44 protein-coding genes and 3 pseudogenes (1 of these 47 cut by a window edge) are annotated in these 57,671 nt (G+C 62.9%); 23 read left to right on the top strand and 24 right to left on the bottom strand.

All coding sequences use genetic code 11. The features are described from left to right. The 4 genes from phaC (FW789_RS13155) to FW789_RS13140 all read left to right on the top strand — a co-directional run. Nucleotides 1–1,399, top strand: partial view of a class II poly(R)-hydroxyalkanoic acid synthase gene (phaC, locus tag FW789_RS13155; protein ID WP_101315706.1) — the 3' portion only. Its footprint begins 281 nt before the window's first position; 1,399 of the gene's 1,680 nt are visible here — the last part of the coding sequence; its start codon lies beyond the left edge, outside the window; its stop codon occupies nucleotides 1,397–1,399. 55 nt (nucleotides 1,400–1,454) lie between these two features. Beyond that, nucleotides 1,455–2,306, top strand: coding sequence for a poly(3-hydroxyalkanoate) depolymerase (phaZ, locus tag FW789_RS13150; RefSeq protein WP_186701205.1), 852 nt, complete (start codon nucleotides 1,455–1,457; stop codon nucleotides 2,304–2,306). A gap of 87 nt (nucleotides 2,307–2,393) precedes the next feature. Next, on the top strand, nucleotides 2,394–4,076 hold the full coding sequence (gene phaC, locus FW789_RS13145) for a class II poly(R)-hydroxyalkanoic acid synthase (protein WP_340613191.1): 1,683 nt from the start codon (nucleotides 2,394–2,396) through the stop codon (nucleotides 4,074–4,076). Between the two features lie 4 nt (nucleotides 4,077–4,080). Next, nucleotides 4,081–4,695, top strand: a complete 615-nt coding sequence (locus tag FW789_RS13140) for a TetR/AcrR family transcriptional regulator (RefSeq protein WP_186701207.1) — start codon at nucleotides 4,081–4,083, stop codon at nucleotides 4,693–4,695. Between the two features lie 70 nt (nucleotides 4,696–4,765). Here FW789_RS13140 and FW789_RS13135 read toward each other — a convergent pair whose 3' ends face one another. Together FW789_RS13135 and FW789_RS13130 are read right to left on the bottom strand one after the other, a co-directional pair. Then, nucleotides 4,766–5,518: a phasin family protein gene (locus FW789_RS13135; protein WP_446431543.1), complete on the bottom strand. Its 753-nt coding sequence runs from the start codon at nucleotides 5,516–5,518 to the stop codon at nucleotides 4,766–4,768. A gap of 10 nt (nucleotides 5,519–5,528) precedes the next feature. Then, nucleotides 5,529–5,948, bottom strand: a complete 420-nt coding sequence (locus tag FW789_RS13130) for a phasin family protein (protein WP_446431542.1) — start codon at nucleotides 5,946–5,948, stop codon at nucleotides 5,529–5,531. Between the two features lie 196 nt (nucleotides 5,949–6,144). Here FW789_RS13130 and FW789_RS13125 point away from each other — a divergent pair, with 196 nt between their 5' ends. Continuing rightward, a complete protein-coding gene (locus FW789_RS13125; protein WP_446431541.1) occupies nucleotides 6,145–10,872 on the top strand; it encodes a hypothetical protein in 4,728 nt (1,575 codons plus the stop codon). A gap of 135 nt (nucleotides 10,873–11,007) precedes the next feature. Here the strand turns inward: FW789_RS13125 and FW789_RS13120 are convergent, their stop codons facing one another. Then, nucleotides 11,008–11,283 carry a polyhydroxyalkanoic acid system family protein gene (locus tag FW789_RS13120; RefSeq protein WP_101315693.1) on the bottom strand — a complete coding sequence of 92 codons (276 nt, stop codon included), beginning with the start codon at nucleotides 11,281–11,283 and terminating at the stop codon, nucleotides 11,008–11,010. A 124-nt stretch (nucleotides 11,284–11,407) separates the two neighbouring features. On the opposite strand from FW789_RS13120, the gene ubiE reads away from it, so the two are divergent. From ubiE to FW789_RS13055, 13 genes and pseudogenes are all read left to right on the top strand, one after another. Beyond that, complete coding sequence (gene ubiE / locus FW789_RS13115) at nucleotides 11,408–12,178, top strand: bifunctional demethylmenaquinone methyltransferase/2-methoxy-6-polyprenyl-1,4-benzoquinol methylase UbiE (protein WP_101315691.1); 771 nt, start codon at nucleotides 11,408–11,410, stop codon at nucleotides 12,176–12,178. Further along, the gene (locus FW789_RS13110; protein ID WP_186701209.1) at nucleotides 12,178–12,801 is read left to right on the top strand and encodes a ubiquinone biosynthesis accessory factor UbiJ; all 624 of its coding nucleotides are present in this window, start codon (nucleotides 12,178–12,180) and stop codon (nucleotides 12,799–12,801) included. The genes ubiE and FW789_RS13110 overlap by 1 nt, the downstream gene beginning before the upstream one ends. After that, entirely contained in the window at nucleotides 12,798–14,408 is a 1,611-nt protein-coding gene (gene ubiB, locus FW789_RS13105; RefSeq protein ID WP_103435763.1) for a ubiquinone biosynthesis regulatory protein kinase UbiB, read from the top strand. Before FW789_RS13110 ends, ubiB begins: the two co-directional genes overlap by 4 nt. Nucleotides 14,409–14,481: 73 nt before the next feature. Further along, nucleotides 14,482–14,874 (top strand): phosphoribosyl-AMP cyclohydrolase, encoded by a 393-nt coding sequence (gene hisI, locus FW789_RS13100; RefSeq protein ID WP_101315685.1) that lies wholly within the window; start codon nucleotides 14,482–14,484, stop codon nucleotides 14,872–14,874. A 1-nt stretch (nucleotide 14,875) separates the two neighbouring features. Beyond that, nucleotides 14,876–15,211 (top strand): phosphoribosyl-ATP diphosphatase, encoded by a 336-nt coding sequence (locus FW789_RS13095; RefSeq protein ID WP_101315683.1) that lies wholly within the window; start codon nucleotides 14,876–14,878, stop codon nucleotides 15,209–15,211. 124 nt (nucleotides 15,212–15,335) lie between these two features. Then, nucleotides 15,336–15,620, top strand: a complete 285-nt coding sequence (locus tag FW789_RS13090) for a twin-arginine translocase TatA/TatE family subunit (protein WP_101315681.1) — start codon at nucleotides 15,336–15,338, stop codon at nucleotides 15,618–15,620. A gap of 3 nt (nucleotides 15,621–15,623) precedes the next feature. Then, nucleotides 15,624–16,040 (top strand): Sec-independent protein translocase protein TatB, encoded by a 417-nt coding sequence (tatB, locus tag FW789_RS13085; protein WP_411563935.1) that lies wholly within the window; start codon nucleotides 15,624–15,626, stop codon nucleotides 16,038–16,040. Then, nucleotides 16,037–16,828, top strand: a complete 792-nt coding sequence (gene tatC, locus FW789_RS13080; protein WP_103435761.1) for a twin-arginine translocase subunit TatC — start codon at nucleotides 16,037–16,039, stop codon at nucleotides 16,826–16,828. The genes tatB and tatC overlap by 4 nt, the downstream gene beginning before the upstream one ends. Next, nucleotides 16,825–17,532 (top strand): 16S rRNA (uracil(1498)-N(3))-methyltransferase, encoded by a 708-nt coding sequence (locus FW789_RS13075; protein WP_103435760.1) that lies wholly within the window; start codon nucleotides 16,825–16,827, stop codon nucleotides 17,530–17,532. The genes tatC and FW789_RS13075 overlap by 4 nt, the downstream gene beginning before the upstream one ends. Nucleotides 17,533–17,632: 100 nt before the next feature. Beyond that, nucleotides 17,633–18,694: pseudogene (locus FW789_RS13070) on the top strand (methyl-accepting chemotaxis protein); the annotation flags it as partial. Further along, nucleotides 18,677–19,549 (top strand): methyl-accepting chemotaxis protein, encoded by an 873-nt coding sequence (locus tag FW789_RS13065; RefSeq protein ID WP_371411598.1) that lies wholly within the window; start codon nucleotides 18,677–18,679, stop codon nucleotides 19,547–19,549. The pseudogene FW789_RS13070 and the gene FW789_RS13065, both read left to right, overlap by 18 nt. Before the next feature lie 151 nt (nucleotides 19,550–19,700). Further along, nucleotides 19,701–20,789 (top strand): annotated as a pseudogene (locus tag FW789_RS13060) (methyl-accepting chemotaxis protein); the annotation flags it as partial. Further along, the gene (locus FW789_RS13055) at nucleotides 20,772–21,644 is read left to right on the top strand and encodes a methyl-accepting chemotaxis protein (RefSeq protein WP_371411597.1); all 873 of its coding nucleotides are present in this window, start codon (nucleotides 20,772–20,774) and stop codon (nucleotides 21,642–21,644) included. The pseudogene FW789_RS13060 and the gene FW789_RS13055, both read left to right, overlap by 18 nt. A 41-nt stretch (nucleotides 21,645–21,685) precedes the next feature. Here FW789_RS13055 and FW789_RS13050 read toward each other — a convergent pair whose 3' ends face one another. From FW789_RS13050 to pip, 7 genes are all read right to left on the bottom strand, one after another. Next, the gene (locus FW789_RS13050; protein WP_181088425.1) at nucleotides 21,686–22,420 is read right to left on the bottom strand and encodes an amino acid ABC transporter ATP-binding protein; all 735 of its coding nucleotides are present in this window, start codon (nucleotides 22,418–22,420) and stop codon (nucleotides 21,686–21,688) included. Beyond that, nucleotides 22,413–23,375 carry an amino acid ABC transporter permease gene (locus tag FW789_RS13045; protein ID WP_186701212.1) on the bottom strand — a complete coding sequence of 321 codons (963 nt, stop codon included), beginning with the start codon at nucleotides 23,373–23,375 and terminating at the stop codon, nucleotides 22,413–22,415. Before FW789_RS13045 ends, FW789_RS13050 begins: the two co-directional genes overlap by 8 nt. A gap of 79 nt (nucleotides 23,376–23,454) precedes the next feature. Further along, nucleotides 23,455–24,252, bottom strand: a complete 798-nt coding sequence (locus FW789_RS13040; protein WP_101322924.1) for a transporter substrate-binding domain-containing protein — start codon at nucleotides 24,250–24,252, stop codon at nucleotides 23,455–23,457. Between the two features lie 281 nt (nucleotides 24,253–24,533). Continuing rightward, a complete protein-coding gene (gene mdoH, locus FW789_RS13035) occupies nucleotides 24,534–27,098 on the bottom strand; it encodes a glucans biosynthesis glucosyltransferase MdoH (protein ID WP_186701213.1) in 2,565 nt (854 codons plus the stop codon). Further along, complete coding sequence (locus tag FW789_RS13030) at nucleotides 27,091–28,806, bottom strand: glucan biosynthesis protein G (RefSeq protein ID WP_446431540.1); 1,716 nt, start codon at nucleotides 28,804–28,806, stop codon at nucleotides 27,091–27,093. Before FW789_RS13030 ends, mdoH begins: the two co-directional genes overlap by 8 nt. 263 nt (nucleotides 28,807–29,069) lie before the next feature. Further along, complete coding sequence (dtd, locus tag FW789_RS13025; protein WP_446431539.1) at nucleotides 29,070–29,507, bottom strand: D-aminoacyl-tRNA deacylase; 438 nt, start codon at nucleotides 29,505–29,507, stop codon at nucleotides 29,070–29,072. Continuing rightward, entirely contained in the window at nucleotides 29,504–30,475 is a 972-nt protein-coding gene (pip, locus tag FW789_RS13020) for a prolyl aminopeptidase (protein ID WP_446431538.1), read from the bottom strand. Before pip ends, dtd begins: the two co-directional genes overlap by 4 nt. A gap of 198 nt (nucleotides 30,476–30,673) precedes the next feature. Here pip and FW789_RS13015 point away from each other — a divergent pair, with 198 nt between their 5' ends. After that, entirely contained in the window at nucleotides 30,674–36,217 is a 5,544-nt protein-coding gene (locus FW789_RS13015; protein WP_446431537.1) for a dermonecrotic toxin domain-containing protein, read from the top strand. Nucleotides 36,218–36,249: 32 nt separating this feature from the next. Here the strand turns inward: FW789_RS13015 and hutG are convergent, their stop codons facing one another. From hutG to hutC, 7 genes are all read right to left on the bottom strand, one after another. Then, nucleotides 36,250–37,053 (bottom strand): N-formylglutamate deformylase, encoded by an 804-nt coding sequence (hutG, locus tag FW789_RS13010; protein WP_207072939.1) that lies wholly within the window; start codon nucleotides 37,051–37,053, stop codon nucleotides 36,250–36,252. Between the two features lie 10 nt (nucleotides 37,054–37,063). Beyond that, nucleotides 37,064–38,269 (bottom strand): imidazolonepropionase, encoded by a 1,206-nt coding sequence (hutI, locus tag FW789_RS13005; RefSeq protein ID WP_446431536.1) that lies wholly within the window; start codon nucleotides 38,267–38,269, stop codon nucleotides 37,064–37,066. Nucleotides 38,270–38,284: 15 nt separating this feature from the next. Further along, nucleotides 38,285–39,688 carry an amino acid permease gene (locus FW789_RS13000; protein ID WP_103435750.1) on the bottom strand — a complete coding sequence of 468 codons (1,404 nt, stop codon included), beginning with the start codon at nucleotides 39,686–39,688 and terminating at the stop codon, nucleotides 38,285–38,287. Nucleotides 39,689–39,755: 67 nt separating this feature from the next. Then, entirely contained in the window at nucleotides 39,756–41,288 is a 1,533-nt protein-coding gene (hutH, locus tag FW789_RS12995) for a histidine ammonia-lyase (RefSeq protein ID WP_207072936.1), read from the bottom strand. A gap of 72 nt (nucleotides 41,289–41,360) precedes the next feature. Beyond that, nucleotides 41,361–43,034: a urocanate hydratase gene (gene hutU, locus FW789_RS12990; protein WP_103435749.1), complete on the bottom strand. Its 1,674-nt coding sequence runs from the start codon at nucleotides 43,032–43,034 to the stop codon at nucleotides 41,361–41,363. 145 nt (nucleotides 43,035–43,179) lie between these two features. Beyond that, on the bottom strand, nucleotides 43,180–43,752 hold the full coding sequence (locus tag FW789_RS12985) for a HutD/Ves family protein (RefSeq protein ID WP_103435748.1): 573 nt from the start codon (nucleotides 43,750–43,752) through the stop codon (nucleotides 43,180–43,182). Next, nucleotides 43,749–44,459, bottom strand: a complete 711-nt coding sequence (hutC, locus tag FW789_RS12980) for a histidine utilization repressor (protein ID WP_178080811.1) — start codon at nucleotides 44,457–44,459, stop codon at nucleotides 43,749–43,751. The genes FW789_RS12985 and hutC overlap by 4 nt, the downstream gene beginning before the upstream one ends. Before the next feature lie 145 nt (nucleotides 44,460–44,604). Here hutC and FW789_RS12975 point away from each other — a divergent pair, with 145 nt between their 5' ends. Beyond that, complete coding sequence (locus FW789_RS12975) at nucleotides 44,605–45,969, top strand: formimidoylglutamate deiminase (RefSeq protein WP_411562302.1); 1,365 nt, start codon at nucleotides 44,605–44,607, stop codon at nucleotides 45,967–45,969. A 4-nt stretch (nucleotides 45,970–45,973) separates the two neighbouring features. Here FW789_RS12975 and FW789_RS12970 read toward each other — a convergent pair whose 3' ends face one another. Next, nucleotides 45,974–46,546 (bottom strand): lipocalin family protein, encoded by a 573-nt coding sequence (locus FW789_RS12970; protein ID WP_103435746.1) that lies wholly within the window; start codon nucleotides 46,544–46,546, stop codon nucleotides 45,974–45,976. Next, nucleotides 46,543–46,797 carry an outer membrane protein assembly factor BamE domain-containing protein gene (gene bamE / locus FW789_RS12965; protein WP_101315637.1) on the bottom strand — a complete coding sequence of 85 codons (255 nt, stop codon included), beginning with the start codon at nucleotides 46,795–46,797 and terminating at the stop codon, nucleotides 46,543–46,545. The genes FW789_RS12970 and bamE overlap by 4 nt, the downstream gene beginning before the upstream one ends. 222 nt (nucleotides 46,798–47,019) lie before the next feature. Between bamE and FW789_RS12960 the strand changes: the two are divergent. Together FW789_RS12960 and FW789_RS12955 are read left to right on the top strand one after the other, a co-directional pair. Further along, nucleotides 47,020–48,057 (top strand): annotated as a pseudogene (locus tag FW789_RS12960) (HAMP domain-containing protein); the annotation flags it as partial. Between the two features lie 24 nt (nucleotides 48,058–48,081). Beyond that, entirely contained in the window at nucleotides 48,082–48,912 is an 831-nt protein-coding gene (locus FW789_RS12955; protein WP_422778092.1) for a methyl-accepting chemotaxis protein, read from the top strand. 53 nt (nucleotides 48,913–48,965) lie between these two features. Here the strand turns inward: FW789_RS12955 and FW789_RS12950 are convergent, their stop codons facing one another. From FW789_RS12950 to FW789_RS12940, 3 genes are all read right to left on the bottom strand, one after another. Continuing rightward, nucleotides 48,966–49,562, bottom strand: a complete 597-nt coding sequence (locus FW789_RS12950) for a DUF924 family protein (protein ID WP_101315633.1) — start codon at nucleotides 49,560–49,562, stop codon at nucleotides 48,966–48,968. A 3-nt stretch (nucleotides 49,563–49,565) separates the two neighbouring features. After that, nucleotides 49,566–50,576 (bottom strand): class 1 fructose-bisphosphatase, encoded by a 1,011-nt coding sequence (locus tag FW789_RS12945; protein ID WP_103435744.1) that lies wholly within the window; start codon nucleotides 50,574–50,576, stop codon nucleotides 49,566–49,568. A 175-nt stretch (nucleotides 50,577–50,751) separates the two neighbouring features. Continuing rightward, nucleotides 50,752–53,202, bottom strand: coding sequence for a glycogen/starch/alpha-glucan phosphorylase (locus FW789_RS12940; RefSeq protein WP_103435743.1), 2,451 nt, complete (start codon nucleotides 53,200–53,202; stop codon nucleotides 50,752–50,754). A 183-nt stretch (nucleotides 53,203–53,385) separates the two neighbouring features. Here FW789_RS12940 and FW789_RS12935 point away from each other — a divergent pair, with 183 nt between their 5' ends. After that, the gene (locus FW789_RS12935; RefSeq protein ID WP_101315626.1) at nucleotides 53,386–53,790 is read left to right on the top strand and encodes a YkgJ family cysteine cluster protein; all 405 of its coding nucleotides are present in this window, start codon (nucleotides 53,386–53,388) and stop codon (nucleotides 53,788–53,790) included. A gap of 98 nt (nucleotides 53,791–53,888) precedes the next feature. Here FW789_RS12935 and typA read toward each other — a convergent pair whose 3' ends face one another. Next, nucleotides 53,889–55,709: a translational GTPase TypA gene (gene typA / locus FW789_RS12930; protein WP_103435742.1), complete on the bottom strand. Its 1,821-nt coding sequence runs from the start codon at nucleotides 55,707–55,709 to the stop codon at nucleotides 53,889–53,891. A 127-nt stretch (nucleotides 55,710–55,836) separates the two neighbouring features. After that, entirely contained in the window at nucleotides 55,837–57,291 is a 1,455-nt protein-coding gene (gene thiI / locus FW789_RS12925) for a tRNA uracil 4-sulfurtransferase ThiI (RefSeq protein WP_207072934.1), read from the bottom strand. Nucleotides 57,292–57,671: the final 380 nt, after the last annotated feature.

The raw sequence follows: 57,671 nt of genomic DNA, 5'->3' as shown, positions 1-57,671 counted from the left end.
GCAGACCTACCTGGCCTGGCGCCAGGAGCTCAACGACTGGATCAGCACCAGCGACCTGTCGCCACAGGACATCAGCCGCGGCCAGTTCGTCATCGGCCTGATGACCGAGGCCATGTCGCCGACCAATACCCTGTCCAACCCGCAAGCGGTCAAACGCTTCTTCGAAACCGGCGGCAAGAGCCTGCTCGATGGCATGTCCAACCTGGCCAAGGACATGGTCAGCAATGGCGGCATGCCCAGCCAGGTCAACAAGGACGCGTTCGAAGTGGGCAAGAACCTCGGCACCAGCGAAGGCGCAGTGGTGTTTCGCAACGACGTGCTCGAGCTGATCCAGTACCGGCCGATCACCGAACAAGTGCACGCCCGGCCGTTGCTGGTGGTGCCGCCGCAGATCAACAAGTTCTACGTCTTCGACCTGAGCCCGGACAAGAGCTTGGCGCGCTTTTGCCTGCGCTCGCACCAGCAGACCTTCATCATCAGCTGGCGCAACCCGACCAAGGCCCAGCGCGAATGGGGCCTGTCGACCTACATCGATGCGCTCAAGGAAGCGGTCGACGCGGTGCTGGCGATCACCGGCAGCAAGGACCTGAACATGCTCGGGGCCTGTTCCGGCGGCATCACCTGCACCGCGCTGGTCGGCCACTACGCCGCGCTCGGCGAGAACAAGGTCAACGCCCTGACCCTGCTGGTCAGCGTGCTCGACACCACCATGGACAACCAGGTCGCGCTGTTTGTCGATGAGCAGACCCTGGAGTCAGCCAAGCGCCACTCCTACCAGGCCGGCGTACTCGAAGGCAGCGACATGGCCAAGGTGTTTGCCTGGATGCGCCCCAATGACCTGATCTGGAACTACTGGGTCAACAACTACCTGCTTGGCAACGAGCCGCCAGTGTTCGACATCCTGTTCTGGAACAACGACACCACGCGCTTGCCGGCGGCCTTCCACGGCGACCTGATAGAGATGTTCAAGAACAACCCGCTGACCCGCCCGCAAGCGTTGGAAGTGTGCGGCACGGCCATCGACCTCAAGCAAGTCAAGTGCGATATCTACAGCCTGGCCGGCACCGCCGACCACATCACGCCGTGGCAGGCCTGCTACCGCTCGGCGCATCTGTTCGGTGGCAAGATCGAGTTCGTGTTGTCCAGCAGCGGCCACATCCAGAGCATCCTCAACCCGCCAGGCAACCCCAAGGCGCGCTTCATGACCGGTGAAGATCGCCCGGACAGCCCGCTGGCCTGGCAGGAAAACGCCATCAAGCACGCCGACTCCTGGTGGCTGCACTGGCAAGCCTGGCTCGGCGAGCGTGCGGGCGAGCTGAAAAAAGCACCAGCGCGGCTGGGCAATCGGGCCTATGTCGCCGGCGAAGCTGCACCGGGCACCTACGTTCACGAACGTTGAGCATGACCGCTACGGCCTAGCGCCGTGGCGCTTCGTTCCTCACAGAGTTTCGCGCATGCCGCAACCCTATGTTTTTCGCACCGTCGAGCTGGACGACCAGTCCATCCGCACGGCGGTTCGCCCAGGCAAGCCGCACCTGACGCCGTTGCTGATCTTCAACGGCATCGGCGCCAACCTTGAGCTGGTGTTTCCATTCATCGAGGCGCTTGACCCGGACCTCGAGGTAATTGCCTTCGACGTGCCCGGCGTGGGCGGCTCATCGACGCCGCGCCAGCCATATCGCTTTCCTGGCCTGGCCAAGCTGACCGCGCGCATGCTCGACTACCTCGACTACGGCCAGGTCAACGTCATCGGCGTGTCCTGGGGCGGCGCCCTCGCCCAGCAATTCGCCCATGATTACCCCGAGCGCTGCAAGAAGCTGGTGCTGGCGGCCACGGCGGCCGGCGCGGTGATGGTGCCGGGCAAGCCCAAGGTGCTGTGGATGATGGCCAGCCCGCGGCGTTATGTGCAGCCATCCCATGTGATGCGTATCGCCCCGCTGATCTACGGCGGCGCGTTTCGCCGCGACCCGCAACTGGCTGCCCGGCATGCCGCAAAAGTGCGCTCGGGCGGCAAGCTCGGTTATTACTGGCAACTGTTTGCCGGCCTTGGCTGGACCAGCATTCACTGGCTGCACAAGATCAGCCAGCCGACTCTGGTGCTAGCCGGTGACGATGACCCGTTGATTCCACTGATCAACATGCGCCTGCTGGCCTGGCGCATCCCCAACGCCCAGTTGCACATCATCGACGACGGCCACTTGTTCCTGATTACCCGAGCCGAAGCGGTGGCGCCGATCATAATGAAGTTTCTCGAGCAGGAACGGCAGCGCGCACGGATGCACCCGCGCCCCGCCAGCGGCACCTAGCAACGCCTGTGCATCTGGCGCTGGGCGGGCAGTGACGCCGCGACCGCGCTGGTGCAACCGACGCCATCACAACGAGGGAGTGTTGTCATGCAAGAAAAGCCGGCCAAAGGCAACTCACCCGCCCCGGTCACGGTGATGAATGTGCAGAACGCCATCACCGGCCTGCGCGGTCGCGACCTGATTTCGACACTGCGCCAGGTTGGCCGTCAGGGCCTGCGCGATCCGCTGCACACCACCCGCCACCTGCTCGCTCTGGGCAGCCAACTGGGCCGGGTGATGCTCGGCGATTCACCGCTACAGCCGCACCCGCGTGACACCCGCTTTGCTGACCCGACCTGGCAGGACAACCCGCTGTACCGACGCGGCCTGCAGGCGTATCTGGCCTGGCAGAAACAATCGCGGCTGTGGATCGAGCACAGTTCACTGTCGGCAGATGATCGCGCCCGCGCGCAGTTTCTGCTCAACCAGATCAACGACGCGCTGGCGCCGAGCAACTCGCTGCTCAACCCGCTGGCCGTCAAAGAGCTGCTCAACACCGGCGGGCAGAGCCTGCTGCGCGGCCTTGGCCACCTGCTTGACGACCTGCGCCACAACGACGGCATGCCGCGCCAGGTCGACCAGAGCGCCTTCGCCGTGGGTGGCAACGTGGCCAACACGCCCGGCGCGGTGGTGTTTCGCAACGAGCTGCTGGAGCTGATCCAGTACCAGCCGATGAGCGAGCAACAGCATGCGCGGCCGCTGCTGATCGTGCCGCCGCAGATCAACAAGTACTATATTTTCGACCTCAGCCCCGGCAACAGCTTCGTCCAGTACATGCTCAAGAACGGCCTGCAGGTGTTCATGGTCAGCTGGCGTAACCCGGAACCGCGTCATCGCGAATGGGGCCTGTCGAGCTACGTGCAGGCGCTGGAAGAAGCGCTCGATGCTTGCCGCAGCATTACCGGCAACCGCGACCCGAACCTGCTCGGCGCCTGCGCCGGCGGCCTGACCATGGCGGCCTTGCAAGGCCATCTGCAGGCCAGGAAGCAACTGCGCAAGGTGCGCAGTGCGACCTATCTGGTGAGCCTGCTGGACAGCCAGTTCGACAGCCCGGCCAGCCTGTTTGCCGACGAGCAGACAGTCGAAGCGGCCAAGCGCCGCTCGTACCAGCGCGGCGTGCTCGATGGCGCCGAAGTGGCGCGGGTCTTTGCCTGGATGCGGCCCAACGACCTGGTCTGGAATTACTGGGTCAACAACTACCTGCTCGGCAAGACCCCGCCGGCCTTCGACATTCTCTACTGGAACGCCGACAGCACGCGGCTGCCGGCAGCACTGCATGGCGACCTGCTGGACTTTTTCAAGCTCAACCCATTGGCCCACGCCGATGGCCTGGAGGTGTGCGGCACGCCGATCAATCTCAAGCAGGTCGAGCTGGACAGCTTTCATGTCGCCGGCAGCAACGATCACATCACACCCTGGGATGCGGTGTACCGCTCGGCGCTGCTGGTCGGCGGCAAGCAACGCTTCGTGCTGGCCAACAGCGGCCATATCCAGAGCATCATCAACCCGCCCGGCAACCCAAAGGCCTACTATCTCGACAACCCACGCCTGAGCAGCGACCCGCGCGCCTGGTTCCATGATGCCAAGCGCAGCGAAGGCAGTTGGTGGCCACTGTGGCTGGAGTGGATCGGCCAGCGCTCGGGGCCGCTGAAGGCTCCGCGCAGCAGCCTGGGCAACACCACCTATCCACCCCTGGCGCCGGCACCTGGCACTTACGTATTGGTGCGCTGACTCGATGAAGACCCGTGACCGTATCCTTGAATGTGCCCTGCAGTTGTTCAACCAGCAGGGCGAACCGAATGTGTCAACGCTGGAAATCGCCAACGAGCTAGGCATAAGCCCGGGCAACCTGTACTACCACTTCCACGGCAAGGAGCCGTTGGTCAACGGCCTGTTCGAGCGCTTCGAAGAGGCCCTGATGCCGCTGCTCGATCCGCCGCTGGACGTGCGCCTCGACGCCGAGGACTACTGGCTGTTCCTGCACCTGATCGTCGAGCGCATGGCCCAGTACCGTTTCCTGTTTCAGGACCTGTCGAACCTGACCGGGCGCCTGCCCAAGCTGGCCCGCGGCATGCGCAGCCTGATCAACGCGATCAAGCGCACCCTGGCGGCGCTGCTGGCCAGCCTCAAGGCGCACGGCCAAGTCACCAGTGAAACCCAGGCATTGGGGCAGTTGGTCGAGCAGATCACCATGACCTTGATGTTCTCGCTGGACTATCAGCGCGTGATCGGCCGCGCGGCCGACGTCGGGGTGGTGGTGTATCAGGTGATGATGCTGGTAGCACCGCACCTGCAAGTGCCCGCGCGGCGAGCGGCGGAGCAGTTGGCGATGAAGTATCTGGAGGGTTGAGCGCCAGTGTCCATGGCAAGCGCGGGGACAACAGCGGCGAGTGATCGCTGCGGTTGACCCCGCGCTGACATCAGCCTTGGCTAGCGGCGTTCAGCGGCGCCGACGGGGTATCGCCGGCGCTGGCCGAACCAGTCGCTGGCGTCGAGCTGGCGGCGGGTGCTGTAGCTGGCGTGGCCGCTGCCGGTTTGGCCGGCGCTTTCTTCACGGCGGGCTTTTTCGCCGCGGCAGGCTTGGCTGCAGCTTTTGCTGCCGGCTTGGCCACCGCTGCCTTGGCGGCTGCCTTGGCGGCGGCAGGTTTGGCTGCTGCAGGTTTCGCCGCAGGCTTGGCTGCTGCGGTTTTAGCGGCAGGCTTGGCCGGCGCCTTGGCCAGGGGTTTGGCGGCGGACTTGCCTGCGGCCGCCTTGGACACCGGCGTCACCGACGCGCCAGTCAGCTTCTCGATCTGCTTGGTCAGCGTGTCGACCTGCTGGTGCAGCGCCTTGATCTCGTTGCGGCTGGGTACACCGAGGCGCGAGATAGCACTGTTGAGGCGCTTGTCGAAGGCTTCTTCCAACTCGCCCCACTTGCCCAGCGCGCGCTCCTTGACGTCGGCAACGCGCGAAGAGGTTGCCGACTTGGCTTCATCAGCCGCCGAATCAACGGTCTTCTTCGCCTGCTTCTCGGCTTTTTCGCCGTCCTTGACCAACGAATCAAACAGCTTGGGGCCGTCCTGATCGACCTTGGAGTAGATACCCAGGCCAGCCAACCAGATCTTGCGGGAGTACTTCTCGATTCCGCCGATCCAGGAGCCGCCTTCTTTATCGATATTTTTCTTGCCAGCCATCCTGCTCTCCTTATGGTTTGCGCGCGACACGCTCGAGCAATTCGTGGAGTTGTTCCAACTTGATGGACAACGCCTCAACGTCATGTTTAGACGGAATGCCAAGGCGATTCAAGCCACGCGCGACACGCGCATCAAAAGCTTTTTCAATTTTGTCGAGTTGAACTTCAACCTTGCCACGTACGCGGCTGACTTCTTCACCGGCTTCATCGATCTGCTCGTTGGCGGCATCGAGCTTTTTGTCGATGACTTTCTTGCCACGCTTCTCGACGCCTTCGCCAGCCTTGAGCAGCTCCTTGAAGTAGTCGGTGCTCTCCTGGCCGACTCGGGCATAGGCGCCCAGGCCTGCCAGCCAGACTCTGCGCGCATAGTTACGCACTTCGTCCAGCGAGCCTTGGGCGTCGTCTTTTTTCTTCAGATTGATCTTGGCCATGCTCTGCCTCGCTCATAGGGGATGGAGGAACTGCCCACGGACTTCGGGCTTGAGCACAACGGTATGCAGAAAAATTAGAATTCTCACCCTAAGCGACGCAACCGCAACGGCCAGGCCCACGTTTGATGTATTTACCGCAGGCCACCACGGCCGCTGGCCTAGCGTACGAGCTCCTTTCGCACTGGAGACCCGCACCATGCCGCTTGCCGCCCCAACGCCCATCGCTTCGGTCAAACGCCTCGTCGCGGCGCGCTTCGCCAACCGCCCCACCCTGCGCCAGGTCATTGCCCACGAAGGTCTGGAGACGCTTGCCAGGCGCTATCCGTGGATTCGTACCAGCTACCCTCAGCTCGAATCGCTCGAAGGCTTCAGCATTATCCACGCCCAAGCCCCCGGCGCAGGGCCTGGGCAAAGCCCGCTGGTCGACACGCTGATCGCCCACCTGCTCAGCGGAAATCGCATGGCGTTGGCGCCGACCGATCAGCTCAGCCTGGCAACGGGACAGGTGTTTCACCCGCAGCAAGCCGGACCAGGCCAGCCAGAGATCGATCTGCGCATGGCCGACCTCAACCCGGATTTCGACGCCCTGCTGGCCTGCGTGATCGACAGCTTCCAGCAAGCCCAGATCGGCTTCTGGAACGCCCCCGACGATTCGGAAATCTCCGCTCTGCGCTGGATGCAACAGTTATTGAAAGCAAACCTGCTGGCCAACATCCAGCGCCAGGGCCTCGGCGACGCCGAGAAGAGCGTGCTGTACGGCTTGCTCGAGGGGCGCAGCGATGGCCTGGCGTGCCATGCCCTGCAGGTCAGGCTGAACAGCGCGGGGGTCGAGCACTGCCTCTCACTCAGCAGCACGTTGCTCTGCGCACGCCACGCCGATCGTGACTTGCTGCTCTGGTGCAAGCCCACCGGCACCGTGCACAGTTACCACGACCTGTCCGCCCTCGCCTGCGCCCTGCGCGACGAATTGGCACAGCGGTATCGCTTCGAATCGATGGTGTGGGCGAAGGCGCCGCTGGAGGAGGATGCGTTCGCACATCAGGCCCGCCAGCTGCTTAATGGCATCCTTGATGAGATTGGCCGCCTGCGACTGGCCGATATCGCTACCCCGCGTGAACTTGAAGCGGCGCTGAGCCTGCTCAGTGACCCTGCGGCCGGCTTTCTCGATCAGCCGTGGCAGCCAGCGGCCCACCCCACCATCGAAGTACCGGGCTGGCTGGCCCAGGCCAGCGCGGGCGATCGTTTCCAGTACCAGACAGCCATGCTCCAGCTAGCCGCCAGCCAAGCCTTGGCCAAAGGCGAGACCTCGTGGGGTGATATCGAAGACCTCAACCAGTACGCCTCACGCTGCCTGCGTGAACAGATGCACGCGGATCATCCCCAAGGGAGGCTGTTACAGCCAGACCAGGTGCTGGCGAGCATTGCCCAAAGGGTGCAGACCTCTTCGCTGACCTTCGAGCTTCAATACCTCAGAACCGAGTCGCTCACCGCGCTGGCCATTACCCGCCTGCAGGTCGGCGAGCATGAAGCGGTGACCGGCATTCTTCTGGCCGACGGCTCGCAACCGCCTCAATGGCTGACTCCTGAGTATGTCGACAGCTTAATACGGACAGTCGACATCGGCGGTCGCTACCCGGCGTACGTCAACGCCGCGCTGCAGGATGCCCGCAACACGGCCCACCGAGTGCGGCTGCACGCCCGCGAATGGCGCAGCCATCTGCTGCTCGGAGCCCTCCAGGCGAAGATCGCTGGCCAGTTGCGGGACCGCAGCTGGCAGGCGTTGGCCGATTTCTGTGACCGGCCCGAGGATCGCTCCAGCGTCCACGCCATCGCCCCGCTGGCGTTTCTCTGTGCGCCGCAAGCGGCTGCGGCCAATGAGGTCCAGGGCATGTTCCTGATCCGGCTCCAGGCGAACGGGCCCTGGGTGCTTTACCGGGCGCTTTGCAACGAGCAGGTCGTACGCGAATTCGACGACCTTGAGCAACTGATGGACAGCGTTCTCGCCGATCAGCCCCTGCAGCAAGACATGCTGGCCTGGATGGACGACGACGCTCGCGCGATCTACGAAGACGGTGGTTTCCAGCGACCGCACCTGCACCGTAATCTGTCGGAACTGGCGCACCTGCTGGCCCCTGCAGACATGCTGGATGCACTGCTGAGCCGATTGCGCCAGCCGGCAAGGGTGCGCTTCAGCGCCTGGCAGGGCGATCTTGACCAGCACATGTTCCAGGCCCGCGGCAAGGCCCTGCTGCTGCTGGCGTCCAGGCAAAGCGTCTCCAACGCTCAACAACGCTGGGCACTGATCAGCCAACTGGCCTGGCTGGCCTTCAACACGGTCGCATCGGTGCTACGCGGTCCAGCCGCGTCAGTGGCCTGGCTGATCATCAGCCTGGTGGCACTTAAGGATGACCTCGCCGCGCTGGAGCGGGGTACGCCTGAAGAGAAAGCCCTGGCTGTCACTGACGTACTGACCAACCTGGCCATGCTGCTGGTTCACGGTCATGCCAGCGGGGCGCAACCGGACACACTGTCCACACCGCTCAAGCCCCGTCTCGAAGGGCCCAGACCGCACGAACCCGGCGCCACGCTCAACCGTGAGGAGCCCTCTCCGGCGCCCTGGCAGGAACCCGTCGGCCAAGGCCGTCCGGCACCTTTGCGGGTGAGTGGTTGGCAGGGTGGGCAAGGCCTTGGCCATTTGACCGCGGGGCAACGTGAGACGCTGGCCGGCCTGCGCGCAAGGATCTCCCTCGCCGGGCACAGCGCCGAGCCGCACGGCCGCCTGCGCGGCCTGTTCAAGGTGAATGAGCGTCACTATGTGGCGCTGGAGCACGAGCCCTATGAAGTCCAGGAGACCTTTGCCGGTGTCCGTGTCATCGGTCCCGAGCAGAACCAGAGTGAATGGTCGGGGCAGTGGGGCGGCGCGCCGGATGGTTACTACCTGCCAGATCGAGAACGTGCCCAGGGCCCCTGGATAACTCGCTGGAACGGCGAGTGGCGGCTCGACCTGAGGCTGGCCGGCGGGATGCCGAAAAGCAGGCGCCAGGCGGTCGCAGAGAAAGTAGATCATTTCAACTCGCTGCAGGAGCGTCGCCGCAACAACGACAGCGAGCTGACCAAGCTGGTGCCGCTGGCAGAACGCAATGCGCAGTTGCTCAGCGCCTATGATCAAGAAGCCGCAGCTTTTCGAAGCGACATGGAAAAACTGCCGCCTGATGCGCGCGCAGCGCTCCCGGATGATCTGCGCATCCGTCTGGAAAACCTGCATGCACAGCGCAGGCAACACCGCCCCATCATCGGAATCCTGGCGTCCATTTTCGAGAAACAGGCGGCGATCATCGAGTCTAATATCGCCCTGTTCACTGAGCTCGGCGAGCCGCAGTACCAGCGTATGGATCCTCAAGGCCGCTCGAGCTATGCCGTCAGCCAGTGGTACGAGCAGCTCATCAACAACGATCAGTACCTTTATCAACGGTTACTGGAGCTGACCGATTATGACGTCCTCAACCAGCAATCCCGTGAACTCGCCCCCCTGCCTAGCGAGCCGGGGCAGATCGACTTCGTCGTCACGTTTCGCCGTAACGTTGCCACGGCCCTCACCACCCATCGGCGCCTGCTCACCGTGAGCGAGAGGCTAGACGCCAACATTCGCACGATCTTCGCCGACCACCGGATCCAGTTCGAGAACAAGCAGGTCAAGATGCGCAAGGCGGTTGCCTATCGCACCTATTCGACCCTCATCGTGCGTGCGCAGATCTTCAGCGATCTCGCCCAGTTGGTGGTGGACAGGACGCGTCTGGGACCGGAAAACTTCGAAGCATTGCTGCGCCTGCAGGTGGGCCTTCGCAACAAGGACTTCCAGCAGGCATTGCTCAGCCATGACGGCCTCGAAGGGAGCGCCCTGACGTCTGCCGAGCGCGTAGAGGTGCTGGACAACGCATTGCGCGAATACCGGGCCTCGCTAGGCAAGGCCCACGAACTGTTGTCGCTCGACGAGCCTGCGGTGGACAAGCCCAGGGTCGAACAATACATCCGCGAGCTTTCCCAACTGGAAGCGCTGACCGTGGAACAGTTAAGCGACAACCTGCGCGACAACGACAGTGGCGCCACGCCCCAGATTGCGCCGATGACCCACAGGGAAAGACCGGGCAACCGTCGCTTGATCCGCACCGCTCGCGGCAAGCCGCTGCTCGCCGAGCAGAACGATCAAGGCACGCAGGCTGTCCAGCATGACCCCGTCACCGACCAGGCGGTCAGCCACTACGAGCAGCGTGACGGCCAATGGGACGAGGCGCCAAAGACAGCGCCGACCCCGCCCGGTAACGCCTACCTGCGCCGCGTTGGCTCAAGCCTGCTGGCGCGCAAGGACGCCAGGCTCGCACTGGCCGCCCGCTACCTGAACGAGCCCAACAGCCTCGCCGACCTGCTGGACTGGCACATCCAGGACATGGACGGCATTGCCACGCAGCTTGAAGCCGGCCAAGAGCAAGCGCTTGCCATCCAACTGCGTGAGGCCATCGAGCAAATGCAAAGTGAAAAGCGCCGCCTGCTGACGCAGGCCTACCTTGATACCCGCCACCCTGACAGCCAGGCGTTGCACTTTCTGGTGGCGCAAGGCGAGGTACAGATCCAGCGCGTGCCGACCACGCTGCGTAAACGGCTCAAGGACAAGGATTACCTGGATGTCTATGCCATCAACCGCACGACGCCGCACCAGCAGCTATGGGAAGCGCACTTCCATTACTCCAGCGCACAAGCCGCGCCACGCGCGTTTGCCAAGGGCCACCTGAAGTTCTGGGAGCCACGCGCGATGAGCCGGGAAGAACAACTGCAGCGCACGGTAAACCCGGCTGAGCGGGTGCGCATCTACCGCGGGGATCTACGCCTGGAGCAGATCGAAGACCTGTTCCCGTTTTCCGCCCCATAGCACGCCTCACTGAGCGTGGCGGTACTGGGGCGGCTGCGCAGCCCATCGCGACGCAAGGTGAGCTGCGCCCCAAAAGTGGACGGGTGTCCAACATTTGGGGCGCAGCTCAGCGGCACATGCCTCAACACTGGAGGCTCAGGCCAGGGCCTTGTCCAATGCCCGTTCGATCTCGCCCTTGATGGTGCCGCTCATCATCGACATCATCATGCCCAGCTTCAGTTGCACGCGGATGAGGTCGTCGCCGATCTCGACGCTGCCCTTGGCGCCGCTGCGCGAAACTTCGACCCGATCACCCTGCCAGTTGGCTTCCAGGCCATATTCGCGGGTCAGCTTGTCGACCAGCGCCTCGGCCTTGGCGCGGGCGGCTTCGCGGCCGAGGGCGTGTTTGCGTTCAACGCTGATCTGGGTCATGCGGGCAATCCTGGATATAAAGACAATGGCGCCATTATGCCCGCCCCTGCCCGAGGGCACACCCCGCCAAGACAAATCCGCCCATTGCCCCTAGAATGGCGATACTTTTTTCCGGTGATGCGATATGAACGACCAGCGCAAAGGCGAACACGCCGAACCCACCACTCATTTCGGCTACAAAGATGTGCCAGAAAGCCAGAAAGCGAAGAAAGTCGCCGAGGTTTTCCACTCCGTAGCCGCCAAATACGACCTGATGAACGACGTGCTGTCGGGCGGCATGCACCGCCTGTGGAAGCGCTTCACCATCGAGCTGTCCGGTGTGCGCAGTGGCAACCGGGTGCTGGATATCGCCGGTGGCACCGGTGATCTGGCCGCCAAGTTCTCGCGCCTGGTCGGCCCTACTGGCCAGGTGGTGCTGGCCGACATCAACGAGTCGATGCTCAAGGTTGGCCGTGACCGCCTGCTCGACCGTGGCGTGGCCGGCAACATCGAATTCGTCCAGGCGGACGCGGAAAAGCTGCCGTTCCCGGACAACCACTTCGACTGCGTGACCATCGCCTTCGGCCTGCGCAACGTCACTCACAAGGACGATGCCATCCGCTCCATGCTGCGCGTACTCAAGCCCGGTGGTCGCCTGCTGGTGCTGGAGTTCTCCAAGCCGACCAGCAAGCTGATGTCCAAGGCCTACGACGCCTACTCGTTCGCCTTCATGCCGCTGGCCGGCAAGCTGATTACCAATGACTCGGAAAGCTACCGTTACCTGGCCGAGTCGATCCGCATGCACCCCGATCAGGAAACGTTGAAGGCGATGATGGTCGATGCCGGTTTCGACCGTGTCACCTATCACAACATGACCAGCGGTATCGTCGCCGTGCACCGGGGGATCAAACCCTGATGTTGCTGGCCGGGCTGCTCGCCAGCGTCGAGCATGGCCTCAACCGCGTCCTGCGTCTGGACAGCACGGCCTTGCCGCGGCTGGCCGCGTTGGAAGGCAAGGTGATCGCCATCGACTGCCTGCAGCCGGCCCTGCAGCTCTACATCCTGCCCGATGAAGACGGCCTGCTGCTGGCCGCGCATTGGGAAAGTGAAGCCGACTGCACCCTGCGCGCACCGGCCAGTAGCTTGATCCAGTTGGCCCTGGCCAAGGACAAGACCGCTGTACTGCACAGCCCGCAGGTGCAGCTGCACGGTGACAGCGCCGTGTTGCTCGACCTGATGGCCGTGCTGCAAGACCTCGAGCTGGACTGGGAGTACGAGCTGTCGCGCTGGCTGGGCCCGGTGCCCACCGCCCTGCTCGCCGGCCACCTGCGCCAGCGTGCACGCTGGACCCGGCAGGGCCTGGCGCGCTTCAGCCAGAACCTCTCCGAGTACCTTGCCGAAGAATCCCGTACCCTGGTCGGCCGCCGCGAAGCCGAGGCCGCATTCAGCGAGCTCGACCGCGTCAAGGTCGATGTCGAACGCCTCGAGGCGCGCATCCGCCGCCTTGCCCGATCCCTTGATACCAGCGATAACGCATGAAGTTGCTCGCCGTCCGCCGCCTGTTTCGTATCCAGCGTGTAGTGATTCGCTACCGCCTCGATGACATTCTGTTCGAGCAACCGCTGCCCTGGTGGCTGATGAGCCTGCGTCTGCTCATGCCCTGGCGCTGGCTGCCACGCAAGCCCTCGCCGCTCAGCCGAGGCGCACGGGTGCGCCTGGCGCTGCAGGACCTGGGGCCGATCTTCATCAAGTTCGGCCAGTTGCTGTCGACCCGCCGCGATCTGCTGCCAAGCGACGTCGCCGACGAGCTGATGTTGCTGCAAGACCGCGTACCGCCATTCGACCCGCAAAAAGCAGTGGCGCTGATCGAAGCGCAACTGGGCGCCAAGGTCAGCGAAGTGTTCAGCCGCTTCGATGTCGAGCCACTGGCCTCGGCCTCGGTCGCCCAGGTCCACAGCGCACGCCTGAAGACCGGCGAAGAGGTAGTGGTCAAGGTGGTGCGCCCTGGCCTCAAGCCGATCATCGCCCAGGACCTGGCCTGGCTGTTCCTGATCGCCAAGGGCGCCGAGCGGTTGTCCGCCGATGCCCGCCGCCTGCACCCGGTGGAAGTGGTCGGCGACTACGAAAAAACCATTTATGACGAGCTCGACCTGCTCCGCGAGGCGGCCAACTCGAGCCAGCTACGGCGCAACTTCGAAGGCTCCGATCTGATGTACGTGCCGCAAGTATATTGGGACCTGTGCCGGCCCAAGGTGCTGGTGATGGAGCGCATCTATGGCGTGCCGGTCACCGACATGGTGGCCCTGGCCGACCAGCGCACCGACATGAAGCTGCTGGCCGAGCGTGGCGTCGAGGTGTTCTTCACCCAGGTGTTCCGCGACAGTTTCTTCCATGCCGACATGCACCCAGGCAACATCTTCGTCAGCACGGTCAAGCCATGGAGCCCGCAGTACATCGCCATCGACTGCGGGATCGTCGGCAGCCTCACCGCCGAAGACCAGGACTACCTGGCGCGCAACCTGATCGCCTTCTTCCGCCGTGATTATCGCCGTGTAGCAGAGCTGCACATCGACTCCGGCTGGGTCCCGGCGCATACCAAGGTCAATGAATTCGAAGCCGCGATCCGCACCGTGTGCGAGCCGATCTTCGAAAAGCCGCTGAAGGACATCTCGTTTGGCCAGGTGCTGATGCGCCTGTTCCAGACCGCGCGGCGCTTCAACATGGAAGTCCAGCCGCAACTGGTCCTGCTGCAAAAGACTCTGCTCAACATCGAAGGCCTGGGCCGTCAGCTGTACCCGGATCTGGACTTGTGGAGCACGGCCAAACCGTTTCTGGAGCGCTGGATGCGCGAGCGCATGAGCCCCAAGGCGGTGCTGGGCAATATCTACAGTCAGGCCGAGCAACTGCCGCACCTGGCCGACATGACCCGCGACCTGCTCGAGCGCCTGTCGCAACCGCACCTGCACGACCCGCAGATGCCCGAGCGCCGTCGTAACGGTGATCAATGGGCGCTGCGCCTGCTCGGTGCCGGCCTGCTCGCTGGTGGCGCCATCCTTGCCACGGGCGCCGTCAACCTGGGTGCGCCAGCGGCGTGGCCGGCCTGGCTGATGCTCAGCGCCGGGCTGTACCTGGTGGTACGCCGATAGCCAGCCACGCTGCTGGCTGGCACACTAATGCAACAGGCCCGGTAGCGAAGCGGGCCCGGTTTTGGAGTCGACGATGAAAGACTGGCTGGACGAGATCAAGTGGGACAGCGATGGCCTGGTGCCGGCAATTGCCCAGGACCATAAAAGCGGTCGGGTGCTGATGATGGCCTGGATGAACCGCGAAGCGCTGGCCCTGACGGCCGCCGAAAACCGTGCTATCTACTGGTCGCGCTCGCGTGGCAAGCTGTGGCGCAAGGGTGAGGAGTCCGGCCATGTGCAGAAGCTGCACGAGATGCGCCTGGACTGCGACGCCGATGTGATCATCCTGATGGTCGAGCAACTGGGCCAGATCGCTTGCCACACCGGCCGCGAAAGCTGCTTCTACCGCGTCTTCGAAAATGGCCAATGGGTCAGCGTCGATCCGGTTTTGAAAGATCCCGATGCAATTTACCGCGCAGGCCACTGACATGAGCGATACCCTGACCCGTCTTGCCGAAGTACTGGAGGCCCGCAAAGGCGCGGCCCCGGATAGCTCTTACGTTGCCAGCCTCTATCACAAGGGTTTGAACAAGATCCTCGAGAAGGTCGGTGAAGAGTCGGTCGAGACCATTATTGCTGCCAAGGACGCTGCGCACAGCGGCGACTGCAGTGATGTCATCTACGAAACGGCTGACTTGTGGTTCCATAGCCTGGTGATGCTTTCGGCACTGGGGCAACATCCGCAGGCGGTGCTGGATGAGCTGGACCGCCGCTTTGGTTTGTCCGGGCATGATGAGAAGGCAGCGCGGCAGCCTTCGGCCTGATAGTGATGCACTGATTGATGGGGCTGCCTTGCAGCCTGTTCCGACCGATCCGGCGCCCCGGCAAGGCCGCTCCAATACAAGGAGCGTATTGGCGAAGCCGACACACCTTTTTCAGGAGTACAAAATGGGTATTTTTGACTGGAAACACTGGATCGTCCTGCTGGTCGTGGTGGTCCTGGTGTTCGGCACCAAGAAGCTGAAAAACTTCGGCGGTGACCTCGGTGAGTCGATCAAGGGCTTTCGCAAGGCCATGAGCGACGAAGAACACAAACCTGCCGAGCAGACCCCGCCGCCGGTGCAGCCAGTGCCACCAACCCAACAGCCGCATACCACAGCGCCGCTGACTCAACCGCACACCACCCTCGAGGGCCAGGCCCAGCCGGTCCAAGAGCAGCAGCGGAAAGACTGACCCATGTTCGGCATCAGCTTCAGCGAGTTGCTGCTCGTCGGCCTGGTCGCCCTGGTGGTGCTCGGCCCCGAGCGCCTGCCCGGCGCCGCGCGTACGGCGGGGCTGTGGATCGGCCGGCTCAAGCGCAGCTTCAACAGCATCAAGATGGAAGTCGAGCGCGAAATCGGCGCCGACGACATTCGCCGTCAGCTGCACAACGAGCACATCCTGTCGATGGAGCAGGAGGCCCGGCGCATTCTCAACCCACAGGCAGATCCACCCAAGCCAGCCCAACCGCCGGTAGACGCTGGCGCGCCGATCGTGCCGCTGGCAGAGCCAGCAGCCGCCGTGCAGGCCCCTACTGCAGTGCCCGCCGAGCCGAGCACGCCTGTTGCCCCGGCCGCCATCCCTGAGCCGCCCCAGACGCCACGAGCCCCATGAGCGATAGACCGGACCACGACCAGCCGATGCCGCTGGTCTCGCACCTGACCGAACTGCGGACACGCCTGCTGCGCTGTATCGCGGTGATCTTCCTGATCTTTGCCGGGCTGTTCTCGTTTGCCCAGCAGATCTACACCCTGGTCTCGGCGCCGCTGCGCGATCACCTGCCGGCCAACGCGACGATGATTGCCACTGACGTGGCCTCGCCGTTCCTGACGCCGTTCAAGCTGACCATGATCGTTTCGCTGTTCCTGGCGATCCCGGTGATCCTCCACCAGATCTGGGGTTTCATCGCACCGGGCCTGTATCGCCATGAGAAACGCATCGCGATCCCGCTGCTGGTCTCGAGCATCGTGTTGTTCTATGCCGGCATGGCTTTCGCCTACTTCCTGGTGTTCCCGCTGATCTTCGGCTTCTTCGCCAGCGCCACCCCGGAAGGGGTGTCGATGATGACCGACATCGCCAGCTACCTCGATTTCGTAATGACCCTGTTCTTCGCCTTTGGCGTGGCCTTCGAGATCCCGGTGGCGGTGGTGTTGCTGGTGTGGATCGGCGTGGTTGACGTCAGGTACCTGCGCAAGATCCGCCCTTATGTGATCATCGGTTGCTTCGTGGTCGGTATGATCCTTACCCCGCCGGATATCTTCTCGCAGACCCTGCTGGCCGTGCCGATGTGGTTGCTGTTCGAAATCGGCGTGCTCTGTGGTGGCCTGATCCGCAAGCGTGGCCCGCTCGATGAACCCGCTGCCGACGATCCGGAAGACCAGCCGCCAGCGACCCAGCCATGAACCTGCTGCTGCTTGAACAGACCGACTTCATCGCGGCCGACCGCGTCGTGCTGGCTGATCGGCGCTTCACCCACATGCAGGAGATCCATCGCGTCGCAGTGGGCGACACCCTGCGCGTGGGCCAGATAAACGGGCTGATGGGTCAGGCCCGCGTGGTTCGCCTGGAAGGCCACGAGGCCGAGCTGCAGGTCAGTCTTGACCAGCAGCCACCGGCCAAGCTGCCGTTGACCCTGATCCTCGCCGTGCCGCGGCCAAAGATGCTCCGCCGGCTGTTCCAGACCATCGCCACCCTCGGCGTGCCACGGCTGATCCTGCTCAACAGCTACAAGGTCGAGAAGAGCTTCTGGCAAACGCCGTTTCTCACCCCCGAGGCAATCCGCGAAAACCTTATCCTCGGCCTGGAACAGGCGCGCGACACTGTGCTGCCGGAAATCATCATCGAGAAGCGCTTCAAGCCGTTCGTCGAAGACCGGCTACCGGCCATCGCCGCCGACACCTTGGGTCTGGTCGGCCACCCCGGCGACTACCCGGCCTGCCCTCGCGCCGTGCAGCAGCCGGTCACCCTGGCAATCGGCCCGGAAGGCGGCTGGATCCCCTATGAAGTCGACTTGCTGGCCAAGGCAGGCCTGCAACCGGTGCAGTTGGGTGCACGCATTCTGCGGGTCGAGACCGCCGTCACTGCCCTGCTGTCGCGCATTTTCTGACTGATCGGTCAGAACTTTTCCGTCAAGTTTCCCCAGCCAAGGCCGATGCCCTGAGCAGCACAAGAAAAAATCTGCAGCGCCAACGCCGGGGGAGTCGAACATGTTCCAGTGGGTTGCCCAGTCTCTGGGAAATATGAGTGTCAGCCGCAAGCTCGGCTTTGGTTTTGGCCTGGTCCTGTTGCTGACCCTGGCCATCACCTTGACCGGCTGGTCCGGCATCAACGGCGTTACCTCGCGCGGTGACACGCTGGGCAACATCTCGGTGATCCATCAGTACACCCAGGAACTGCGCATCGCTCGCCAGCAATACGAGCGTGACCGCGACGAGAAAGGCGTCGCCGCGCTGGAAACAGCCTTGGGCAACCTGGACCGTCAGGTCCAACTGATGCTCGGCCAAATTGAGCAACCTGCCGACCTACAGCGCCTGGAGCAGCAACGTGAGGCGGTGCGTCAATACCAGCAAGCCTTTGCTGACATCCGCCAGGCGGGCCAGCGACGCGATGCCAGCCGCAGCGTGCTCGGCGACAGTGCCGACAAGGCCGCTGCGCTGATCAGCCAGGTCCAGCAGCGCCTGCTAGCGGCCGGCGATGTCAACCAGTACCAACACGCCGTCGAGGTCAGCACCCTGCTGCAGCAGGCACGCTTCCAGGTGCGCGGTTACACCTACAGCGGTAAACCTGAATTCCAACAGACCGCTCTGACGGCCATCGACCAGGCCTTGGCCGTGCTCAAGGCGCTGCCGACCAAGCTGCCAGCAGAATATGCCGCAGGCCTGGATGACGCCTCCACAGCGCTGGCCGCATACCGCGATGCGGTCAACCAGTTTGGCAATGCCCAGACCGCCGCCCAGCAGGCACTGCAGCGCATGGCCGAGCAAGGCGCTGTGCTGATCGACACCAGCAAGCAGATGACCAGTTCGCAAACCGAGGTGCGCGACCAAGGCACCCAGCAAGCCAAGACCCTGCTCGCCGGCGCCACCGCGTTGGCCCTGTTGCTCGGCCTGATCGCGGCATGGGCCATCACCCGCCAGATCGTTGGGCCACTGCGCTACACCCTGACCGCAGCCGAACGGGTAGCCAGCGGCGACCTCAGCCAGAACCTGCAGATCGACCGTCGCGATGAACTCGGCCAGTTGCAGGCCAGCATGCAGCGCATGACCGTCAGCCTGCGCGAGTTGATCGGCGGTATCGGCGACGGCGTCACCCAGATCGCCAGTGCGGCTGAAGAGCTGTCGGCAGTCACCGAGCAGACCAGCGCCGGGGTCAATAATCAAAAGGTCGAGACCGATCAGGTCGCCACCGCCATGAACGAGATGGCCGCCACCGTGCAGGAGGTTGCGCGCAACGCCGAACAGGCCTCCGAGGCGGCCCTGGCGGCCGACCAGCAGGCCCGAGAGGGTGATCGTGTGGTCGGCGAAGCGATCGCTCAGATCGAGCGTCTGGCCAGCGAAGTGAACAACTCCAGCGAAGCGATGAATCAGCTCAAGGGCGAAAGCGACAAGATCGGCAGCGTGCTCGATGTGATCAAGGCAGTGGCTCAGCAGACCAACCTGCTCGCCCTCAACGCCGCCATCGAGGCCGCCCGCGCCGGTGAGGCCGGGCGCGGCTTTGCGGTAGTGGCCGACGAAGTGCGCAGCCTGGCCCAGCGCACGCAGCAATCGACCGAAGAGATCGAAGCGCTGATCGCCAGCCTGCAGAGCGGTACTCAGCGCGTAGCCAGCGTGATGGACGCCAGCCGCGACCTGACCGAGAGCAGCGTCGAGCTGACCCGCCGTGCTGGCGGTTCGCTGGAGACGATCACCCGCACGGTGTCGTCGATACAGGCCATGAACCAGCAGATTGCCACTGCCGCCGAGCAGCAGAGCGCGGTCGCCGAAGAGATCAACCGCAGCGTGATGAACGTGCGCGATATCTCCGACCAGACTTCGGCAGCCAGTGAAGAGACCGCCAGCTCCAGCGTCGAGCTGGCGCGCCTGGGCACCCACCTGCAGGGCCTGGTGGGGCGCTTCCGGCTCTAGACGAGCAGCCAAACTGCGTGCGCCCTAGGAATTTTCCTAGGGCGCGCAGCGAACTTTCCTACAGTATTTGCAGGTCAAGTCCTACAACCTCCGCGCCGATGAGCAGGCATGGCCACAGTCCGTGGTCATCTTGAATGGACGGAGGTATGCCATGTTCGGCTTTATCAATCGCACGCTCGGCAACCTGAGCGTCAGGCTCAAGTTGGCGCTGGGCTTCAGCGTGGTGCTGCTGCTTACCCTGGCCACCACAATAAGTGGCTGGAACGCCCTCGACGGCGCCATCAGTCGCTCACAACAACTCAGCGAAATCACCCACATCAATGACCTGAGCAAGGACTTGCGCGCAGAGCGGATCACCTATCGGGTGCTCGCCGACGAGACCAGCAGGACGCGCATCAGTGCCATCATCGAGCAGCTCGAGAGCATGCTCGCCACCCTCCAGCAACGCAGCTCAGTCGACCAGTCACGCCAGCTACTCACGCAAAAACTGGATCAGCTCAAGCGCCTGCGCGAAGACTTCGGCCTACTCCAGCAAGCCGTGGCCAAACGCGGCCAGCTGCGCGTCGGTATGCAGCAGCAAGAACACACGCTGGGTGAGGCCATCGACGAGTTGCAGAACCAGACCCTGCTCAAGCTCTCGGCCGATGGCCAACAGAGCAACCTGATCAGCCTCATGGACAGCCTTTCGCGGCATGTCGAGGGTGCCAACCAGCAAAGCCTGCTGCCGGCCTATACCTACTCGCCGCTGGAGGCCTTCGCCAAGGTAGGCGACTCAGCGTTGGCCGCCGCCGACAGCACGCTTGCGCAATTGCACGGTGCCCTTGCGCCGTTGGGCCTGCCGCGCGCCCTGACGGAGCGGCCAGGCGCCGAGCTGGCGCGCTATCGCAGCAGCCTCGAGCAGTACCGCAGCGCTGCGATCGAGGTGGAGCAACTGCACGACAACATGGAGAAACTCGGCGACCAGCTGAGCGCCGCCAGCGTTGCCCTGGCCAAGCAGAAGATCGAGCAGCGCGACCATGAGGCGGTTGAAGACCGTTCGCTGCTGACCAGCGTCGCCTTGTTGGCCTTGGTGGTCGGGGTAATCGCTGCCTGGTTGATCACCGGCCAGATCATTCAGCCCCTGCGCCAGACCCTGGCCCAGGCCGCGCGTATTGCCCGCGGCGACCTCAGCCAGCTGGACACGGTCGAGCGGCGCGACGAGCTGGGCCAGCTGCAGGCCAGCATGCGCGACATGACCGTGAGCCTGCGCGAGCTGATCGGCGGCATCGATCAGGGCGTCGGCCAGCTGTCCAGCGCTGCCTCGCAACTGGCGGTGGCCAGCCAGGACACCAAGGCGCGGATCAACCAGCAGAAGGAGGACACCGACCAGGTCGCCACGGCCATGAACCAGATGAGCGCAACCGTGCAGGAGGTCGCGCAGAACGCCGAGCACGCTGCACAGGCGGCCACCAGTGCCGATCAGCAGGCGCAACAGGGAGATGCGGTAGTGACCCTGGCCGTGGCCGAGATCGAGCAGCTGGCCGCGCAGATGGACCACTGCCTGCAGGCCATGCACCACCTCGCGGCAGAGAGCCAGCGCATCGGCAGCATTCTGGATGTGATCAAGTCAGTCTCGGTGCAGACCAACCTGCTGGCCTTGAACGCCGCCATCGAAGCGGCGCGAGCTGGCGAGGCGGGCCGTGGCTTTGCCGTGGTTGCCGACGAAGTACGCGGCCTGGCGCAACGAACCCAGCAGTCGACCGAAGAGATCGAGCAGTTGATCGACAACCTGCACAGCGGTACCGATCAGGTCACGCAACTGCTCGACGACAGCAAGCAGCTCACCGAGCGCAGCGTCGAGCTGAGCCGCAAAGCCGGCGATGCCTTGGGCCAGATCACCCAGACGGTGTCCAATATTCAGGGTATGAACCAGCAGATCGCCACTGCCAGCGAGGAGCAAAGCGTGGTCGCCGAGCAGATCAACCGCAGCGTGCTGAGCGTACGTGATGTGTCCGATCAGACCAGCGCGGCAAGTGAGCAGACCGCCGCCTCAAGCGGCGAGCTGGAGCAGCTGGGCCGGCAACTGCGCAGCATGGTCGGCCGCTTCAGCCTGTAACCCGAGCCCGTCGCCAGTCCGGCTGGCGACGGGTCCTGCGCTTACAGCACCTGGCGCAGGAAAGCCTGAGCGCGCGGGTCTTTGGGCGAGTCAAAGAACGCCGCCGGTGCCGAATCTTCCAGCAACTTGCCATGATCGAAAAACAGCACGCGGTCGGCCACTTCGCGAGCAAAGCCCATTTCGTGGGTCACGCAGACCATGGTCATGCCTTCTTTGGCCAAGGTCTTCATCACGTCGAGTACCTCGCCGACCATTTCCGGGTCGAGCGCCGAGGTCGGCTCGTCGAACAGCATCACCTTAGGCTCCATCGCCAATGCGCGGGCAATCGCCACGCGCTGCTGCTGGCCACCGGACAGCCGCGAAGGGAATTCGTTGGCCTTTTCGGCAATCCCGACTTTGTCCAGCAACGCCCGTGCCTTGGCCTCACGCTCGGCCTTGTTGCGTTTGCGCACGACCTTTTGCGCCAGGCACAGGTTCTCCAGCACGGTCATGTGCGGGAACAGGTTGAAGTGCTGGAAGACCATGCCGACTTCGCGGCGATAGGCGTTGATGTCGGTTTTCGGGTCGGCCAGCGGTATGCCGTTGATCGACACGTGGCCGGCATCGAAGTGCTCGAGGCCGTTCAGGCAGCGCAGGAAGGTCGACTTGCCCGAGCCCGACGGGCCCAGTACTACCACCACTTCGCCCTTGGCTACACCGGTACTGACGTTATCCACCGCGCGCACCACCTGGCCGCGGGTGTCGAACACTTTCAACAGATCACGGACTTCAATCACTTTGCGCAAGCCTCCGCTCGAGCCGGCTGGCGAGGTGCGACAGCGGCAGGTTGATCAGCAGGTACAGCCCTGCCACGCAGAACCAGATTTCAAAGGTCGAGAACGAGGTGGTGATCGCCTCGCGCCCGCTCTTGGTCAGTTCGGTGATGGCGATCACCGAGACCAGCGAGGTGTCCTTGACCAGGCTGATGAACTGCCCGGCCAGCGGCGGCAACACCCGCTTGAACGCTTGCGGCAGGATCACATGGCGCATCGACTGGCTGGCATTGAGGCCCAGCGAGCGCGCGGCTTCATTCTGCCCACGGGCAATCGACTGAACCCCGGCACGCACGATCTCGGCCACGTAGGCGCCAGTGAACAGCGCCAGCGCGGCCACCCCGGCGAACTCGCGCGAGAGGTTGAGCACCGTGCCGATGAAGAAATAGAAGATGAAGATCTGCACCAGCAATGGCGTGCCGCGTACCAGTTCGACGTAGACCGTCGACAGATCGCGCAGGGTCGGGTTGTTGGACAACCGGCACAGCCCGGCAAACAGGCCGATCACCAAGCCCAGCGCCCCGGACACCACCGACAGCCACAGCGTGGTCCACAGGCCCCAGGCCAACGGCCCGGCCGCCCAATGGCGGGTGACACCGATCTGGTCGCCTTCGGCTACGTCATCGCCGCGGCTCAGCTGCAGGCTGTCTTTGACCACGTCCAGCACTTGCGGCTCGCCGTCTTCACCCTTGAGGGTAACGCGTGCGTTGTCGCCCTGGACTACTATCTCGGCAACCGTGCCATAGCTGGCGGCGCGCTGGGCTTCTTCAGCCTGGTAGGCGAAATACTGCGGGACGCGGTTCCAGCGCCACTCGTAGGCCATCATCGACGTGGCGAGGTACAGGCTGATGGCCAGACCGACCAGAACCAGCGCGGTCAGCCCGTGCCAGGGCCACTGGGCTTTCTTGTGTTTGATCACGTGGGTACTTCCGTAAATGCGAACGCGCAGGGTTTGCCTGCGCGTCGGGGGTCAAAGCCTGGGCTTGTGGCCTGGGCCCTTATTCCATTTCCTTGAGCCAGTCCTTGTTCTTGAACCACTTGTCGTGGATCCGATCATAGGTGCCGTCGTGCTTGATCTGGTGCAGGAAGTTGTTGATGAAGTTGATGCTGTCGTAGTCGCCTTTCTTCAAGCCGAATGCCAGTGGCTCGTAGGTGAAGGGTTCTTCGAGGAACAGCAGCTTGCCAGCGCCGGCCTTCTCGACCGCCACCACGTTGTAAGGGGCGTCGTAGACAAAGGCATCGGCCTTGCCGTTGACCACGTCCATGACCGCTTCCTGCTCGTTGTCATAGCCGTGGTACTTGGCTTTGCTGATGAGCTTCTTGGAGACCATCTCGCCGGTGGTGCCGAGCTTGGAGGTGATGCGGTACTTGTCGCTGTTGAGGTCCTTGTACGACTTGATCTCGCCCGCCAGCTCCTTGCGGATCAGCAGGGTCTGGCCGACCACGATGAACGGTTCGCTGAAGTTCAGGCGCAGGTTGCGCTCCTGAGTCAGGGTCATGCCGCTGCCGATCATGTCGAACTTGTTGGTCAGGAGCGCCGGGATGATGCCGTCGTACGCGGTGGAGACAGTCTCCAGCTTGACGCCCATGGACTTGGCCATGGCTTTGAGGATATCGACTTCAAAGCCGATGATCTCGCCACGCTTGTTGGTCATCTGGAACGGCATGTAGGTGGGGTCCATACCGACCCGCAGAGTGCCGCTCTTGACCGCATCGTCGATGGCGCCGGCCTGGGCCGCAGTCACCGCGACCAGCGCCGTGACGCCGACCAGCAGTCGCGACAGGTATTTCTTCATCATCACCAAGTCCCCTAGCAAAGAAAGAGTACGAATCTTATTGTTGGCACGGCCGTACTGGCCTGCTCGGAATACCGGAAGCGATGCTAACGCATGCGCGTCCCGGGACCTAGAGCTGGGGGGACTTTGTTGGCCAAAAGAATGGGGATATCGGAGGGCGCGCTGCGCCCTTTTCGCGACACAAGGCCGGCCCTACAGGGATCGCGCTGTACCTTTAGGAGCGGCCTTGCCGGGGCGCCGGACCGGTCGCGATAGGGCCGCAAAGCGGCCCCAGCGTTGTATCAGACGCCAACCATCGCAGGTTGTGCCTCACCCTCTGGATGCAACGGCAACAACGGCGAATGCGGATCGCTGTTGATCGAACTGCGCCAGGCGTCGATCCAGGCTGCATGTTCGCCAGCCCAGACCCGCTCGTGCAGACGCGACAGCGCGACCGGGTCGCTCAACAGCGCCAGGCGCGTATTGCCATCCAGCGCGGCCGGGCCGACTTCCAGCGCCTTGGCAATGCGCTCTTCACGCAGAGCCTCGATCGCCGCCGACTGGCCATGCCGGGCAGTGCCCATGGCGCAGGCCAGCGCATTCTGCCGCGGGTCGACCACAGCCCGCACGAAGCCGTCGTTCAATGCATGCCAACGGTTCTCGTGGGTGTACTGGTCAGTGGCGAGCAGCTCGGTTGGCGTGGCGTATTCCTCAGGAATCAGGAACAGCTTCTCGTCCTTGGCGCGCAGACCGAGGCCCACGCGACTGGAAATCACTGATACCGGAATCGACAGCATCAGCGAACCAACAATCGGCACCAGCCACCACAGGAAGCTTGGGTTGAGCCAGGCTACCAGCACCGTCCAGGCCACACCGAGCAGAGTCTGTGGACCATGCCGACGCACCGCTTCGCTCCACGGCGTGGAGTCGTCATCACGCTGCGGCGAGTTCCAGGTCGCTGCCCAGCCAAGGAACGCGGCAAGCACGAAGCGGGTGTGGAAGATCATCCGTACCGGCGCCAGCAGCATCGAGAACAGCATCTCGATCAGCATCGACACGGTCACCTTGAAGCGCCCACCGAATTCGGTAGCGCCCTTGGCCCAGATCAGGATGATGCTCAAAAGCTTGGGCAGGAACAGCAACACCACCGTGGTGGAAAACAGCGCAATGGCCTTCTCCGGGTGCCATTGCGGCCACAGCGGGTACAGCTGGAACGGCTCAACGAAGTATTGCGGCTCCATCAAGGTGTTGGTCGCCAGCAACGCCGTCGACAGCACCAGAAAGAAGAACCACAACGGCGCGGACAAGTACGACATCACCCCGGTCAGGAACACCGCACGGTGCACCGGGTGCATGCCCTTGACCAGGAACAGGCGGAAGTTCATCAGGTTGCCGTGGCACCAGCGACGGTCACGCTTGAGTTCGTCGAGCAGGTTGGGTGGCAATTCTTCGTAGCTGCCGTCCAGGTCATAGGCAATCCACACACCCCAGCCAGCACGGCGCATCAGCGCTGCTTCGACGAAGTCGTGGGAGAGGATCGCGCCGGCAAAGGCACCTTTACCCGGCAACGGCGCCAGCGCGCAGTGCTCGATAAAGGGCTTCATGCGGATGATCGCGTTGTGCCCCCAGTAGTGCGATTCGCCCAGCTGCCAGAAGTGCAGGCCAGCGGTGAACAGCGGGCCGTACACGCGGGTAGCGAACTGCTGCAGACGCGCATACAGGGTGTCCATGCCCGACGCCTTGGGCGCGGTCTGGATGATACCGGCGTCCGGGTTGGCCTCCATCAGGCGCACCAGGCTGCTCAGGCATTCACCGCTCATGACGCTGTCAGCGTCGAGCACGACCATGTACTTGTACTCGCTGCCCCAGCGACGGCAGAAGTCGTCGAGGTTGCCGCTCTTGCGTTTGACGCGGCGGCGGCGGCGGCGATAGAAGATCCGGCCAAAGCCTTTGGCTTCGCGGCACACTTCAAGCCAGGCCTGTTGCTCGGCCACTGCGATATCCGGATCGTTGGAGTCGCTGAGTACAAAGAAGTCGAAGCGGTCGAGGTTGCCGGAGGCGGCGACCGACTCGAAGGTCGCGCGCAGACCGGCGAACACCCGCGGCACGTCTTCGTTGCAGATCGGCATGACCAGCGCAGTACGCGCCTGGGCATCGATCGGCTCGCTGCCGGCACTGCTGCCGGAAATCTTGTACTTGTCGCGCCCGGTGAGCAGCTCGAGGAAGCCCATCAAGGCGGTCCAGAAGCCGGCCGAAACCCAACAGAAGAGAATGCCGAAGAGGATCAGGATCGAGGTCTGCAAGGCATACGGCCAGACCTGCACCACGGTGTCCCACAGCGGTTGGCTGAACACTTCGTCAAGGTCGACGAACGACCAGCCCTGGTACGGCAGGATGCCCTTCATGTACCAGCCAGCAACAATCGTCTGGCCGAGCATCAAGGTCAGCAGGATGTAACGGCGCATCGAGCCGACCCAGCGCCAGCGTGCCGCCGGCAGCTCGCGCTGGGGTGGTTGCGGGGCATTCGGGCGGCCGGTCATGCGCCGCCACATGCGCACCAGCACGTTGGTCCGCCATGGCTCCGGCAACACACGCGTGCGAGTGATCGGCGGAGCGATCTTCAGGCTCAGGTTGCCATTGCTGTCAACGCCGAGCATCTCGGCCTCTTCCATTTCGCCGGCACTGCCGACGGTCAGGCGGGCAGCCACCGACGCCTCGGCAGAGCCGGCGGCCGGATCGGCCGCCAGACGCTGGTGCAGCTCGCTGAATGAGTTGCAGTCGGCCAGTTGCGCGCGCTGCTCATCACTCAGGGGCAGGTGGGCCAGATACTCGGCAACCGAGACTGGCCGTAGGTTCGAATTACTCATCGGCAGGCAACTGATAGGTCCAGGTCTCGGTCAACACTTTCTCGGTGATGGCCGGGGCCGCAGGGGTGGCTGCCGCGTCTGCAGCAGGTTGCTCGGCAGGCTTTTCAGCCTTGGCATGCTTGGCCGCAGCCTTGGCATGCTTGCTGTCCTTGGCCGGTTTTGGCGCTTCTACCGGGACGTCCTGCAGCAGCGCTGCACGCATCTCGGTGGACTTCTTCGGATCCTGGATCTTCAACCGCAGGGTCAGGCGCCAGCCTTTGGTTTCCGGGTTGTAGCGCAGGTTGTTCTCGACCACCTCGGCATTGTCGCCAACGCTGATCTGGCTGCGCACGGTGCTGTCTTCAGGCAGGGCGGCAAGCGCGGGACCTGCGAAATCGACCAGGAAGGCTACGCTGCCATCCGGCTGACGGATCAGGTTGGACTGCTTGACGTCACCGGTGGAACGCAGGGTCTGCTTCACCCAGCCCAGATCAGGGGCCTGGAACTTGGCCTCGTCGATGGTCCAGTGCAGGCGATAGTTGTAATCCGCTGACTGGCCTGGCTCAGGCAGGGTTTCCGGGCTCCAGAAGGCAACGATGTTGTCGTTGGTTTCATCAGCGGTCGGAATCTCGACCAGATCGACAGTGCCCTTGCCCCAGTCGCCTTGCGGCTCGATCCAGGCGCTTGGACGCTTCTGGTAGTTGTCGTCGAGGTCTTCATAGTCGCTGAACGCGCGGTGGCGCTGCATCAGGCCGAAACCACGCGGGTTTTCCACACTGAAGTTGCTCACGGCCAGGTGGCGCGGGTTGTTCAGCGGACGCCACAGCCATTCACCATTGGCTGCATGGATCGCCAGGCCTTCGGAGTCGTGCAGGGCTGGGCGGTAGTTGAGCACTTTGGACGGCTGGTTAGGGCCGAACAGATACATGCTGGTCAGCGGTGCAACGCCCAGACGGCTGACGTGGTCACGCAGATAGATGCGCGATTTGACGTCGACGATGGTGTCGTTGCCCGGGCGTACGGTCAGCTTGTAGGCACCGGTGGAGCGCGGCGAATCAAGCAGGGCGTAGATCACCAGGTGCTTGTCGGCAGGCTTGGGCTTCTCGACCCAAAATTCGGTGAAACGCGGGAATTCCTCACCCGACGGCAGCGCGGTGTCGATGGCCAGGCCACGCGCCGACAGGCCGTAAGCGTGGCCCTTACCGACTACGCGGAAGTAGCTGGCGCCAAGCAAGGTCATGATTTCGTCTTGCTTGTCAGCCTTGTTGATCGGGTAGAGCACGCGGAAACCGGCATAGCCGAGGTTTTCCACGGTCTTGGCGTCGTGCGGCACGTCGCCGAAATCGAAACGACTGGCGTCGTACTTGATCTCTTCAACCTTGGAGGCAGTGACTTCGTTGATTTTCACCGGCGTGTCGAAGTGCATGCCCTGGTGATAGAACGACAGCTTGAACGGGGTCTTGTCCTGAGCCCACTCGGCCTTTTCCTGGAGGAAGCGGATCTTCTGGTAGTCGGCGTACTTCATGTCACGGAACACCGCCGGCAGATTGCTCTTCGGTGCTTCGTACTTCTGACCGGCCAGATCCTTCGCCTTGGCGGCGACATCGTCAAGGTTGAATGCCCACAGCTGACCCGCGCTCAGCAGGCCGACCAAGGCCACGCCAGCCGCCAGGGCGGTACGCAACCGATTGCCGGGGATCTTTGGTGCATTACGGGGACTTACAATCACGAGCAACCCTCGCCGAAAACAGATCATGAAACCAACGGCCAGCTACAAATGCCGGGTTGGCGAGCACTGTTCGGACCCCGTAAGGGCTCAATGATTCCCCAAACGGCTCCAGACAGTCCTCAAGTCTTGGTACAACGAACCTGCGAACGCAGGTCCATACAGCCGCGCGATTATCTAGCAGGCCGCGTGACAACGCATCAGGCGGCAACAACTATTTATCGTCAAAACCCTCTTGTTTTGTACAAACAAGCGGTTATTTCGCCTCAGATTTGTAACATAAATGTTACGGGGCCATCATTGACCAGATGGACCTGCATATATGCGCCAAAACGGCCACTGGCTACATCGTCGTGGGACGCCCGCGCCTGGCCCATAAGATACTCAAACAATTCAGCGCCAAGTGCAGGTGGCGCGGCGGTCGAGAAGCCCGGGCGCATGCCACTGCGAGTATCGGCCGCCAGGGTGAACTGCGACACCAGCAGCAAGCCGCCGCCAATGTCCTTGAGCGACAGGTTCATCTTGCCATCGGCATCACTGAACACCCGGTAGTTAAGCAGCTTGTGCAACAGTTTGTCGGCATGCTCGCGCGTATCTGCAGGCTCGACCGCCACCAATACCAGCAAGCCCTGCTCGACCGCACCGACCACTTCGCCGGCAACTTCGACGCGTGCGTTCTGCACGCGCTGCAGCAGGGCCTTCACGCTTCTTCCAATGGCAGGTCCAGCAAGCGCCGGGCCATCTGGTCGGCGGCGCGCACCAGCGCGTCGGTGATACCCGGTTCGGACGCGGCGTGGCCGGCGTCGCGGATCACTTTCAGCTCGCTGTTGGGCCAGGCCTGGTGCAGCTCCCAGGCGTTGTCCAGCGGGCAGATCACATCATAGCGGCCATGCACGATAACCGCCGGCAGGTGGGCGATGCGGGGCATGTCGCGGATCAGCTGATCGGGTTCGAGGAAAGCATCGTTGGTGAAATAGTGGCATTCGATACGGGCAATCGACAGCGCCCGCTGCGGCTCGGAGAAGCGATCGACCACCAGCGGATTGGGCCGCAGGGTGGCGGTGCGGCCTTCCCAGGTCGACCAGGCCTTGGCGGCGTGCATCTGGGCGATCTGATCGTTGCCGGTCAGGCGCTTGTGGAAGGCCGTGACCAGATCGCCACGCTCGTCGTGCGGAATCGGTGCGATGTAGTCCTGCCAGTAGTCAGGGAACAGCCGGCTGGCACCTTCCTGGTAGAACCAGCGGATCTCCTGGGCGCGGGCGAGAAAGATGCCGCGCAGGATCAGCCCGTGCACGCGCTCGGGGTGCTTCTGTGCGTAGGCCAGGGCCAGGGTCGAGCCCCACGAGCCGCCGAACAGCACCCATTTGTCGATGCCCAGGTGCTCGCGAATGCGCTCCATGTCCTCGACCAGATCCCAGGTGGTGTTGTTTTCCAGGCTGGCGTGCGGGGTCGAGCGGCCGCAACCGCGCTGATCGAAGGTAATGATGCGGTACAGGTTCGGGTCGAAGTAGCAGCGGCTCTGCGCGTCGCAGCCGGCACCCGGGCCACCGTGGATGAACACCACCGGCAGACCTTCTGGCGAACCGCTCTCGTCGACATACAGCACATGCGGCGCTTGCACGGCCAGATCTTGACGGGCGTAAGGTTTGATCTGCGGGTACAGGGTCTGCATTGCGCACTCCATGAAGGGCTATTCTTCGGCTGCCGCCATCATAAACCCGAATCATGCCGGGACGCATCGGCAACACACGCTAACCGTAGCAACGACGCTCACCTGAGCCCTGCATCGCTGCACGCAATATATGTACCTCGCAGGGTTGCAAGCCGCAGACATAGTTGCAGAGCCTTCCCCAACTGAACGGGCTCGTCCATGACTACTGTCGCAAACGCTTCAACCGAACTCAGCAGCGCCTACCGTCTGATCGCCAGCAAGACTCCGACCTGGCTCAGCCACGCATCGCCGTCGGTGCACAGCGCAATGCGCAAGGCCCTGGCCAATCCACCACCTTGGCTGAGCGAAGCTCGCCTGCAGCAGCCAGATATCGTCAAGGCCCTGGCCGAGCAGCATGCGCTGTTGCAGGACGCCGCCGCCGAAGTGGCGCAGTTGTTCCGCGACCTGCCCAGCCTTGAGCAATTTGCCCGCAAGCAATTGAGCGACGCCCTCAAGGATCAGCTTGGATTCGACATCGATGTCACGGCCACCTACTTGCTCGATGTCAGGTCGCTCGCCCAGGACCCGGCAGTGGATCCGGCCACCGCCTACAAGCAAGCCACCCGTTCGCTGCTGCACTATGCGTTGCGCAATTTTGAAGCGAGTGCGGCGCTGCCTGGCGGTATGGACAATGACGAGGCACTGCTGAAAAAGTCAGTGATCCTCGACCACAAGGGCTTCATGGGTACGGTGCCGATTCACAACGCGCTGGAGCTGCAACCTGAACGGTTCGCCCAGCTATGTCGAACACTGGATGTCGGCGGTCAATATCAAGCATTGTTGCAGGCTATCTACTTCGACAACGCCGACAACCGCAGCACCAACCCGGACACTTACGCCAAGCTGGCCCAGGTACAACGCTGCCGTTTTATTCTGAGCCTGCACTTGGCTTACCTTAAGGGCGACATCGGCAAGGCACTGTATACGGCAGCACTGGCGGCGCCGCTGGATCAGCCATTGTCCGCTTCGCCGTTGAGTTTCAGCGTCGTCTCGCTATGGGATGCGCAATTGACCGACCTGCGCCTTATCCACTTTGCCGACGCGGGTGGCGCGCCCGTGGTCGCGCTGTATGTTTCCGCTGACCCGCAGACCCCACTCCAGCAATTCCCCTCGCTGGCGGCCTGCGAGGCCAGCCTGCGTGATCGTCTGCTTGGTGACATCGGCTATCTTGATCATTGCCTGAAAGAGCGCGACAAGGCGATGATCCAGCAAAAACTCCTGGATCGCCTGCTGCCCCTCAAGCTCAGTGTGCGCGGTACTTATGAGCGAATCCCGGACCCGCAAGCACAATTGCACCTGCAAACCCGCCAGCTGACCGGATCGCTGCTGCAGGGGTTGGTGACCGAGCGGGTATTTCGCCACGAGCAGGATGCCGCGTTTCATGCCATGCCGACGGCGATCATCGACGTCATTTCCGCAGTCAAGCACCGCGAGCATCTGTTGGCCCAGACGCTGACAGGGCTCAATGTGGCCGGTTTTTTCGTACCGGTCCTCGGCGAGGTGATGCTGGGTGTGTGCGCCCTGCAGCTGAGTTACGAGGTGTATGAAGGCATCGAAAGCTGGCGCCACGATGATCGCGAAAAAGCCCATGCCTACCTGATGGATGTTGTGGAGAACGTTGCACTTATGGCGGCCTTCGCCGCTGGCAGCCATGCCATCGGTAGCGGCCTTGAGGCGGCTATCGGCAAGCCTGGTGCCGAAGGGGTCACGGAACCACCCCAAGAGCCCTCACCGGTGGACACGCCCTCCTGGATCGAAGAACTGGAAACAGTCGAGCCAGAAGAGGGGCAACTGCGCCTGTGGCGGCCTGACCTGACCCCCTATGCCCAGGACATCAGTCTGCCTGCCGACCTCGAACCCGATGCGCTGGGACTGTATCAGCACGCTGGCCGCAGTTGGCTGCGCCTGCCCGCCCAGACCTATGAGGTGAGCCGTGGCGCAGCCGACGCGCAATTTCGCATCCTGCATCCCAGCCGGCCGTCGGCCTATGCGCCGCCCCTGCGCCACAACGGCGCTGGTGCCTGGCTGCATGGGCTGGACCGCCCGCGCGAATGGCAGGGGCTTGAGCTGTTCCGCCGGCTTGGCCATCTCAGCGCCAGCTTCGATGACGTCAGCGCCCTGCGCATCTTGCAGATCACCGACAGCGACCAGGCCGCACTGCGGCGGATTCTAAGCGAGAACCAGCGGCTGCCCGCAGCCCTCGAAGACAGCATGGTCCGCTTCAATCTCGATCAACAGCTGCGCACGACACTGACCGAACCTGGCCTGCTGCAGGCGGAGTTTGCCAGACAGTATCGCCTCCAGTCGCTCAGCCAGAGCCAAGGCGCAACAGTCATCGTGCATCAGTATCCGCACCTGCCGGTGCCGATCATCGAAGAGCTGCTACGCCATGCCAGCCCCGTGGAAGCCCTAGCGTTGAGCACGGGAAAAATTCCGCGGCGGCTGGGCGAGGAGATTCGTGTCTATCAACAACACGTTCGCCTCAATCGAGCCTATGAGGGGCTCTATCTGCAAAGCGTGCGCAACTGGGACAGCGACCGGCTGATCCTGCGCTGTTTGCAGCAGTTGCCCGGCTGGCCGGCTGATCTGGCGCTGCGCTTGGAACAACGCATCACCTCGCCACTGAGCGTAGACAGCATCGGCCCGCAAGATGCGCAGCAACCGGTCACCCTCATCAGCGCGGCTGCTGGTTATCTGTGCATCGACCCTGCCAGCGACGCTGCGCCGCAGGTGCATTCATCGCTGTACGGCGCGCTGCTGCAGGCACTGCCTGCAACGCTGCAGCAAAGCCTGGCCAGCGCCGGCTTTACCGATGAACAGCAGCTGCGCGAGTTCGTCCAGCAGGTCCCGCTGATGCCGCGCGAGGCATTGCGCGAAATGCTCGCCATGCAACCCGTACGCCTCGGCTATCGCTCACCGATGCGCCTGGCCGATGGCCGTCTGGGCTATCCCCTGGGCGGTGGTGGCGGCCTTGCAGGCGGCTTTACCCGGCATGCCTTGCTGCGTTTGGTCAGGCTCACCGGCCTGCCGGAACACACTGCATGGTCAGCCGACCAGATTCTCAACCATCTGCTGGATAGCGGTATGAATCGAGCCGATATCAATGCCCTGCTGCAGCGCCTGCTGGAGCAGCGCGGCACCTTGCGCAGCCGGCTGGACGATTGGCGTTCCGGCCACGCCGACGCCAGCGCCGAGGCTGACACGCTGACGCAGCTGGCTGATCAGTTCATGCAGCACTGGCACGACAGCGCCCTGCCATCCCTGGCTGGCGAGCCCCCGACGCTGCGCCTGCAAGCCGTCAATCTGGCAAGATTCCCAGAGAACCTGCCGGACTTTTTCGGCGCATCGGTCAGGCATTTGTACCTGATCGAGCCTGGCTTCGGCAGCACCACCGACTGGACCGTGCATGAGCGGCAGCTGATCAATCTGTTTCGCCAGTTTCCCGAACTGCGCACGCTGGAGATCAGCCGACCGTACACCGCCCAGGCTGCACCGTCACAATTGCTGTTCGGCGTACCGCTGATCGGTCAGTACTTCCCGGCCCTGGAGTCGCTCAGTGTGACCAACCAGAACCTGCCACTCAGTGGTGTCGACATCGAGAGCCTGGCCAGCCTGAGCCAGTTGCGCCGCCTTGAGCTGAGCGGCAATCGCCTGTCGGCACGCTATCAAGCCGACTTCAGCGTGCTTAATCTGGACTTCCTTGGCCTCGAACGGATGCAGTTCGACCATTGGCCGCAGGGCCTGAGCAGCGATGCCCTGGTGCAGATCCGAGAACTTTCGCTGCGCGACAACCAGATTCGTACATTGCCCAGCTATCTGCTCGGCGATGAGCCTGGCATCGGCCCAGGGCCGACCATCCTGCTGCAAGGCAACCCGATCATCGACGAACAGTTGCTGCGCGTGATGCTGCATCAGGACCAGATGAGCAGCCGCATCGAAGCCGACCTGTCGCCCGCACTCAACGCCCGTTTGCTGGAGCACACTCAGCGCCGTCAGGAACTACGCGATGCGCTCGATAACTGGAGCAACGCCTCCAGCTCGGCAGCGCCCCTGGCGCAGCCTGTGATCACCGGGCGCAATCGGCTCAGCGCGGTCATCAACGCCTTCTGGCGCAGCCAGGAACTGGGCATGACACGCGCCACCTTGCGCCTGGAAAACACTGACGTGGCAGACTTCCCACCGCAGCTTCCAGGTTTCTTCTACGAGCGGGTGCGCAACCTGTCGCTGGCGCGCATGAGCGGCAGCACCGCGCAGCTGGAGCGTTTCTTCAGCCGCTTCACGCGGCTTGAAAGCCTGCGCATCGTCGAGCATGCCCAGGCCACTCAGGATTTGCCCAACGCGCTCCTGCGCCTGCCTCAGCTGAACTACCTGTCGATCCGTGATATGGGCCTGGAGATCGATGAGCGCATGCTCGCAACCATTGCCCGACTGAGCCAGCTGACGGCCCTCGAAATTGCCGGCAACCGCCTGGCAGCGATTGCCGAAGCACCGCCCGGACTGCGCAACCTGCGGCGGCTGGAGCTGAACAACATGGGCATCCAGCAGTGGCCAAGCTGGGTCGATGGCGTGCTGCCGCTGGAGCTGTTGGATCTCAGCGAAAACGAGCTTACCGAGTTGCCGGATCACATCCTCAGCAACCTCGACAATGACTTCCCGGTGTCGTCGATCTCGCTGTTCGGCAACCCACTGACGCACGACACCATGTTCCGTGCACGCACCTCATCGGACAGCCAGCGCAACTTCACCTTTGCCATGGACGTGCCCGAAGGCCTGCTGCTGATGACGTCATCGGACGACGAAATGGCTGGTGGCCATTTGCATAATCCGATATTGCCGATTGCTGGCGACGAGCCACACCTGGCTGGCTGGCTGCTTGGGTCAGCCGTGGAGAACGAAGCGCTGACGGATGCCTGGCTACAGCTGGAACAAGGCGGGGATGCCCAGCATCTGCTGGCGATGGTTGGGCGTCTGCAACAAGCGGCGCCTTTTCGCAACGGCAGCACGCGAGTCGCATTCAGCCAGCGCATCCGCAAGGTACTGGTGGCGGCCGTGGTCAGCGCATCCGACCGGCTGTTGTTGAATGCGGTAGCCGAAGAAGCACTGGTCGACCCGGCCACCGGTAATCAGACGTGCCATGACGGCGCCCTGCTGGTCTTCCAGAACCTCGAATTGCTGATCGACCAACAGCGTCTGTTGACCGAAGCGGCCGACTCCGAGCAAAGCCTGTACAGCGAGCTGCGCCGGCTCTATCGGCTGCATCGGCTGGACGAAATCGCCCGTGGCAATGCCAAGGGCCGCGACGAAGCCGAAGTGCGCCTGGCTTATCGGCGCGGCCTGAATCAGGAGCTCAAGCTCGGCGTACCGGATGACAACATGCTCTATGAAGCCTTTGCCGACGTCAGTCGCAACGAACTGGCACTGACCGTGGATCTGGTACAGCGCGACGAACGCGCCGAGCCATTTCTCGATTACGCGGTGGCCAACAGCGAATGGCAGCGGTATCTGCGGGTCACTCATGCCGAGCGCTTCGCGGCCATCGAGCAGCGCTACCAGGAACAGGTTCTGGCGCTCCCCGACCAGTTCCCCGACCGCCCGCTGGAGCAACTGACAGCCGAGTACCAGGCGCTGGCTGATGACAAGCAGGCCAGGGAGCGCCTACTTGTCCGCGAACTGACCATCCTCGCCAACCCTGATCGCAGCTGACCAAGGCTGCGCAGCCCCTGCGCTGTGCGCGTCTAGCGCGCGTACCGCGCCTGCCCCCACGCCAGCATCACCTCGAGCAGCTGGCGCAGCACTGCCTGGGTAGGCTGGGCCAGATCTTCACGATAGGCGAACGGCTCGACCTCGTTCATGTAGGTGCACTGCGCCAGCTCCAGCTGCACTGCGTGCACATGCTCGGCCGGGGCACCGTAGTGTCGAGTGATATGCCCGCCCTTGAAGCGTCCATTGAGCACATGGCTGTAGCCCGGCGCCTGGGCGCAGGTGCGCTGCAGTTGCTCGGCCAGTGCCTCGTCGCAACTGGCGCCATTGAAGGTGCCAAAGTTGAAGTCCGGCAGTTTGCCGTCGAACAGGTGCGGGATGTACGAACGGATCGAATGTGCATCCCACAGCAGTGCATAGCCGAACTCTTCACGCAGACGCGCCAGTTCCCCGCGCAGGGTGTCGTGGTAGGGGCGCCAGATCTGCTCGAGATACTCCGCCCGCTGCGCCGCTGACGGCGCAAGGCCGGCAACGAACAGCGGCTCGCCGTCGAACAGGGTGGCCGGAAACAGCCCGGTGGTGGCCCCAGCATACAACGGCTGGTCATCTTCTGGCCGATTGAGGTCGATGACGAACCGCGAGTACTCCGCGGCGACCACGCTGGCACCCAGTTCACGGGCAAAGTCATACAGCCTTGGAATATGCCAGTCGGTATCGGGCAAGCTGCGCGCCTGTTCGACCAGGCCGTCGCGCACGGCGGCGGTCAAACCGAGGCCGGCGTGGGGCATGCTGATCAGCAGCGGCAGGCGGCCTTGGTGAAAGCTCAATACGTTGTCCATGAGGCCTCGCTCAAAAAGTTGATTGCACACCGCCGCGCACTACCCGCTTGGGCAAGTCGCCGCCCAGCCAGTAAGCGAGGTCGGCCGGGCGTTCAATCTGCCAGGCGACAAAGTCGGCGACCTTGCCTGCTTCCAGCGTGCCGTGAGTGCTGCCCAGGCCCAGTGCCGTGGCGGCATGCGTAGTAACCCCGGCCAGCGCCTCTTCAGGGGTCATGCGGAACAGCGTGCAGCCCATGTTGAGCATCAGCCGCAGCGACAGGGCAGGCGAGGTGCCTGGGTTGAGGTCGCTGGCCAGAGCGATCTTCACCCCGTGCCGGCGCAGCGCGTCCATCGGTGGCAGCTGGGTTTCGCGCAGGAAGTAGAACGCGCCCGGCAGCAGCACCGCGACGGTGCCCGCCGCGGCCATGGCGATGGCGTCGTCTTCGGTCATGAACTCCAGGTGATCGGCCGACAGCGCCTGATAACGGGCTGCCAGGCTGGAGCCGTGCAGCGATGACAACTGCTCGGCATGCAGCTTGACCGGCAAGCCCAGTTCGCGGGCCTTGATGAACACCCGCTCGACCTGCGCCGGCGAGAACGCCAGGTGTTCGCAGAAAGCATCGACCGCATCGACCAGGCCTTCGCCGGCCAACGCTGGCAGCAGCTCATCGCAGATGTGCTGGATGTAGTCATCGGCGCGCCCGGCATATTCCGGCGGCAAGGCGTGAGCGGCCAGGCAGGTGCTGCGCACGGTCAGCGGTAGCGCTTCGCCCAGACGCCGGGCCACGCGCAACATCTTGCGCTCGTTGGCCAGGTCCAGGCCGTAGCCTGACTTGATCTCAACGGTGGTCACGCCATCGCGCATCAACGCCTCGAGCCGCTGCCGAGCGCTGGCCAGCAACTGCTCTTCGCTGGCCGCGCGGGTGGCGCGCACGGTGCTGGCAATGCCGCCGCCCTGGGCGGCAATTTCGGCATAGCTGACGCCCTGCAGGCGCTGCTCGAACTCGCCACTGCGGTTACCGCCAAACACCGCATGGGTGTGGCAGTCGATCAGCCCCGGGGTGACCCAGGCACCGGCCAGGTCGACCGTCTCCAGGCCAGCCTGCGGCGCCAGCTCGGCGCGTGGGCCGATCCATTCGATCAGCCCGCCGCGGGTGATGATCGCCGCATTCTCGATGATCGAATAGCTGCCGCCGACCATGCTTGCCACATGGCAGTGCTGCCATAACGTTGCCATACACTTCCTCCGTTACTAGCGGTGCAGCTCGGCCTGCTGCTCGGCCAACTCACCCTGACCTGCACGCGGCTTGCACCAGAGCAGGTAGGACGCGACCAGAAATACCACCCACACCACCCCGACCAGCAATGCGGCCTGAGTGTCCGGGAAGTAACCGAGCACACCAAAGATGAACACCATGAAAGCAATCGCCAGGGCCGGCCCATAGGGCCAGAACGGTACCGGGAACTTCAGACTGGCGACTTCCTCACGGCTCATGCTGCGGCGCATCGCCACTTGAGTGAGCAGAATCATCAGCCAGACCCAGACTGTGGCGAAAGTGGCTATCGAGGCGATCAGCAGGAACACGTTCTCCGGAATCAAATAGTTGAGCACCACGCCGATCAGCAGCGCCGCGCCCATCACTACCACCGTCAGCCACGGCACACCGTGTTTGGACAGCTGGGCGAAGCCACGCGGGGCATGGCCCTGCTGGGCCAGGCCGTACATCATGCGCCCGGCACCGAAGATGTCGCTGTTGATCGCCGACACTGCCGCAGAAATCACCACCACGTTAAGCACAGCAGCAGCCGAACCGATGCCCAGGTTGCTGAAGATCTGCACGAACGGGCTGCCTTGGCTGCCGATCTGCGGCCATGGGTACAGGCTCATCAGCACAAACAGAGTCAGCACGTAGAACAGCAGGATACGCAGCGGCACGGCGTTGATTGCCTTGGGGATGACTCGCTGCGGGTCTTTGGCTTCGCCAGCAGTGATACCGATGATTTCGATACCGCCAAAAGCGAACATCACCACGGCAAACGAGGCGATCACCCCGGCAATGCCGTTGGGCATGAAGCCGCCATGCTCGAACAGGTTGCTCACGCCGACCGCCGAGCCACTACCGACCTGGCCCATGCCGAAGGCCATGATGCCAAGCCCGGCGAGGATCATCGCGACAATCGCGCCGACCTTGAGCAGCGACAGCCAGAATTCCATCTCGCCGAACACTTTGACGTTGCACAGGTTGAGCCCGCCGATCAGGAAGACGATGCCCAGCACCCAGATCCAACGCGCCACTTCAGGGAACCAGAAGCCCATGTAGATACCGAAGGCGGTCACGTCGGCGATACAGACAATGATCATTTCGAAGGCGTAGGTCCAGCCCAGCACAAAGCCTGACAGCGGCCCCAGGTAGGTGCTGGCATATTGGCCAAAGGAGCCGGCGACCGGGTTGTGCACGGCCATTTCGCCGAGTGCGCGCATGACCATGAACACGGCGGCGCCACCGATCAGGTAGGCCAGCAGTACCGCTGGGCCGGCCATCTGGATAGCTGAGGCAGAGCCATAGAACAGCCCGGTGCCGATCGCCGAGCCGAGCGCCATGAAACGGATGTGGCGGGACGTCAGCCCGCGTTTTAGACCTTGAGATTGTTGCATGCTGCGTCCCTTTTATTTTTATGGACGAATTAGCGCGGTTGGGGGCCGCTTTGCGGCCCCAACGTCTTCACAGGCTTGGCAATACTCCAGCCGGCAACAACCCGGTCAGCGTGCCTTCGGCCAGCAGCGCGCTGGCCATTTCGATATCCGGCGAGAAGAACCGGTCACGCTCGTAGTGGGCAACCTTGGCACGCAGGGCGCGGCGCGCCTGCTCCAGCTTGGCTGAGGTTTTCAGGCCCTTGCGCAGGTCCAGGCCCTGGCAGGCACCGAGCCATTCGATGGCAAGCACGCCACGCGTGTTCTCGGCCATTTCCCACAGGCGCTTGCCTGCGGCCGGCGCCATCGACACGTGGTCTTCCTGGTTGGCCGAGGTCGGCAGGCTGTCGACGCTGTGTGGGTGCGACAGCGCCTTGTTCTCACTGGCCAATGCTGCGGCGGTGACCTGGGCGATCATGAAACCGGAGTTGACCCCACCGTTTTCAACGAGGAACGGCGGCAGTTGGGACATGTGCTTGTCCATCATCAGCGAGATGCGGCGCTCGCTCAGCGAACCGATCTCGGCAATCGCCAGGGCCAGGTTGTCAGCGGCCATGGCGACTGGCTCGGCGTGGAAGTTGCCACCGGAAATCACATCACCTTCGGCGGCGAACACCAGCGGGTTGTCGGAGACAGCGTTGGATTCGATCGCCAGCACTTCCGCGGCCTGACGCAACTGGGTCAGGCAAGCGCCCATCACCTGTGGCTGGCAACGCAGCGAGTACGGGTCCTGGACCTTGCCGCAGTTTTCGTGGGAGCGCGACACTTCGGTCGAATCACCGAGCAGGTCACGGTAGCAGGCCGCGGCGTCAATCTGACCGCGCTGGCCGCGCACTTCATGGATGCGCGCATCGAACGGCGAGCGCGAGCCCAGCGCGGCTTCGACGGTCAGGCCGCCGCAGGTGATCGCGGCAGCAAACAGGTCCTCCGCGTGGAACAAGCCGCGCAGGGCATAGGCGGTAGACGCCTGGGTGCCGTTGAGCAGGGCCAGGCCCTCTTTGGCGGCCAGGGTCAGCGGTTCGAGGCCAGCCACAGCCAGGGCTTCGCTAGCTTCCAGCCACTGTCCTTTGTAACGGGCCTTGCCCTCGCCGAGCAGCACCAGCGACATGTGCGCCAGCGGCGCGAGGTCGCCGGAGGCGCCGACCGAGCCTTTCAGCGGAATGTGCGGATAGACTTCGGCGTTGACCAGGCTGATCAGCGCATCGATGACCTTGCGCCGAATGCCCGAGAAACCACGGCTGAGGCTGTTGATCTTGAGCACCATGATCAGCCGTACGAGAGCGTCGTCCAGCGGCGCGCCGATACCGGCGGCGTGCGACAACACCAGCGAACGCTGCAGGTTCTCGAGGTCTTCACGGGCAATGCGGGTCGAGGCCAGCAGGCCGAAACCGGTGTTGATGCCGTAGGCGGTTCGGTCTTCGGCGAGAATCTGCTCGACACAAGCGACGCTGGCATCGATCGCCGGGCCCGCGCTGTCGTCCAGGCGCAGCTTGACGGGTGCGGCATGAATGGCGCGCAGCTGGGCCAGGGTCAGGGTACCGGGCTTGAGGGTCAGTTCGGTCACTTCGCTACTCCATTGGCGGGGCCCGCAGGCCCCTTCTTGTTATTCAGTATCGGCGTTGTCGGCGGCGGCTGATCAGGCGTTGATCATCGGCAGATCGAGGCCCTGCTGGTTGGCGCAGTCAACGGCGATCTGGTAGCCCGCATCGGCGTGGCGCATGACGCCGGTGCCCGGATCGTTGGTCAGTACGCGAGCAATACGCTCGGCAGCTTCATCGCTGCCATCACAGACGATGACCATACCCGAGTGCTGCGAGAAGCCCATGCCAACGCCGCCGCCGTGGTGCAGCGAGACCCAGGTCGCGCCGCTGGCGGTATTGAGCAAGGCGTTGAGCAGTGGCCAGTCGGACACGGCGTCGGAGCCATCCTGCATCGATTCGGTTTCGCGGTTGGGGCTGGACACCGAACCGGAGTCGAGGTGGTCACGGCCGATCACTATCGGTGCCGACAGCTCACCGCTGCGGACCATCTCGTTGAAGGCCAGGCCGAGCTTGGCACGCTGGCCCAGGCCAACCCAGCAGATCCGCGCTGGCAGGCCCTGGAAGCTGATGCGCTCACGGGCCATGTCCAGCCAGCGGTGCAGGTGGGCGTCGTCGGCGATCAGTTCCTTAACCTTGGCATCCGTCTTGTAGATGTCTTCGGCGTCACCCGACAGCGCCACCCAGCGGAACGGACCTACACCGCGGCAGAACAGCGGGCGGATATAGGCCGGGACGAAGCCGGGGAAGTCGAAGGCATTGCTGACGCCCTCTTCCATCGCCATCTGGCGAATGTTGTTGCCGTAGTCGAAGGTCGGCACGCCTTGCTGTTGGAAGTCGAGCATGGCTTTGACGTGCACCGCCATCGACTGCTTGGCGGCCTTGACCACTGCCGCCGGGTCGGTCTGCGCGCGGTCGCGGTACTGCTCCCAGCTCCAGCCGGCCGGCAGGTAGCCGTTGAGCGGGTCGTGGGCGCTGGTCTGGTCGGTGACCATGTCCGGGCGCACGCCACGCTTGACCAACTCAGGCAGGATTTCGGCAGCGTTGCCGAGCAGGGCAATCGAGATCGCCTTGCCTTCCTGGGTGTATTTGGCGATGCGCGCCAGGGCGTCATCGAGGTCGCTGGCCTGCTCGTCGACATAACGGCTGCTCAGGCGGAAGTCGATGCGGCTCTGCTGGCACTCGATGTTTAGCGAGCAGGCACCGGCCAGGGTCGCGGCCAGCGGCTGTGCGCCACCCATGCCGCCGAGGCCGGCGGTGAGCACCCACTTGCCCTTGAGGCTGCCGTTGTAATGCTGGCGACCGGCCTCGACGAAGGTTTCATAGGTGCCCTGGACGATGCCCTGGCTGCCGATGTAGATCCAGCTGCCTGCGGTCATCTGGCCGTACATGGCCAGGCCCTTGGCATCCAGTTCGTTGAAGTGTTCCCAGTTGGCCCAGTGCGGCACCAGGTTGGAGTTGGCGATCAGCACGCGCGGGGCGTTGCTGTGGGTCTTGAACACGCCCACCGGCTTGCCCGACTGAACCAGCAGGGTCTCGTCGTCTTCCAGGCGGGTCAGGGTCTCGACGATCTTGTCGTAGCTCTCCCAGTTGCGCGCAGCACGGCCGATGCCGCCGTACACCACCAGCTCCTTGGGGTTCTCGGCCACTTGTGGGTCGAGGTTATTCATCAGCATGCGCAAGGGAGCTTCGGTCATCCAGCTCTTGGCGGTCAGCTTGTTGCCACGCGGGGCACGGATTTCTACGTCACGGTATTTGTTGTTGTCAGTCACGGGAGAGGTCCTTTGCGGTCATCCGACGGCGGGTGTCGATAGCAATATACAAACACACCTTTACTTGTATGTACAAGCATGGACAACCAAATTATTCGGAGCTCGCCCTTTCGATTGCCAAGGGCCGCTTTGCGGCCCAGCAATCTCAAACCGTGATCAATTCAATCAGGCAAAACCGCCCCTGCACATCCAACCCCAGCAACCCGTCGTTGCCCTCCAGGCGCAAACAGTCATACAACCCCAGCCGGTGCAGCTCGCGCCCGGCCATCTGCACTTCAACCTGGCTACCCGCGGCAAACAGCAACAGCGTCGACGCCGAGCTATACAGGCGGCTGGTGCCATCGAACCACTGCAACCGCGCCCGATAGCGCTGCGGCGCGTAGATCAGGTTGAAGTCGCGGATCATCCCGCCCAGCAGCTTGCACTGAACCTGGCTCTGGCCGCCGAAGGCAAACGCATCGAACGCCAGCAACGGCCGGCTGAGCTGGCCGTCGACCAGCAGACGCATGCCATCCCCCTGCAGCACACTGATGATCCGCTGGTACCCGGCAAAGCTGGAAAAGCCGCCCGACTCTTCGATATCGGCAATCGACAGGCGCCAGCCAAATCCATCCAGGCCATCGCCAGCATCGCGGGCGATCTCTTCGGTAAAACCGCCGCCGTTCTTCCATGGCATGCGCGGGTAATCCGCCGCGTGTAGCAACTGCATCTGGCTCATTTGCTGAAGCGTCCTTCCAGGCGATGGCGGGAACCGGGGTGAATCAGGCGCGCGGCGGTGACCGGCTGGCGACCCGACCAGGTGCGGCGGCGAATCAGCAGGCATGGCTCGCCGGCATCGATCTGCAGCAGGCGGCACTCGTCCGGCTCGGCCAGAATCGCCTCGACCACGTGCTCGCCTTCAGTCAGTGGCGCCACCTGCGACAGGTAGGCATAGGGTGTCTGCCGGGTAAAGTCCTGCTTGAGGTAGTCCGGGGCAATCGCGGCGTTGACGTAGCGATCCTCGATCTGCACCGGCACGCCGTTTTCGTAATGCACGATCAACGAGTGGAATACCCGCTGACCTTCGCGCATATCCAGCGCCAGGGCGCGCTCGGAACCTGCGGCCTCTTCGCCGAGCACTATCACCTGGCAACTATGCTGATGGCCACGGCCGGCGATCTCGTCGGCAATGTTGTTGACCTCGAACAGCGCGGAACGGCTCTTGGGCTCGGCGACGAACGTGCCGACCCCCTGCATGCGCACCAGCAATCCGTCAGCAGTCAGCTCGCGCAAGGCGCGGTTGATGGTCATGCGGCTGAAACCCAGCTGGTTGACCAGCTCGCTCTCGGACGGCACCCGGTGATGCGGCGGCCAGCTGCCGTTTTCGATCTGCTGGACGATCATCTGTTTGACCCGGGCATACAGCGGCGCCGGCCCTTCGCCCATCTGGGCAACCAGCGCGGAGACAGGAGGTGTCGGCACGGCTTTGATCCTTGTGCGGTTTGAGTGAGCAGTAGCTTGCCGCAGTTTACCGGGCAGGCAAACGCCTGTATATGTATATACAAGCTAACAAGAACAGGAAGATGCTTACATGTCCGTGTACTTTGCCGAGCGCGCCCTGCTCTCCAGCGGTTGGGCGCGCAACGTCCGTCTAGAGGTCGACGCCCAAGGCCAGCTTGCCAGCCTGCAGGTCGATGCCTCGGCAGACGGCGCCGAGCGCCTGGCCGGGCCGCTGCTGCCGGGCATGCCCAACCTTCATTCGCACGCCTTCCAGCGCGCCATGGCGGGCCTGGCAGAAGTGGCAGGCAACCCCAACGACAGTTTCTGGACCTGGCGCGAGCTGATGTACCGCATGGTTGGCCAGATCAGCCCGGAACAACTGCAGGTCATCGCCCGCCAGCTGTACATCGAGATGCTCAAGGCCGGCTATACCTCGGTCGCCGAGTTCCATTACGTGCACCACGATCGCGATGGCCAGCACTATGCCGATCCCGCCGAGCTGTCACGGTGCATCAGTGCCGCCGCCAGCGCCGCCGGGATTGGCCTGACGTTGTTGCCGGTGCTGTACAGCCACGCAGGTTTCGGCGGCCAGCCCGCCAGCGAGGGCCAACGCCGCTTTATCAATAGCAGCGAGCAATACCTGCGCCTGCACGAACAGCTCAAGCCAGTGCTGGCGGCACAACCGGCGCAGCGCCTGGGCTTGTGCTTCCACTCGCTGCGCGCGGTCACTCCCGAGCAGATTGCCACGGTGCTGGCCAGCGGCGAGCAGGACTGCCCGGTACACATTCACATCGCTGAGCAGCAAAAGGAAGTCGACGACTGCCTGGCCTGGAGCGGGCGTCGTCCGCTGCAATGGCTATATGAAAACGTCGAGGTCGACCGCCGCTGGTGTCTGGTACATGCCACCCACGCAGCGCCGGACGAGGTCGCAGCGATGGCCGAAAGCGGTGCGGTAGCTGGTTTGTGCCTGACCACCGAGGCCAACCTGGGCGACGGCATCTTCCCCGCAGTCGACTACCTGGCTCGGGGCGGGCGCATGGGGATTGGATCGGACAGCCACGTGTCACTCAGCGTGGTCGAAGAACTGCGCTGGCTTGAATACGGCCAGCGACTGCGTGATCAGCGCCGCAATCGGCTCTATCGCAGCGACCAGCCAATGGTTGGCCGCACCCTCTATGACGCAGCGCTCAGCGGTGGCGCGCAAGCCCTGGGGCAGCCGATCGGCGAGTTGACGGTGGGCAAGCGCGCGGACTGGCTGGTGCTCGACGGTGAGGACCCGTACATCGCTACTGCCGAAGGCGACGCCATCCTCAACCGCTGGCTGTTTGCCGGCGGCGACCGCCAGATCCGCGACGTGATGGTCAACGGCGCGTGGGTGGTGCGCCAGGGCCGCCATGCTCAGGAAGCCGAGAGCAACCGAGCATTTGCCGAGGTGCTCGGCCAACTGCTTGGCTGAGGGCTCAGTGTGCGGCGGCGATGTCGCGGTCGGCTACGCGCCAGATCAGGCGATTGGTGTCGTAGCCTTGCTGACGCGCCCTGGCCAGCAGGCTCTCGCGCTCCCAGGCCGGCAGGCTCGGCGTACGCGACAGGATCCACAGGTACTTGCGGTCCGGGCTGCCGACCAACGCGGTCTGATAACGCGAGTCGACGTACAACACCCAGTACTCGCCCTTGGCCACACCAGGCGCCAGGCGGGTGAACCAGTTGTCGAACTCGACCCAGAGCTTGTCGGTATGCCCGGCCTCCTGCGGCGTGGCACTGCCTTCGGCGCGGATCCACTGGCCGTCGAGCATGCGGCAACGGTTGAGCACGCCGATGCTGCCATCTGGCCGGGCGTTGTAATGCGCCTCGGACTGCGCGCAGTCGCGCTGGAAGTACATCGGCAGACGGGCCAGCTCGAACCATTTGCCCTGATAGCGCTTGAGGTCGACGGCGCCTGCCGTCTTCGGCGCCAACGGGTCATGGCTACCCGTGGCGCAGCCGCCCAGCAACAGGCTCAGGCACAGCCCAAGCAGCAGACTCAGGTGCCTCATTTAAGGCCCTGCCCGGAGTACATCAATACTTTGTCCGCTGCATACTGCACACTGATGAAGCTGTTCTGGTCACCCCAGGTGCAGCTGCTCATGCCTAGCGCGCCCGAGCACTCGGTAGGTGTACCCAGCAGTTGTTCGACCGCCGCGCGGTTCATGCCGGCGCTGAGTTTGGAGTAGTTTTCCTGGTTGATCTTGCTGCACGCAGTCAGCACGACGCACAACGACAACAGGGCGAGGGAACGCAGCGACATGAAGGGACACTCCTGGACACGGACATCAGGCGAGGCGCCTGTGGAGACCTTGGAGAGCAAAAAGCCTCCGTGGTTCCCTGACCGCAGCGCTTAAATGCCGGCCGTTGGTCGTCTGACTGGCCAACGACTCATGTTTTACCCGCACAAGTCGACACAACGAGCAGTGGAGCAGCAGCCTGCCCTACCCCCTGCCCTTCGACGTGCATTCGCGCAGACTCAGCCATGACCAAAAATCTCAAGTTCAGCCACAAGATCCTGCTGGCCGCAGCCCTCGTAGTCGCGGTCGCCTTCACTTGCTTCGTACTGTTCAACGACTACCGCCAACGCCAGTCGCTGCGCAGCGACACGCAGACGTCGCTGCAGGACCTGGGCAGCCTGACTGCCGGCAACATCCGCAACTGGCTCGACAGCCGCGTGCAGGTGCTCGACAGCCTGGCCCAGCAAGTGGCCGTCGATGGCCCTGGCAAGCCGAGCCTGGACCGTGCCCTGGCACTGCCGGTGTATGCCAACAACTTCCAGCTGAGCTACTTCGGCGGCCAGGACGGCAGCATGCAATCGGTACCCGCCGGCAACCGCGCCGCCGACTACGACCCGCGCCAGCGTGGCTGGTACAAGGCAGCAACTGCGGCTAACCAGACTATCGTCACCGAGCCGTATATCTCCGCCTCGGCTGGCAAGCTGGTGATCACCCTGGCCACGCCGGTGCAACAGGGCGGTCGCCTGCTCGGCGTGAGTGGCGTCGACACCGACCTGCAGACCATCAGCAAGCTGATCAACGCGCTGGACTTCGATGGCAATGGCCATGCCTTCATCGTCAACGGCGAAGGCAAGATCATGATCCACCCCAAGCCTGAGCTGGCCCTGAAAACCCTCGCCGATCTGTTCCCTGGCGACACGCCGCAGATCAGCAGCGGGCTGAAGGAAGTCGAGTTCGACGGGCGCAAGCAGTTCATCAACTTCACCCACGTCGACGGCATCTCGTCGGTCGACTGGTATGTCGCGCTGGTGCTCGACCAGGACGCCGCCTTCGCCATGCTCGGCGAGCTGCGCACGTCAGCAGCCGTGGCGACGCTGATCGCGATCATCGCCATCATTGCCCTGCTCGGCCTGTTGATCCGCGTGCTGATGCAGCCGCTGCACGCCATGGGCCGCGCCATGCGTGACATTGCCGAGGGCGAAGGCGACCTGACCCGGCGCCTGACCATCCATGCTCAGGACGAATTCGGCAGCCTTGCCCAGTCGTTCAACCGCTTTGTCGAGCGTATCCACGAGTCGATCCGCGAAGTGGCCTCGGCGACCGGCCAGGTGAATGCCGTGGCCGGCCAGGTGGTGACTGCCTCCAACGCCTCGATCAACAACGCCGATCAGCAGTCGAGCCGCACCAGCAGCGTTGCCGCTGCAATCAATCAGCTCGGTGCCGCCGCCCATGAAATCGCCCAGAACGCCGCGCTCGCCTCGCAGCATTCGACCGCCGCGCGCGGTCTGGCCGAAGAAGGCCAGCAGGTGGTCGGGCAAACCATCAGCACCATGCATCAGCTGTCGGCGCGCATCAGTGACTCGTGCGAGAACATCCAGACGCTCAATTCGCACACCAGCAACATCGGCCAGATCCTCGATGTGATCACCGGCATTTCGCAGCAAACCAACCTGCTCGCGCTGAACGCTGCCATCGAAGCCGCCCGCGCGGGCGAGGCCGGGCGTGGTTTTGCCGTGGTTGCCGATGAGGTGCGCAGTCTGGCCCACCGCACTCAGGAATCAGCGCAGCAGGTACAGCGCTTGATCGAAGAGCTGCAGGCCGGCGCGCAGATGGCGGTCAGCACCATGAACCAGAGCCAGCAGCAGAGCGAGCACAGCGTGGCGATTGCCAATCAGGCCGGTGAACGCCTGGGCAGCGTGACCCAGCGCATCGGCGAGATCGACGGCATGAACCAGTCGGTTGCCACCGCCACCGAAGAGCAAACGGCGGTGGTCGAGTCGATCAATCTCGACATCAGCGAGATCAATACGCTGAATCAGGAAGGCGTGCACAACCTGCAGAGCACCTTGCGTGCCTGCAACGACCTGGAACATCAGGTCGAACGGTTGCAACAGTTGGTTGGCAGTTTCAGAATCTGAGCCGGGTGCTGCCCCATTCGCCTACGCAGGTGGGGCAGCCGCTCAGCGCTGCGTCAGAACCGTGAACCCGGCTCGAGCAGGAAATCCATCTCTTCATCGGTACTCGGACGGTCCAGCAGCAGATTGCGCTGCGGGAACCGGCCAAAGCGCTCGATCACGCGCTGATGCTGCTCGGCGTAGTCAAGGAAGCCTTCGAACAGACGGCGGTTGGCCTCCGGTTGCTCGTCCAGCAACTGCCGATAGCGCTCGACACTAAGGTGCTGCCAGTCGAGCACCTCGGCGTGTTCCAGCACCAACAGCACGAACACCCGCTGGATCGGCAGCAACTGATAATCCCAGTCATGCTGCAAACCCTGCATGGCCACCACCTGCGCCCGCCGGTCACCTTCAAAGGCGCGCGGCGTGTCACGGTAGATCATGCGCGGCAGTTGATCGAGCAGCAGGATCAGGCCAAGCCAGCCCTGCGGGCTTTGCTGCCAGTCTTCGAGACCACCCGCCAGGGCCTGCTCGCACAGCGCGCCGAAACGCTCGCGCGCCTCGTCATCATGGTGCTTGCCGAACCACAGCGTGCTCTTCTCGTCAGCCACGGCCTGCGGGCTCTTGCCCGGACCGAACCACCACTCCAGCAACGGCTGCCAAGGTGCGAGCATGATTTATTCCTTGTGGTAGGCCGTAACGCGCTCGACCTCTTGCTTCGAGCCGAGGATTACCGAAACGCGCTGGTGCAGGCTGTCCGGCTGGATGTCGAGGATGCGTTGCTCACCGTTGGTGGCAGCGCCGCCGGCCTGTTCGATGATGAACGACATCGGGTTGGCCTCGTACATCAGGCGCAGCTTGCCTGGCTTGCTCGGCTCACGCGAATCGCGTGGGTACATGAACAGACCGCCACGGGTGAGGATGCGGTGCACATCAGCCACCATCGAGGCGATCCAGCGCATGTTGTAGTTCTTTTTCAACGGCCCGGTCTCACCGGCCAGCAACTCGCCGACGTAGCGCTGGATCGGCGCTTCCCAGTGACGCTGGTTGGACATGTTGATAGCGAACTCGGCAGTGCTCTCCGGCACCTGGATGTTCTCGTGAGTGAGGACAAAGCTGCCCAGCTCGCGGTCCAGGGTGAAGCCTTTGACGCCGTTGCCCAGGGTCAGGATCAGCATGGTCTGCGGGCCGTAGATCGCGTAACCGGCGGCGACCTGCTCGGTGCCAGGCTGGAGGAAGGCGTTTTCGTTGAGGGTTTCGTTCTGGCTCAGGTATTCCTGCGGGCAGCGCAGAACCGAGAAGATGGTGCCGACCGAAACGTTGACGTCGATGTTCGACGAGCCGTCCAGTGGGTCGAACACCAGCAGGTAGGCACCCTTCGGGTATTTACCCGGGATCTGGTAGGCGTTGTCCATTTCTTCGGACGCCATGCCGGCCAGGTGACCACCCCACTCGTTGGCTTCGAGCAGAATGTCGTTGGAGATCACGTCGAGCTTTTTCTGCACTTCGCCCTGTACGTTTTCGGTGCCCATGCTGCCCAGCACGCCGCCGAGGGCGCCTTTGGACACGTGGTGGCTGATTTCCTTGCACGCGCGCGCCACCACCTCGATCAGGAAGCGCAGATCGGCAGGAGTATTGTTGCTGCGGGTCTGCTCAATCAGATAGCGACTCAGGGTAACGCGGGACATGTATGGCTCCGAAAGGGAAAGAGGGTGAAAAACCCTCGCAGTTTACAGTAATGCCGATGGTTTGGCGTAAAGGCTAGCTAGCAAACACACTCGCCTGGCCGATCAGACGGTCGAACCGTAGTCTAGTTCAGCACGGCACCGGCCGGTGGTCGGCAGGTGCCCTGCCATGGTCAGCTCAATCCAATGCCTTCCAGATCTCGGTCGCGTACTCGCGTATGGTCCGGTCCGATGAGAACCAGCCCATCCGCGAGGTATTGAGCACCGCCACCCGCCACCATTGTTCCGGCTGGTGCCACAGCTCATCGACCTTGCGCTGGGCATCCCAGTAGGCGTCGAAATCGGCGCAGAGCAGGAAGCGGTCATGGTCGATCAGCGAGTCGATCAACTGGGTATAGCGCGACGGGTCATCCGGCGAGAACACCCCGCTGCGAATGGCGTGCAGCACATCGCTGAGGCGGTGCGACTCCGCCACCGCCGCACTGGCACCAAAGTCACCCGCGCGTTTGCGCGCCTCGACCTGCTGCGCCGTCAGCCCAAAGATGAACATGTTCTCTGCACCGACCTGCTCGCACATCTCGACGTTGGCGCCGTCCAGGGTGCCGATGGTCAGCGCGCCGTTGAGGCCGAACTTCATGTTGCTGGTGCCGGACGCTTCGTAGCCGGCGGTGGAAATCTGCTCGGACAAGTCCGCCGCCGGGATGATGCTCTCGGCCAGGCTGACGTTGTAGTTGGGCAGGAATACCACCTTGAGCAGGCCGCGCACAGTCGGATCGTTGTTGACCACCCGGGCGATGTCGTTGGACAGCTTGATGATCAACTTGGCCTGGTGATAGCTGGCGGCCGCCTTGCCGGCGAAGATCTTCACCCGCGGTACCCAGTCGGTGCTCGGCTCGGCGCGAATTGCCTGATACAGCGCCACCGTGTGCAGCAGGTTGAGCAGCTGGCGCTTGTACTCGTGGATGCGCTTGACCTGTACGTCGAACATCGCCTCGGGGTTGACCGTCACGCCGACGCGGTCCTGGATGATGCTCGCCAAGGCACGCTTGCTGTGCAGCCGCTGCGCAGCGAACTGCTTGCGAAACGCCGGTTGCTCGGCGAACGGCTCAAGATCCTTGAGGCGCACCTCGGCGTCATCCAGCACCTCGCGCCCGAGGGCCTCGATCAGCATCGCAGTAAGCTGCGGGTTGGCCTGGTGCAGCCAGCGGCGGAAGGTGACGCCGTTGGTCTTGTTGTTGATCCGATCCGGGTAGAGCTTGTGCAGCTCGGAGAACACCGTGCTCTTCATCAGCTTGCTGTGCAGCGCGGACACGCCGTTGACACTATGCGAACCAAGAAACGCCAGATTGCCCATGCGCACGCGGCGGCCGTTGTCTTCTTCGATCAACGACACCGCGCGCAACACGTCGAAATCGTGTTGGCCTTTGGCCCGCAGGGCATCGATATGGTAGGCATTGATCAGATAGATGATCTGCATATGCCGCGGCAGCATGCGCTCCATCAGCGCCACCGGCCAGGTTTCCAGCGCTTCGGGCAACAGTGTGTGGTTGGTGTAGGCCAGGGTGCCGACGGTTACTTCCCAGGCTTTGTCCCATGGGATTTCATGCTGGTCGACCAGCAACCGCATCAGCTCCGCAACCGCAATCGAGGGGTGGGTGTCGTTGAGCTGGATCGCCGCCGCATCAGGCAGGTTGAGCAGGCTCTTGTGCATGTTCAGGTGCCGGCGCAGCAGGTCTTGCAGCGAGGCGGAAACAAAGAAGTACTCCTGGCGCAGGCGCAGTTCCTGGCCCGCCTCGGTGCTGTCGGCTGGGTAGAGCACGCGCGAGATGCTCTCGGCGCGGGCCACCTCGGCGACTGCACCCAGGTGGTCACCGGCGTTGAAGCGCTCCAGGTGCAGCTCTTCCAGCGCGCGTGCACGCCACAGGCGCAGAGTGTTGACGCTGGACCCGCGCCAGCCGACTACCGGCGTATCGTAGGCAACCGCCCGCACGGTTTCGCCGGGGGTCCAGATCTGCCGTTGCTGGCCGTCGGCAGCCGTCACGGTTTCGACGCCACCACCGAAGCTGATCGGATAGATCACCTCGGCCCGTTCGAACTCCCACGGGTTGCCGAAATCCAGCCAGTTCTCGGTTTGCTCCTGCTGCCAGCCATCGACCACGGCCTGGCGGAACAAGCCGTGCTCGTAGCGGATACCGTAGCCATGGGCGGCAATGCCCAGGGTCGACATGCTTTCCATGAAGCACGCCGCCAGCCGGCCAAGGCCACCATTGCCGAGCGCGGCGTCCGGCTCCAGCAGGCGAATGCGATCGAGGTCGACACCGAGGCCATCCAGCGCCTCGCGGGCGATTTCCAGGTAGCCGAGGTTGCTCAGGCTGTCGTACAGCAGCCGGCCGATCAAAAACTCGAGGGAAAGGTAGTAGACGCGCTTCTGGCTACGTCGGTAGGCCTGCCGGGTGTGGTCCATCCAGTGATCGACCATATGGTCGCGCGCAGCCAGGGCAATGGCTTCGAACCAGTCGTGATCAAAGGCGTGCTCCGGGTCCTTGCCGACCGCGTAGGTCAGCTTGGCCAATACAGCGGCACGGAACTCGGTGACCTCGACGTCACGTGCTTTGGGTTGCTGAGACATGTGACATCCTCGGGCAAGTGGGCAAAGGCAGGAGAGTGTTCAGACTAGACCCTTCGACAGGGGCTGGCAGTTGTTGTTCGCAGTTTTCATGCCGAAAAGCATAATCGGGCGAAAGGTTGTTCACAATTTGAACAACTCCGGTATCATCGCGCGCCCCTACACCGTGATTCGCTCCTTATAACTATGAAACCGACCCTGATTGCCGCGGCTGAAGTCGACCGCCTCGATACCTGGCAGCGCTATTCCAGCCATATGTGCGGGGGCTGCCATTCGACCTGCTGCACGCTGCCGGTGGAAGTGAAGATCAAAGACCTTATCCGTATTGGCGTGGTCGATGACTTCGACAAGGACGAGCCGGCCAAGAACGTTGCCAAGCGCCTGCAGAAGGACGGCATCATCGAGCGTTTCAATCAGAAGTCGGGGATCTTCACCTTGACCCGAATGAGCAACGATGATTGTCTCTATCTGGATCGTAAGAGCCGCCTGTGCACCATTTATGACAAGCGCCCCGATACCTGCCGCAACCACCCCAAGGTCGGCCCACGGCCGGGCTTCTGCGCTTACAAGCCAAAGGTGGTTGGACGCTGAATAGCCGGGGCTGCTGTGCGCCCCCTTAAAGCCACCAGACAAACAAAAACGCCCCCGGTCTCGCGACCGGGGGCGTTTTTATTCAGCTAGATCTGGATTCAGATCTTGGCTTTCTTGGCAGCGCGGGTACGCTCGCTTTCGTCGAGGATCTTCTTGCGAAGACGGATCGACTTAGGCGTGACTTCGCACAGCTCGTCTTCCTGGATGTATTCCAGAGCCTGTTCCAGAGTGAAGCGAACCGGCGGAACCAGAGCGATGGTTTCGTCTTTACCCGAAGCACGCATGTTGTCGAGCTTCTTGCCTTTGGTTGGGTTTACACCCAGGTCGTTGTCGCGGCTGTTTTGACCGATGATCTGACCGTAGTAGATCTCTTGACCGTGCTCGACGAACAGCTTGCCGCGCGCCTGCAGGGTTTCCAGCGAGTAGGTCAGGGCTTTGCCGGTTTCAACCGAAACCAGTACGCCGTTCTGACGGCCGGACATGTGGCCCGACTTGACTGGAGCGTAGCGATCGAAGATCGAGGTCAGGATGCCAGCACCGTTGGTCAGGGTCAGGAACTGGTTACGGAAACCGATCAGACCACGAGCAGGGATGTTGTATTCCAGACGCACACGGCCTTTGCCATCCGGGACCATGTTGCTCAGGTCGCCTTTACGCAGGCCCATCTCTTCCATGACCTTGCCCTGAGCTTCCTCTGGGATGTCGATGGTGACGTTCTCGAACGGCTCTTGCTTGACGCCGTCGACTTCACGAATGATCACTTCAGGACGGCCCAGGGCCAGCTCGAAACCTTCGCGACGCATGGTTTCGATCAGTACCGACAGGTGCAGTTCACCACGGCCGGAAACCTTGAACTTGTCGGCCGAGTCGCCTTCTTCAACGCGCAGTGCAACGTTGTACAGCAGCTCTTTATCCAGACGGTCCTTGATGTTACGCGAGGTCACGAACTTGCCTTCTTTACCGCAGAATGGCGAGTCGTTGACCTGGAAGGTCATGGAAACGGTTGGCTCGTCGACGGTCAGCGGCTTCATCGCCTCGACGTTCAACGGGTCGCACAGGGTGTCGGAGATGAACAGCTCGTCGAAACCGCTGATGCAGACGATGTCGCCGGCGGCAGCTTCTTCAACGTCGACACGGTGCAGACCGTGGTGACCCATCAGCTTCAGGATACGGCCGTTACGCTTTTTGCCGTCGACATCGATGGCGACAACCGGAGTGTTCGGCTTGACGCGACCACGGGCGATACGGCCAACGCCGATAACACCGAGGAAGCTGTTGTAGTCCAGAGCGGAGATCTGCATCTGGAACGGGCCGTCACGGTCAACAGCAGGTGGTGGAACGTGGTCGACAACCGCTTGGTACAGCGGGGTCATGTCTTCGGCCATGGCAGTGTGGTCCAGACCGGCAATGCCGTTCAGAGCCGAGGCGTAGACGACCTGGAAGTCCAGCTGCTCGTCGGTAGCGCCGAGGTTGTCGAACAGATCGAAGATCTGGTCCAGAACCCAATCAGGACGCGCGCCCGGACGGTCAACCTTGTTGATTACAACGATTGGCTTGAGGCCAGCTTCGAATGCCTTTTTGGTCACGAAGCGAGTTTGCGGCATAGGGCCGTCTTGGGCATCGACCAGCAGCAGCACGGAGTCGACCATCGACATTACACGCTCAACTTCGCCACCGAAGTCGGCGTGGCCGGGGGTGTCGACGATGTTGATGTGGTAGCCATTCCAGTTGATGGCGGTGTTTTTCGCCAGAATGGTAATACCGCGCTCTTTCTCCTGGTCGTTGGAGTCCATGACGCGCTCGTCATTGAGCTCGTTACGCTCCAGGGTGCCCGACTGACGCAGGAGTTTGTCGACCAGAGTGGTTTTACCATGGTCAACGTGGGCGATGATGGCGATGTTACGCAGATTTTCGATCACAAATGTATCTCGATCAGAGGATTCGGTTGCCGCCCATTCTAGACGGCCAATATGAAGGTAAAAGGCTCAGCGGGCCCGCGGGTCGGGAGGGCGATGGCGGATGCTGCCGCCATACAGCCCTGGCAGTTTATGCCGGACGATAAACACGCACATTGGCATGTCCCTCACTGAGCAGATGATGCGCATGCAGGCGACTCATGACGCCCTTGTCGCAATAAAGTAGGTACTGACGATTGCCATCGAGCTGCTTGAAGCGGCTGTTGATGGCATAGAAAGGCATGGCCTGGACTTCGATACCGTCGATCACCAAAGGTTGATCCTCTTGCGCATCGGGGTGACGAATGTCGATGACGATCTGGCCTGGAGTGGCCTCGGCCACCTCTTCAATCTGAATGTCCTGGCTGAGTTCGTCGATCACATGGTCGATCGAAATGAAGCGAGCACGTTCCAGCGCGCGCGCCAGGATCTGCATATCGAACTGGGCCTCCTCATATACAACCCGCTGCGGTTTGGCGCAGGTAGTCGGGTTGACCGAGATGACGCCGCAGTATTCTGGCATGTGCTTGGCAAACTCGGCTGTGCCGATCTGATAAGCGGTATCGATGATGTCCTGTTTGTGGCTGGCCAGCAGCGGACGCAGTACCAGCTTGTCAGTGGCCTGGTCGATCACTGTCAGGTTGGGCAGGGTCTGGCTCGACACCTGGGAAATCGCCTCACCGGTGACCAGCGCGTCGATCTGCAGGCGGTCAGCAATGTTGGCCGCTGCGCGCAGCATCATGCGCTTGAGGGTGACGCCCATGTAGCTGTTGTCGACCTTGCCGAGAATCTCGCCGACCACTTCTTCGAACGGCACGCTGATGAACAGCACGCGCTGGCTGCTGCCGTATTTTTTCCACAGGTAGTGAGCGACTTCCATCACCCCCAACTCGTGGGCACGGCCGCCGAGGTTGAAGAAGCAGAAGTGGGTCATCAGGCCGCGACGCATCATCTGGTAGGCAGCCACGGTGGAATCGAAACCACCGGACATCAACACCAGAGTCTGCTCCAACGCGCCCAACGGATAACCGCCGATACCTTGATGCTGATTGTGGATGACGTAAAGGCGCTGATTGCGGATTTCCATCCGCACCTTGATTTCCGGGTTCTTCAGGTCGATACCGGCGGCGCCGCACTGCTGGCGCAACTGGCTGCCAACATAACGGTCAACATCCATCGAGGTGAAGTCGTGGTGGCCGCCCCGCTTGCAGCGTACGGCGAAGCGCTTGCCGGCCAGCAGATGGCCGTAATGCGCCTTGCACTTCTCGACGATATCGTCGAAGTCGCCCAGCGGGTATTCCTCTACCTGAAGGAAGTGGGTGATCCCCGGCGTGCACGACAGCCGGTCGATGATCTCGCGCTGAAGCTTCTCGTCTTCGAGGCGGGTGACCACTTCGAGATTATCCCAGACACCGTCAACCTTCAGCTCAGGGTCGATATCCTTGAGCACGTTGCGGATGTTCTTCGAGAGCTGACGGATGAAGCGCTTGCGCACCGGCCGGCTCTTGATGGTGATTTCTGGGAAGACTTTGACGATGAGTTTCATGGGTAAACAGCGCGCCCAGGGCCTGCCGAAAATGAGGGGCGCGAATTATAGCGGAAATTGCTCAGGATTTGACCAACTTTTGAACAGAAAGGTTTGAGATGAGTGCAAGAGATTGATTTTGCCGCGCCTGTGTCGGCCCTTTCGCGGCGATCCGGCGTCCCGCTAAGCCCGCTCCCACAGGATGGTGCAAAGCCCGACTCCACCGCTATCCCTGTGGGAACGGGTTTACCGGGACGCCGGGCCGCCGCGAAGAGGTTCCAGAGAACGCTCCCGCAAAGATGCGCACTGATTTGGTGCGCAGCTCGCAATTTCCGCATCTAAAAGGTGCGCTTTTGCTCGGTCCAATACTCATAAATGCCCCTGAACGCCCGCTTTTATCT

The organism is Pseudomonas sp. 1121_17 (assembly GCF_052850745.1).
The sequence above is the reverse complement of the archived record's forward strand: the minus strand, read 5'-3'. Positions and strand labels throughout refer to the sequence as shown.

Coding starts and splice junctions, on each gene's coding strand:
- FW789_RS13000 (WP_103435750.1), bottom strand. CDS start 39,688: ATGCAACAATCTCAAGGTCTAAAACGCGGGCTGACGTCCCGCCACATC.
- FW789_RS13120 (WP_101315693.1), bottom strand. CDS start 11,283: ATGACCCAGATCAGCGTTGAACGCAAACACGCCCTCGGCCGCGAAGCC.
- FW789_RS13095 (WP_101315683.1), top strand. CDS start 14,876: ATGAGCGATACCCTGACCCGTCTTGCCGAAGTACTGGAGGCCCGCAAA.
- pip (WP_446431538.1), bottom strand. CDS start 30,475: ATGCAGACCCTGTACCCGCAGATCAAACCTTACGCCCGTCAAGATCTG.
- FW789_RS13055 (WP_371411597.1), top strand. CDS start 20,772: ATGCGCGACATGACCGTGAGCCTGCGCGAGCTGATCGGCGGCATCGAT.
- FW789_RS13130 (WP_446431542.1), bottom strand. CDS start 5,948: ATGGCCAAGATCAATCTGAAGAAAAAAGACGACGCCCAAGGCTCGCTG.
- hutC (WP_178080811.1), bottom strand. CDS start 44,459: ATGGGCGAAGGGCCGGCGCCGCTGTATGCCCGGGTCAAACAGATGATC.
- tatB (WP_411563935.1), top strand. CDS start 15,624: ATGTTCGGCATCAGCTTCAGCGAGTTGCTGCTCGTCGGCCTGGTCGCC.
- phaZ (WP_186701205.1), top strand. CDS start 1,455: ATGCCGCAACCCTATGTTTTTCGCACCGTCGAGCTGGACGACCAGTCC.
- FW789_RS13125 (WP_446431541.1), top strand. CDS start 6,145: ATGCCGCTTGCCGCCCCAACGCCCATCGCTTCGGTCAAACGCCTCGTC.
- FW789_RS13140 (WP_186701207.1), top strand. CDS start 4,081: ATGAAGACCCGTGACCGTATCCTTGAATGTGCCCTGCAGTTGTTCAAC.
- hutI (WP_446431536.1), bottom strand. CDS start 38,269: ATGGCAACGTTATGGCAGCACTGCCATGTGGCAAGCATGGTCGGCGGC.
- FW789_RS12935 (WP_101315626.1), top strand. CDS start 53,386: ATGAAACCGACCCTGATTGCCGCGGCTGAAGTCGACCGCCTCGATACC.
- phaC (WP_340613191.1), top strand. CDS start 2,394: ATGCAAGAAAAGCCGGCCAAAGGCAACTCACCCGCCCCGGTCACGGTG.
- mdoH (WP_186701213.1), bottom strand. CDS start 27,098: ATGAGTAATTCGAACCTACGGCCAGTCTCGGTTGCCGAGTATCTGGCC.
- FW789_RS13015 (WP_446431537.1), top strand. CDS start 30,674: ATGACTACTGTCGCAAACGCTTCAACCGAACTCAGCAGCGCCTACCGT.
- FW789_RS12970 (WP_103435746.1), bottom strand. CDS start 46,546: ATGAGGCACCTGAGTCTGCTGCTTGGGCTGTGCCTGAGCCTGTTGCTG.
- FW789_RS13065 (WP_371411598.1), top strand. CDS start 18,677: ATGCAGCGCATGACCGTCAGCCTGCGCGAGTTGATCGGCGGTATCGGC.
- thiI (WP_207072934.1), bottom strand. CDS start 57,291: ATGAAACTCATCGTCAAAGTCTTCCCAGAAATCACCATCAAGAGCCGG.
- FW789_RS12945 (WP_103435744.1), bottom strand. CDS start 50,576: ATGTCCCGCGTTACCCTGAGTCGCTATCTGATTGAGCAGACCCGCAGC.
- hisI (WP_101315685.1), top strand. CDS start 14,482: ATGAAAGACTGGCTGGACGAGATCAAGTGGGACAGCGATGGCCTGGTG.
- FW789_RS13040 (WP_101322924.1), bottom strand. CDS start 24,252: ATGAAGAAATACCTGTCGCGACTGCTGGTCGGCGTCACGGCGCTGGTC.
- FW789_RS13090 (WP_101315681.1), top strand. CDS start 15,336: ATGGGTATTTTTGACTGGAAACACTGGATCGTCCTGCTGGTCGTGGTG.
- FW789_RS13135 (WP_446431543.1), bottom strand. CDS start 5,518: ATGGCTGGCAAGAAAAATATCGATAAAGAAGGCGGCTCCTGGATCGGC.
- FW789_RS12975 (WP_411562302.1), top strand. CDS start 44,605: ATGTCCGTGTACTTTGCCGAGCGCGCCCTGCTCTCCAGCGGTTGGGCG.
- tatC (WP_103435761.1), top strand. CDS start 16,037: ATGAGCGATAGACCGGACCACGACCAGCCGATGCCGCTGGTCTCGCAC.
- FW789_RS12985 (WP_103435748.1), bottom strand. CDS start 43,752: ATGAGCCAGATGCAGTTGCTACACGCGGCGGATTACCCGCGCATGCCA.
- FW789_RS12950 (WP_101315633.1), bottom strand. CDS start 49,562: ATGCTCGCACCTTGGCAGCCGTTGCTGGAGTGGTGGTTCGGTCCGGGC.
- FW789_RS12940 (WP_103435743.1), bottom strand. CDS start 53,202: ATGTCTCAGCAACCCAAAGCACGTGACGTCGAGGTCACCGAGTTCCGT.
- hutG (WP_207072939.1), bottom strand. CDS start 37,053: ATGGACAACGTATTGAGCTTTCACCAAGGCCGCCTGCCGCTGCTGATC.
- ubiB (WP_103435763.1), top strand. CDS start 12,798: ATGAAGTTGCTCGCCGTCCGCCGCCTGTTTCGTATCCAGCGTGTAGTG.
- ubiE (WP_101315691.1), top strand. CDS start 11,408: ATGAACGACCAGCGCAAAGGCGAACACGCCGAACCCACCACTCATTTC.
- bamE (WP_101315637.1), bottom strand. CDS start 46,797: ATGTCGCTGCGTTCCCTCGCCCTGTTGTCGTTGTGCGTCGTGCTGACT.
- FW789_RS13110 (WP_186701209.1), top strand. CDS start 12,178: ATGTTGCTGGCCGGGCTGCTCGCCAGCGTCGAGCATGGCCTCAACCGC.
- FW789_RS13075 (WP_103435760.1), top strand. CDS start 16,825: ATGAACCTGCTGCTGCTTGAACAGACCGACTTCATCGCGGCCGACCGC.